The sequence below is a fragment of the Variovorax sp. VRV01 genome (genome assembly GCF_014852545.1).
GTDB lineage: Bacteria > Pseudomonadota > Gammaproteobacteria > Burkholderiales > Burkholderiaceae_C > Variovorax > Variovorax beijingensis_A.
The window spans coordinates 281,824-323,331 of record NZ_JACVBS010000008.1 but is presented as its reverse complement, the minus strand read 5'-3'; the positions used below and the strand labels follow the sequence as shown (position 1 = coordinate 323,331).

Annotated in this window: 42 protein-coding genes and 1 pseudogene (1 of these 43 only partly in view); 25 read left to right on the top strand and 18 right to left on the bottom strand. The window is 68.4% G+C overall.

Going from position 1 to position 41,508, the window contains the following annotated elements:
• Window positions 1–588, bottom strand: a pseudogene (locus IB278_RS16985) (helix-turn-helix domain-containing protein); the annotation flags it as partial.
• 9 nt (window positions 589–597) lie between these two features.
• Entirely contained in the window at window positions 598–1,548 is a 951-nt protein-coding gene (locus IB278_RS16980) for a GSU2403 family nucleotidyltransferase fold protein (RefSeq protein WP_192324389.1), read from the bottom strand.
• 321 nt (window positions 1,549–1,869) lie between these two features.
• Between IB278_RS16980 and IB278_RS16975 the strand changes: the two genes are divergently transcribed.
• From IB278_RS16975 to IB278_RS16965, 3 genes are read left to right on the top strand one after another with little or no spacing between them, the layout of a single operon-like run.
• Window positions 1,870–2,343, top strand: coding sequence for a (2Fe-2S)-binding protein (locus IB278_RS16975; protein WP_192324387.1), 474 nt, complete (start codon window positions 1,870–1,872; stop codon window positions 2,341–2,343).
• A gap of 13 nt (window positions 2,344–2,356) precedes the next feature.
• Entirely contained in the window at window positions 2,357–4,627 is a 2,271-nt protein-coding gene (locus IB278_RS16970) for a xanthine dehydrogenase family protein molybdopterin-binding subunit (protein WP_192324385.1), read from the top strand.
• Window positions 4,624–4,968, top strand: a complete 345-nt coding sequence (locus IB278_RS16965; protein ID WP_225612960.1) for a c-type cytochrome — start codon at window positions 4,624–4,626, stop codon at window positions 4,966–4,968. Before IB278_RS16970 ends, IB278_RS16965 begins: the two co-directional genes overlap by 4 nt.
• Window positions 4,969–5,602: 634 nt before the next feature.
• Here the strand turns inward: IB278_RS16965 and IB278_RS16960 are convergent.
• The 5 genes from IB278_RS16960 to norR form a co-directional block, all read right to left on the bottom strand.
• Entirely contained in the window at window positions 5,603–6,706 is a 1,104-nt protein-coding gene (locus IB278_RS16960) for a hypothetical protein (protein ID WP_192324383.1), read from the bottom strand.
• 56 nt (window positions 6,707–6,762) lie between these two features.
• The gene (locus IB278_RS16955) at window positions 6,763–8,634 is read right to left on the bottom strand and encodes a hybrid sensor histidine kinase/response regulator (protein ID WP_192324381.1); all 1,872 of its coding nucleotides are present in this window, start codon (window positions 8,632–8,634) and stop codon (window positions 6,763–6,765) included.
• Window positions 8,635–8,702: 68 nt separating this feature from the next.
• Window positions 8,703–9,422: a response regulator transcription factor gene (locus IB278_RS16950; protein ID WP_192324379.1), complete on the bottom strand. Its 720-nt coding sequence runs from the start codon at window positions 9,420–9,422 to the stop codon at window positions 8,703–8,705.
• Window positions 9,423–9,469: 47 nt separating this feature from the next.
• Window positions 9,470–9,949 (bottom strand): hypothetical protein, encoded by a 480-nt coding sequence (locus tag IB278_RS16945; RefSeq protein WP_192324377.1) that lies wholly within the window; start codon window positions 9,947–9,949, stop codon window positions 9,470–9,472.
• A 233-nt stretch (window positions 9,950–10,182) separates the two neighbouring features.
• A complete protein-coding gene (gene norR, locus IB278_RS16940; RefSeq protein ID WP_192324376.1) occupies window positions 10,183–11,760 on the bottom strand; it encodes a nitric oxide reductase transcriptional regulator NorR in 1,578 nt (525 codons plus the stop codon).
• Window positions 11,761–11,898: 138 nt separating this feature from the next.
• Between norR and hmpA the strand changes: the two genes are divergently transcribed.
• The 3 genes from hmpA to IB278_RS16925 all read left to right on the top strand — a co-directional run bounded on the left by hmpA (window position 11,899) and on the right by IB278_RS16925 (window position 13,974).
• Window positions 11,899–13,083, top strand: coding sequence for an NO-inducible flavohemoprotein (gene hmpA / locus IB278_RS16935; RefSeq protein ID WP_192324374.1), 1,185 nt, complete (start codon window positions 11,899–11,901; stop codon window positions 13,081–13,083).
• Between the two features lie 75 nt (window positions 13,084–13,158).
• On the top strand, window positions 13,159–13,440 hold the full coding sequence (locus tag IB278_RS16930; RefSeq protein WP_145746768.1) for a hypothetical protein: 282 nt from the start codon (window positions 13,159–13,161) through the stop codon (window positions 13,438–13,440).
• Between the two features lie 162 nt (window positions 13,441–13,602).
• Window positions 13,603–13,974 (top strand): response regulator, encoded by a 372-nt coding sequence (locus tag IB278_RS16925; RefSeq protein WP_192324431.1) that lies wholly within the window; start codon window positions 13,603–13,605, stop codon window positions 13,972–13,974.
• Window positions 13,975–13,993: 19 nt separating this feature from the next.
• On the opposite strand, the gene IB278_RS16920 is transcribed toward IB278_RS16925, so the two are convergent.
• Both IB278_RS16920 and IB278_RS16915 read right to left on the bottom strand, forming a co-directional pair.
• Entirely contained in the window at window positions 13,994–15,361 is a 1,368-nt protein-coding gene (locus IB278_RS16920) for an NAD-dependent succinate-semialdehyde dehydrogenase (RefSeq protein WP_192324372.1), read from the bottom strand.
• Window positions 15,362–15,375: 14 nt separating this feature from the next.
• Window positions 15,376–15,882 carry a transcription elongation factor gene (locus IB278_RS16915; RefSeq protein WP_192324370.1) on the bottom strand — a complete coding sequence of 169 codons (507 nt, stop codon included), beginning with the start codon at window positions 15,880–15,882 and terminating at the stop codon, window positions 15,376–15,378.
• Window positions 15,883–16,127: 245 nt separating this feature from the next.
• Here IB278_RS16915 and IB278_RS16910 point away from each other — a divergent pair, with 245 nt between their 5' ends.
• The 3 genes from IB278_RS16910 to IB278_RS16900 all read left to right on the top strand — a co-directional run bounded on the left by IB278_RS16910 (window position 16,128) and on the right by IB278_RS16900 (window position 18,001).
• Window positions 16,128–16,547 (top strand): CBS domain-containing protein, encoded by a 420-nt coding sequence (locus tag IB278_RS16910; RefSeq protein WP_192324368.1) that lies wholly within the window; start codon window positions 16,128–16,130, stop codon window positions 16,545–16,547.
• A 297-nt stretch (window positions 16,548–16,844) separates the two neighbouring features.
• Window positions 16,845–17,402: a type 1 glutamine amidotransferase domain-containing protein gene (locus IB278_RS16905; RefSeq protein ID WP_192324366.1), complete on the top strand. Its 558-nt coding sequence runs from the start codon at window positions 16,845–16,847 to the stop codon at window positions 17,400–17,402.
• A 101-nt stretch (window positions 17,403–17,503) separates the two neighbouring features.
• Complete coding sequence (locus IB278_RS16900) at window positions 17,504–18,001, top strand: DUF1772 domain-containing protein (protein ID WP_192324364.1); 498 nt, start codon at window positions 17,504–17,506, stop codon at window positions 17,999–18,001.
• Here the strand turns inward: IB278_RS16900 and IB278_RS16895 are convergent.
• Window positions 17,956–18,501 (bottom strand): peroxiredoxin-like family protein, encoded by a 546-nt coding sequence (locus IB278_RS16895; RefSeq protein WP_192324362.1) that lies wholly within the window; start codon window positions 18,499–18,501, stop codon window positions 17,956–17,958. The two genes, IB278_RS16900 and IB278_RS16895, sit on opposite strands and share 46 nt — an antisense overlap.
• A gap of 83 nt (window positions 18,502–18,584) precedes the next feature.
• Here IB278_RS16895 and IB278_RS16890 point away from each other — a divergent pair, with 83 nt between their 5' ends.
• On the top strand, window positions 18,585–19,361 hold the full coding sequence (locus IB278_RS16890) for an AraC family transcriptional regulator (protein ID WP_192324360.1): 777 nt from the start codon (window positions 18,585–18,587) through the stop codon (window positions 19,359–19,361).
• Window positions 19,362–19,391: 30 nt separating this feature from the next.
• On the opposite strand, the gene IB278_RS16885 is transcribed toward IB278_RS16890, so the two are convergent.
• Entirely contained in the window at window positions 19,392–20,408 is a 1,017-nt protein-coding gene (locus IB278_RS16885) for an alpha/beta hydrolase (RefSeq protein WP_192324358.1), read from the bottom strand.
• A 157-nt stretch (window positions 20,409–20,565) separates the two neighbouring features.
• On the opposite strand from IB278_RS16885, the gene IB278_RS16880 reads away from it, so the two are divergent.
• On the top strand, window positions 20,566–21,591 hold the full coding sequence (locus tag IB278_RS16880; protein WP_225612958.1) for a LysR family transcriptional regulator: 1,026 nt from the start codon (window positions 20,566–20,568) through the stop codon (window positions 21,589–21,591).
• On the opposite strand, the gene IB278_RS16875 is transcribed toward IB278_RS16880, so the two are convergent.
• The 5 genes from IB278_RS16875 to IB278_RS16855 form a co-directional block, all read right to left on the bottom strand.
• Window positions 21,482–22,012, bottom strand: coding sequence for a GAF domain-containing protein (locus IB278_RS16875; protein ID WP_192324356.1), 531 nt, complete (start codon window positions 22,010–22,012; stop codon window positions 21,482–21,484). The genes IB278_RS16880 and IB278_RS16875 overlap by 110 nt on opposite strands.
• An 8-nt stretch (window positions 22,013–22,020) precedes the next feature.
• The gene (locus IB278_RS16870; protein WP_192324354.1) at window positions 22,021–23,004 is read right to left on the bottom strand and encodes a Bug family tripartite tricarboxylate transporter substrate binding protein; all 984 of its coding nucleotides are present in this window, start codon (window positions 23,002–23,004) and stop codon (window positions 22,021–22,023) included.
• Window positions 23,005–23,014: 10 nt separating this feature from the next.
• Window positions 23,015–24,007 (bottom strand): Bug family tripartite tricarboxylate transporter substrate binding protein, encoded by a 993-nt coding sequence (locus IB278_RS16865; RefSeq protein WP_192324352.1) that lies wholly within the window; start codon window positions 24,005–24,007, stop codon window positions 23,015–23,017.
• A gap of 42 nt (window positions 24,008–24,049) precedes the next feature.
• Window positions 24,050–25,888: a CocE/NonD family hydrolase gene (locus tag IB278_RS16860; protein WP_192324350.1), complete on the bottom strand. Its 1,839-nt coding sequence runs from the start codon at window positions 25,886–25,888 to the stop codon at window positions 24,050–24,052.
• A gap of 199 nt (window positions 25,889–26,087) precedes the next feature.
• A complete protein-coding gene (locus tag IB278_RS16855; protein WP_192324348.1) occupies window positions 26,088–27,035 on the bottom strand; it encodes a LysR family transcriptional regulator in 948 nt (315 codons plus the stop codon).
• Window positions 27,036–27,109: 74 nt separating this feature from the next.
• Here IB278_RS16855 and IB278_RS16850 point away from each other — a divergent pair, with 74 nt between their 5' ends.
• The 5 genes from IB278_RS16850 to IB278_RS16830 are packed head-to-tail and all read left to right on the top strand — an operon-like array spanning window position 27,110 to window position 31,811.
• Window positions 27,110–27,778: an RraA family protein gene (locus IB278_RS16850; RefSeq protein ID WP_192324346.1), complete on the top strand. Its 669-nt coding sequence runs from the start codon at window positions 27,110–27,112 to the stop codon at window positions 27,776–27,778.
• Window positions 27,775–29,151: an amidase gene (locus IB278_RS16845; protein WP_192324344.1), complete on the top strand. Its 1,377-nt coding sequence runs from the start codon at window positions 27,775–27,777 to the stop codon at window positions 29,149–29,151. Before IB278_RS16850 ends, IB278_RS16845 begins: the two co-directional genes overlap by 4 nt.
• Window positions 29,144–30,100: a Bug family tripartite tricarboxylate transporter substrate binding protein gene (locus IB278_RS16840; protein WP_192324342.1), complete on the top strand. Its 957-nt coding sequence runs from the start codon at window positions 29,144–29,146 to the stop codon at window positions 30,098–30,100. The genes IB278_RS16845 and IB278_RS16840 overlap by 8 nt, the downstream gene beginning before the upstream one ends.
• Window positions 30,101–30,154: 54 nt before the next feature.
• On the top strand, window positions 30,155–31,129 hold the full coding sequence (locus tag IB278_RS16835; protein WP_192324340.1) for a Bug family tripartite tricarboxylate transporter substrate binding protein: 975 nt from the start codon (window positions 30,155–30,157) through the stop codon (window positions 31,127–31,129).
• Between the two features lie 40 nt (window positions 31,130–31,169).
• Window positions 31,170–31,811: an antibiotic biosynthesis monooxygenase family protein gene (locus IB278_RS16830; protein ID WP_145746876.1), complete on the top strand. Its 642-nt coding sequence runs from the start codon at window positions 31,170–31,172 to the stop codon at window positions 31,809–31,811.
• Window positions 31,812–31,901: 90 nt separating this feature from the next.
• Here the strand turns inward: IB278_RS16830 and IB278_RS16825 are convergent, their stop codons facing one another.
• Together IB278_RS16825 and IB278_RS16820 are read right to left on the bottom strand one after the other, a co-directional pair.
• On the bottom strand, window positions 31,902–32,573 hold the full coding sequence (locus tag IB278_RS16825) for an RraA family protein (RefSeq protein WP_192324338.1): 672 nt from the start codon (window positions 32,571–32,573) through the stop codon (window positions 31,902–31,904).
• A 32-nt stretch (window positions 32,574–32,605) separates the two neighbouring features.
• Window positions 32,606–33,814 carry an aspartate transaminase gene (locus tag IB278_RS16820; protein ID WP_192324336.1) on the bottom strand — a complete coding sequence of 403 codons (1,209 nt, stop codon included), beginning with the start codon at window positions 33,812–33,814 and terminating at the stop codon, window positions 32,606–32,608.
• A gap of 162 nt (window positions 33,815–33,976) precedes the next feature.
• Between IB278_RS16820 and nac the strand changes: the two genes are divergently transcribed.
• From nac to IB278_RS16775, 9 genes are all read left to right on the top strand, one after another.
• Complete coding sequence (gene nac, locus IB278_RS16815) at window positions 33,977–34,915, top strand: nitrogen assimilation transcriptional regulator NAC (protein ID WP_021004122.1); 939 nt, start codon at window positions 33,977–33,979, stop codon at window positions 34,913–34,915.
• Between the two features lie 147 nt (window positions 34,916–35,062).
• Window positions 35,063–35,494, top strand: coding sequence for an acetyl-CoA carboxylase biotin carboxyl carrier protein (locus IB278_RS16810; RefSeq protein WP_192324334.1), 432 nt, complete (start codon window positions 35,063–35,065; stop codon window positions 35,492–35,494).
• Window positions 35,495–35,507: 13 nt separating this feature from the next.
• The gene (gene accC, locus IB278_RS16805) at window positions 35,508–36,860 is read left to right on the top strand and encodes an acetyl-CoA carboxylase biotin carboxylase subunit (RefSeq protein WP_192324332.1); all 1,353 of its coding nucleotides are present in this window, start codon (window positions 35,508–35,510) and stop codon (window positions 36,858–36,860) included.
• Window positions 36,857–37,525 carry a 5-oxoprolinase subunit PxpB gene (pxpB, locus tag IB278_RS16800; RefSeq protein ID WP_192324330.1) on the top strand — a complete coding sequence of 223 codons (669 nt, stop codon included), beginning with the start codon at window positions 36,857–36,859 and terminating at the stop codon, window positions 37,523–37,525. Before accC ends, pxpB begins: the two co-directional genes overlap by 4 nt.
• On the top strand, window positions 37,522–38,517 hold the full coding sequence (locus IB278_RS16795) for a biotin-dependent carboxyltransferase family protein (RefSeq protein WP_192324328.1): 996 nt from the start codon (window positions 37,522–37,524) through the stop codon (window positions 38,515–38,517). The genes pxpB and IB278_RS16795 overlap by 4 nt, the downstream gene beginning before the upstream one ends.
• 320 nt (window positions 38,518–38,837) lie before the next feature.
• The gene (locus IB278_RS16790; RefSeq protein WP_192324326.1) at window positions 38,838–39,233 is read left to right on the top strand and encodes an acetyl-CoA carboxylase biotin carboxyl carrier protein; all 396 of its coding nucleotides are present in this window, start codon (window positions 38,838–38,840) and stop codon (window positions 39,231–39,233) included.
• A gap of 21 nt (window positions 39,234–39,254) precedes the next feature.
• Entirely contained in the window at window positions 39,255–40,019 is a 765-nt protein-coding gene (locus IB278_RS16785) for a LamB/YcsF family protein (protein ID WP_192324324.1), read from the top strand.
• A 170-nt stretch (window positions 40,020–40,189) separates the two neighbouring features.
• Window positions 40,190–40,942, top strand: coding sequence for an SDR family oxidoreductase (locus IB278_RS16780; RefSeq protein ID WP_192324322.1), 753 nt, complete (start codon window positions 40,190–40,192; stop codon window positions 40,940–40,942).
• Between the two features lie 31 nt (window positions 40,943–40,973).
• Window positions 40,974–41,508, top strand: partial view of an amino acid ABC transporter permease gene (locus IB278_RS16775; RefSeq protein ID WP_192324320.1) — the 5' portion only. It continues 167 nt past the right edge of the window; the window shows 535 of its 702 coding nt (coding positions 1–535); its start codon is at window positions 40,974–40,976; the stop codon falls past the right edge of the window.

Below are 41,508 nucleotides of genomic sequence, written 5' to 3'. Positions count from 1 at the left end.
GTCGAGCGCAGCCCGCGCCTCCGCCACCTCGGCCGAGAGCGCCGGCACGCGGGCGCGATCAGCCGCCGCCTGCGCGCGGGCCAGCGCTGCGCGTGCCGGGCCGACGTGCAGCGAGCGCAGTGCCAGTTCCATGGTGGTCAGCTCGGCGACCGCCTCGAGCGCCGGCGGCAGGTCACGCGCATCGAGCGGCGCCAGCGCGGCCCGGGCTGCCTCGAGCCGGCCGAGCAGAAGCTGCTGCCGCGCCGCGATCAGCCGCGCCTGCAGCGCGTTGGCATGGTCGGCGTGCGCTTCGAGCGTGGCCGCCGCCGCGGCCAGCGCGCGCGGCGATCCACCGAGCTCGCGCATGGCCATGGCCACCTCGGCCTCGGCCACCACGCAGCGCGCGCGCGCGAGTTCCTCATGGGCCCCGAAGCCGCGCGCGGCGCGTCGCAGCAGTTCGCGGGCGCGCGGATGCTCGCCCAGCTGCGCCATCGCGATGCCGCGCAGGGCCAGCGCCGGCGGGTCGTCACGCAGCGCGACCCGCTTGAGCGCGCCGAGCGCATCGCCGGCGGCCAGGGCGCGGGCGGAGGCGGCAATCAGGGAATCCATGGCGCGAGGCTACAGCGGTCGTGCGTACTGGGGCATGTAGTTCCGCACCAGCATTGCCACGAGCTCAGCCTGCAACACGTCTTTCGAACGCTTGAGGGGATCGCGGTTCGGATATTTCGCCAAAGCCAGCTTGACGTCCACGAAATCCAAGGGATGCATCGTGTTCATGAGTGCCATCTCACCGGTCGTGGAGACCACCATCTGGCTGAATCGCGGGGAATTCAGGATCCGCTCGCCCGTGGAGGCCTGCACCGCCCAGATGTCGTCTTCGTCATCGCTCATGCGCAGTGGATGCGGGTCACCATCCTTGGCGACACGGCGAATGACATCGACCTCGAATCCGGTCGCGTTGCGCACGGTCTCCTTTTGATCCTCGAGGCGCTCGAAAGACTTGTCGGCCTTGCGAAGAAGACCGAGCAGCGACACCTCCGATTCCTTCATGCGGGAAAAAAAGGCCAGATGCTTGCGCGTATCAAACAGAAGGTCGATGTCGCGAGTCGCCATGGCCTGAGGCACGAATCTCACGCCACACGCACTTTCATAGGCGTACAGGGCGTGTGTGCCGACCACGGTGAAATGCTCGGATATCCCCGCTTTGTCCAGGACGTTCAGTACGTCGACGACGACGGGGGGGACACGGCCGACGCGCAGCGCGCGATTCAGACGACGCTGCTCTTCGAATGTCCTTTCGATGGACGCCAGTCGATCGGCAAGAGCGGCCTTGCGCTGGGTGAAGGTCTGAAAAATCTTGGTGGTCGCGTCGCTTTCGGGCCCCAATGATTTGTGGGCGCCCTTGACAGAAGTACGGATCAGATACCGATGACCCGAGATCTCGCGCCAGATCATGCCGCCTCGGAACTGCGCGGCCTCATGCCTCAAGCGTCGAATTTCTGCAAAGACGCTCTCCGCGTCGATGTACTGCCGCTTCTGGCTTTCACTGTTTTCGAGGATGTCCGACATTTCATCATTTTCCTGAAGTTTTCATTTTTATGGTGAAAAACGCGAAGGCAGGCCCTTTGTTTCCTTTCACTGCAAACAGATGATTTCGGAAAATGTGATGAAAATATATATAAATCAATAGCTTATATAAGTATTTCAAAACAGGAACATGGTGGGGCAGGGCGCCCTCAGGCTGGCTAACTCCCGTCCGCGGACGTGCTTCATGAAGCCTGGCTTCACAAGGTATGCAGTATTCGCCACTATTTCTTTTGGATTCTTCTTCTTACAGTCGCCGCCAGCGCCCCTCGGGCGCGACCCCACCCACGAAGAACGGATCCCACCATGAGCTCGCTCAACGTCAACGGCCGCGACCACACGGTCGACGCCGACCCCGGCACCCCCATCCTCTGGGCCCTGCGCGACACGCTGGGCATGACCGGCACCAAGTTCGGCTGCGGTGCGGCGCTGTGCGGCGCCTGCACGGTGCACCTGGACGGCCAGGCCATCCGCTCTTGCATCACGCCCATCTCGGCCGCCGAGGGCAAGAAGATCGTCACCATCGAAGCCGCGACCGACGGCAGCGACCCGGTCGGCGCCGCCGTGCACGCCGCATGGGTCAGGCACGACGTGGCGCAGTGCGGCTACTGCCAGAGCGGCCAGATCATGAGCGCCACGGCGTTCCTCAAGTCGCAGCCCCAGGGCAAGCAGCCCACGGCGGCCGAGATCGATGCCGCCATGGCCGGCAACATCTGCCGCTGCGGCACCTACGCCCGCATCCGCGCCGCGGTGGCCGATGCCGCCAAATCCCTGGCCTGAAGGAGCGTCTGCCATGCTGCCCACCCCTATCGATCCCGCCGAACTGCCGCGCATCCTGCAGCGCCTGATGGCCGCCAGCCAACCACAACCCGAGGACACCGCCGCGCTGCCGCGCCGCAGCTTCCTGAAGCTGGCCGGCGTCGGCGGCCTCGCGCTCGGCGCCTTTCCCCACATGGCCATGGCGCAGGCCACTGGCAAGGGCGCCGCGGCCAGCACCCTCAAGCCGACGCAGCAGCCCTCGGCCTTCGTGCAGATCGCCCCCAGCGGCGAAGTCACCGTGACCCAGAACCGCCTCGAATTCGGCCAGGGGGTGCAGACCGGCCTGCCGATGATCCTGGCCGAGGAGCTCGATGCCGACTGGAGCCTGGTGCGCAGCAAGAGCGGCACCAACGACCCCGCCTACCACGACCCGGTCTTCGGCATGCACCTGACCGGCGGCTCCAACTCGATCAAGAACAGCTACACGCAGTACCGCGAGCTGGGCGCGCGCGCCCGCGCCATGCTGCTGTCGGCCGCCGCGGCGCGTTGGAACGTCGACGTGTCCACGCTGCGCACGCAGGCCGGTACCGTGCTGGGCCCGAACGGCCGCAAGCTGGGCTATGGCGAGCTGGCCGAAGCTGCCATGGCGCTGCCGGTGCCCGAGAAAGTCACGCTGAAGGACCCCAAGGACTTCAGGATCATCGGCCGCCCGACCACGCGCCTGGACGCGCGCGCCAAGAGCAGCGGCCGGCAGGACTTCGGCATCGACGTCAGGCACGCCGGCCAGCTCACGGCCGTGGTGGCGCATCCGCCTGTGTTCGGCGCGCGCCTCGCTTCGGTGGACGACAGTGCCGCGCGCGCCGTCAAGGGCGTGAAGGCCGTGCTGCGCGTACCGCTGGACCGCGGCGCCGAAGGCGTGGCCGTGGTGGCCGACGGCTACTGGCCCGCCAAGCTGGGCCGCGACGCGCTCAAGCTGCAGTGGGACACGGCCGCCGTCGAGAAGGTCGACAGCGACCGGCAGCTGGTCCAGTACCGCGAACTGGCCAGGCAGCCCGGCGCGCGCAAGTTCGACGCCGACATGGCGCCGCTGGCCAAGGCGCCGCGGCAGCTGGAAGCCGAGTTCGTGTTCCCCTACCTCGCCCATGCGCCGATGGAGCCGCTGAACTGCACCGTCCAGCTGTCGGGCGACCGCGCCGAACTGTGGGTCGGCACGCAGAGCGCCGGGCTCGACGGCGCCGCGGCGGCGCGCACGCTCGGCCTCAAGCCCGAGCAGGTGCGCGTGAACGTGCAGATGGCCGGCGGCGGCTTCGGCCGGCGCTTCGTGGGCTCGAGCGACGTGGTGGTCGAGGCGTGCGAGATCGCCAAGGCCGCGCGCGCCGCCGGGCTCAATGCGCCGGTGCGCCTGCTGTGGAGCCGCGAGGACGACATCAAGGGCGGCTACTACCGCCCCATGCACCTGCACCGCGCGCGCATCGGCTTCGACGAGCGCGGCAAGGTGCTGGCCTGGGACCACGTCATCGTGGGCCAGTCGATCACCGCCGGCACGGTGTTCGGCGACTCGATGGTGAAGAACGGCATCGACGCCACGGCCGTCGAGGGCATGCGCGATCCGTATCCGCTGCCCATGCGCCTGACCGTGCACCACCCCAAGGCCAACGTGCCGGTGCTGTGGTGGCGCAGCGTGGGTTCCACCCACACCGCCTTCGTGATGGAGACGCTGCTCGACGAGATCGCACGCAGCACGAAGCAGGATCCGGTGGCCTACCGCATGCAGCTCTTCGGCGACAAGCATCCGCGCCACCGCGCCGCGCTGCAGCTCGCCGTCGACCGGAGCGGCTACGGCAAGAAGCAGCTGCCCGCCGGCCGCGCCTGGGGCGTGGCGGTACACGAATCCTTCGAGTCCGTGGTGGCCTACGTGGTGGAAGCTTCGGTGAAGGACGGCCAGCCGGTGCTGCACCGCGCCACCGCCGGCGTGCACTGCAACCTGGCCGTCAATCCGCGCAGCGTGGAAGCCCAGGTGCAGGGTGCCGCGGTCATGGGCCTGTCGATGTGCCTGCCGGGCGGCGCCATCACGCTGAAGGACGGCGAAGTGCAGCAGAGCAACTTCGGCGACTTCACCGTCGCGCGCATCACCGACATGCCCGAGTTTGCCGTGCATATCGTGCCGAGCGCGGAGCCGCCCAAGGGCATCGGCGAGCCGGGTCTGCCGCCGCTGGCGCCGGCCTTCGCGAACGCCATCGCGCAGCTGACCGGCAAGCCGCTGCGCCAGCTGCCGTTCAACCTGGCGGACAGCAAACCGGCATGACCCGCAACGATCGCAAGCAGCGCCTCGCAGCCTCTCTCGCGTTGGCCTTGGCGCTTGGCGCAGGCGCGGCCTGGCCGGACCGCGCGGCGGCCAGCCAGGCACTGGCGCAGAAGTACGCCTGCATCGCGTGCCACCAGCCCGCGGCCAAGGTGGTGGGGCCGTCGTGGAAGGAGATCGGCGCACGCTACGGCGACGGAAAGACCAGCGCGGCGCAGCTGGCGGCGAGCATCAGGGCCGGCAGCTCGGGCAAGTGGGGCGCCATGCCCATGCCGCCGCAAGGCCGGGTCCCCGATGCCGACCTGCAGTCGCTCGCGCAGTGGCTGATCGACGGCGCTCCGTGATTGCATGATGACAAGAGCGCCGCATCGCCCCCCCAGCAACTCGCCCCCAGCGGAAGTAGCGAGCTGGGCAAGCGCGGAATCAGGAGTGCACTAGCGACGCAACACCGTCGAACCGTCAGCTTCCTCGATGTGCACGCCCGAATGCGACGTTCGGGCGCGACTCGGGAGGCTGCCGATGCACCGCCTCCTGGGCCAGCCGCGTGGCGATCGCTTGTTCAACGGCTCTTCGGGGGGCGAGTTGCATGCGGCCGCACAGGGCGCAACGATAAAGCCGCCGCGAAGGGAACAGACGCATCCACAAGCCCCGCTGGAGCCGTTTCATGTGGGCAAAGCCACACGGGCAACTTGAAAACAGGTTTTCCAAGGCAAGCTCCAAGAGGTTCACGGCATCGAGCTTGCCTGTCGCAGGAACTCTTGGCAGGCACGTTGCGTCATGTAATTATTTGTCGAGATTTCGCGCCATTGTGTGGAGATTGGTAACTATTCACACTCCCACAAAGTAGTGAGCGGCAGGTCCTGGAAAAGAGGCCGGACACGCTGCGGAATGTCACTGGGAGTTCGCAGAGCGTCCCTCCGCTTCGGAGCATGGGAGGCGCCGAACCGTTTGATCAGGTGCCGGCCCGGCAACCTGTGGTCAGTTGAGCGGGATCCGCTCTGTTGCATCCGGCGACACGCATAGCGCCCCCGCGCAAGCCGACGCGCGAAAGTACACGGCTCCCTTGGAAAAGTAGCGCAGCCCCGCGCCTGTCTGGCCGTTGGCTTGCGTCGCGTAGGCGGCCGACAGACGGCTGTCCGGCGCGGTCAGGAACTCGTACTCGAACACGCTCGACTGCGTCGTGTCCTTGACGTAGAGGACGAAGTCATTGGAATTTTCCAGAGGGCCGTTCTTCAGCAGGCGATATCCCTGGCCGCCCTGTGCGCGCACTTGGGCCTTCAGATCGTCTTCCGTGCCGCCGACCGTGCTCAGCGGGCTCACCAGCGCCTTCACCTCGTAGCGCGCTGCGCTCTTCGCGTCCTTGATGAAGAACTGCCACAGGCTGCCGTCCCCGGATCGCACAGGTGGCGTCGCCCATGGCCGGAAGCCGTTGGCGCCCTGCGCGTTACCCTGGCCGACGAAGTCGCCCGAGGTCGTCGGCTGGGGGATCGCGGTGTAGTCGTACGTGTTGTTCGCGGCGGCATCCCGGCGGTAGAGCACGGCCAGCTCGTACGAACTCTGCGTCAGGCGAACCTGGGTGAGCATCTTGACGTACTGCATGCCCTTCGCACCTTGCTCCTTCATCTGCTGCAACAAGGCGTCTATCCCGCTGCCTGCGATGTGCTTCTTGTATTCGTAGGTGTAGGTCGCATCGCCTTCCTTCACCATCAGGAAGTTGTCGGAGAAGGTGGTGAGGGTGCCGCCCGTCTCGCCCTCGACGTAGCGGTAGCCCGCAGCGCCTTGCTGGTTGAGCAGTGCGACGTAGTCGTCGAAGCGCTTTTCCGGTGTGTCCGAACCGCCGCGCTCCTGCGAGAAGCTCAGGAACCTGAAATCGGCATTGATCGGTACCGGCGCAGGCGCCGGTGCGGGTGGCGGTGCAGGCGTCGGCGCGGGCGCCGGAGCCGGCGAAGGTGCAGGGGCCGGCGCACCAGGCGGCAGGATCGGGAAGCCACTGCCGCCGCCTCCTCCTCCGCCACCACAGCCGATCAGGGCGGTGGCCGCAGCCGCGGCAACCGCCGCCGTTGTCCAAAGATTTGCCTTCATCGAATCCTCCTTTGCATTGCGTGCGCATCCGCCACCATGGCGGTGCGTCGGGCAGTCTAGGAAGGGGACGAGACGTCCCCAAAGTGCCGAAAGTCACTTCGGGTCTGCAGGGCGGCGCGCTGTTGGACCTCGGCCGAGGCGAGGTCGGCCATGGCCTGCAGCAGCATCGCGGCGCTCACGGGCTTGAACAGCATCGGCATGCCCGAGGCCCGCGCACGCTGCAAGCGCTCGGGCGATGTCTCCCCCGTGATCAGCAACAACGGGATCTCCAGGCTGAAGCGTTCGCGCAGGCGCAGGCCCGCTTCCAGCCCGTCCTCGCCCCCGGCAAGGCGGTAGTCGCACAGCAGCATCGCGAAGGGATGCAGTTTCGCGTCGGGACTTGCAAGAGCTTCGGCCGCCTGTGCCTCGTCGGCCACCGCCAGGACATCGACGGAATAGGCGCTGAGCAGTTCGGTCATGGCGACGCGGATCTCGGCCTCGTCGTCGATCAGCAAGATCCGACCGTGCAGCTCCGGCGCCGCGAAGCGATGGCGCACAGGCGACTCCAGGTCCTGCAGCAGCAGGTCGGTCTGCGCTTCGTCGACCGGTTCCGTGGCCGGCACGATCAGACGGAAGCGGGTGCCCCGGCCGGGGCGCGAATGCACCATCACCGGATGGGCCAGCAGGCGCGAGAGCCGCTTGACGATCGACAGGCCGATTCCGAGCCCGCGTGCCCTGTCGCGTCCCGGATTGTCGATCTGGTAGAACTCTTCGAAGATGCGGCTCAACTGCTCGGAGGCGATGCCGATACCGGTGTCGCGCACCTCCACCCATACGATCTCGCCGCGCGCACGCGCGGTCACGCTCACACCGCCTTGGCGGGTGTACTTCAGCGCGTTGTCGATCAGGTTCGAGAGCATGCGGTAGAGCAGCTGGAGGTCGCTGCGCACCCAAAGCCCGCTGGCGCGCACCCGTAGCTGGAGGCCCCTCTGCTCGGCCTGGGCGGCGAAGGTCTGGTTCAAGGCCAGGAACAGCGCGTCAAGCTCCAGCGCTCGCGGGTCGGAGACCACAATTCCCGCGTCGAGGCGCGAGACGTCGAGCATGGTGTCCAGCGAGGTGCCCAGCGTATTGACCGCGCGCATCAGGCGCTCGGCATTCCTGCTCTCCGGATGGTCGCGCAACGCGTTCTGCATCGCGGCGCCGAACAGCGCGATGGCGTGCATTGGCTGCCGCAGGTCGTGACTCGCTGCCGCGAGAAAGCGCGTTTTCTCTGCGCTGGCGCGCTCGGTGGCCTCGATCTGCTCCTTCAGGCGCGCGGCCAAGGCCTCGTTTTCGAAGCGCAGTATCAGGGACTCGGTCAACCGCCGGTTCTGCTGCACACCCGCGCGTAGCGTGAGAACGAGGTTGACCGCGCCAAAGCCCGCGAGGAACCAGTTCAGCGGCCCGCCATACCAGGCCAGCGCCAGGATCAGTCCCGACATCATCGGAATGCCGTAGCCGAACATGGCGGATCGCAGCGGCCACCGCGCCTGTACCGCACGCGTCCAGCTGCCCATGATGACGACTGTGAGCACGGTCGTCATGAACAGGTCGGTGGCCGAGACAAAGAAGAAAGGCGCGAAGGCCGTGGCCGTGCTGATCAGCGTGACGAGCCTTGTGTACTTGCGCGCCCAGTACGTGCTCTCGGCCGTCGGTGCGGCGGGCGTCCAGCGCGGCGTGAAGAGCGCGTAGAGGTCCACCGTCGCCAGCGCCGCCAGCCAGGCGCAGATCACCCACTGGGGCCGGAAATGGAACAAGGTAAAAATCGCAAGCGCCGTTGCGAAACCCAGGTGGGCGAGCACCGTCGTTCGATGGTTCGAGTAGACCGAGGCCAGGTGCTCGCGCAGCACCCTTTCATCGAGGCTCGCATCGACGGTGGCAGTGCGTGCCGTCGAGACATCGTTGTCCATTTCATTGACTCCAGTGCAGGGATCGCGCCGCTGTCGCCGTGGCGTCTCCCGCGGCCCGCGTGGCCTGTTCAGCGCAGGCTGCTGATCAACTGCGCACGCGATCGCATGCCGAACAGCAGCAGGATTGTCGAGACATAGTTCTTCACCGTGCCTTCTTGCAGGTCGGCCAGTTGCGCGATCTCCTTGTTGGTCCTGCCTTCGAGCACCAGCTGGAGCACCCGTACCTGGCTCGCGGTGAGGGACCGCCAAGCGCGGCTGTACGAGGGACGCGAGTAGCGGGTCGTTCGCGCCGACGGTGGTGCAGCGCCGGCCAGTCCGTCGACCACGTCGCTGCCGAGCAGTCCACAGGCCCGGATGAAGCTCACGACCTCCTTGAGGTTGGCGGACTTGGGCAGAAATGCGCTGGCGCCCAGGGTCAGCGCGCCTTGTGCCATCGCGCTCTGGGCCAGCGAGGTGGTTCCGGCACCCGACAACGCCACGATGCGGGCATCGGGATGGCGCTCGTGAAACTGGGAGACGGCGCTGAGTCCCTGCGTGTCGGGCAATGCAAGGTCCAGCAACACCAGTCCGATCGAGGACGCGAAGCGCTCATAGATGGTCAGCGCCTGTGCGAGACAGTCCGCCTCGAAGATCTCCACGCCTTCACCAGAAGGTGATTCCTGGGCCTGGAGCAAAGCGCGCACGCCAAGGCGCACAAGATCGTGGTCATCCACGATCAGGATGCCGCCAGGGCTCGATCGGGGAATCGCGGATCGCATAGGCGTCAACGGCGGTCGGGTGCCGGACATACGGTTGGTGGCACGTTCAGCGGTGGCGGGATGGCACAGCGCACCTTTCAGTACCGGTCCTTGCTCGTACAGCCCGCAACGGAGATCGACTTGATGATGTTTTTCATGTCAGTGAAGGCCTGGATGTCGCACAAGTAGTCGACGTGGGTGGCCTCCACCATCCGATCCTCGCCGACCGGCTTGGACACGTTCTGGACGATCATCATCGGCGCGACGCCGCGGCCGCCAGGCGTCATGCCAACCACTTGCTGGCTGGTCTCGGTGCCGGTCTGCACCCAGGTCATCCGCCACTCTTTCGAGATCCTGGTGTTGTTCCACGCATAAGTGCCGCCATCGGTGCAGTAGGAGCACGGCGGCAGATTCAATGTCGGCCGTCCGAAGGCCTTGAGGGCGACCGAGATGGGCTTGCCAACCATCGCATTGGCCGCCTGCTGGACCGGGTTGGGCCGAGGCGCTGCGCAGCCGGTAAGGAGCAGTGCCCCGCCGTAGAGGGCGAGGATGCAACTCTTGAGCATCTGTGAAATCATGTCGCGTACTCCCGAAGAGTGGTTCTTCACCGGCCACTGCCAGTGAACAAAAGCGAGTATGGGACTCGCCCTTCGCCATCGGAAAGTGACGTTCGTCACTTCGGGATCGACCTGATCGTTTTCTCCCGAAAAATTCACAGTTCGTCGGACTCTGACCCCCGATTGGAAGAATTCATTGGTGCGGGCCTTATGGTTCTCTATTCATAAGTGCCGCCTATGCAGCGGCAGGCCATTCAGGGCGCGCCGTCCGGGCGCGGCACGCCGAGCCTGCGCAGCGTCCGGTGGAAGTTGCTGCGGTCGATGCCGGCCTCGCGCGCCGCATTGGCCACGTGCCCGCGATGCCGCGCCAGTGCATCGGCGAGCCAGGCCCGCTGGAACGCCTCGGTGGCTTCGCGCAGCGTGCCGCCGCCGGCGGCAGCAAGGCTTGTTTGGCTTCCCGCCGGCGCAGGTGGCTGCGATGGCAGCGTCGCGGAACTGCCCGCAGCCGTCGCATCCAGCGCCAGGTGATGCGGCTCGATCGCCGTCCAGCGCGCGCCGCGGCGCTGCTCACGGAAGGCGCGCAGCGACGCGCGGCTGATCACATGCTCGAGTTCGCGCACGTTGCCGGGCCAGCCGTGCGCGAGCAGCGCGGCCTTGGCGGCCGGCGACAGCCGCAGGTTGCGCGCGCCCAGGCGATGCTGGTTCTCTTCAAGGAAGCCGCCTGCGAGCGCCACCACGTCGCGCCCGCGCTCGCGCAGCGGCGGCACGACCAGCGGATAGACCGAAAGCCGGTGGTAGAGGTCGGCACGGAAGCGGCCCTGCGCGATCGCTGCGGGCAGGTCGCGGTTGGTGGCCGCGATCACGCGCACGTCGACCTTCAGCGTGCGATCGCTGCCGGGCCGCTGCAGCTCGCCGCTCTGCAGCACGCGCAGCAGCTTGGCCTGCACCGTCAGCGGCAGCTCGCCCACCTCGTCGAGAAAGAGCGTGCCGCCATCGGCGATCTCGAACTTGCCGCTGCGGTCCTGCAGCGCGCCGGTGAAGGCGCCGCGCTTGTGGCCGAAGAGCTCGCTGTCGGCCAGCGTCTCGGGCAGCGCCGCGCAGTTCACCTGCACCAGCGGCTGGTCGCTGCGGCGCGAGCGCGCATGCAGGCGCTGCGCCACCAGGTCCTTGCCCACCCCGGTCTCGCCGAGCACCAGCACCGTGAGGTCGGACACCGCGACCGTGTCGATCTCGCTGCACAGCTGCTTCATCGCGGGGCTGCTGCCGAGCAGCTCGCGCGTGGCGCCGCCGCCCGAGCGCAGGGCCTGCGCGACGGCCTGCTCGCGCATCGCGCGCGCTTCCATTTCCTGGATCGTGTGGGCCGCCTCGATGCCGGTTTCGACCAGCGCCACCAGCGCGTCGAGCTGCGCCGGCCCCACGGCCTCGAAGGTGCCGGCCTCGAGCGCATCCAGCGTCAACAGGCCCCAGACGGCGCCGCGCAGCCGCAGCGGCGCGCCCATGCAGTCGTGCACGGGCAGGATGCCCGGCTGGCCCGCGACGAGGCCGTCGTACGGATCGGGCAGGCCGCAGTCCTGCGCGAAGCGCAGGCCCCGCTCGCTCTCGAGCAGGCGGGCAAAGCGCGGGTGCGAGGCCACCGGAAACTGCCGCCCCAGGGTTTCGTCGCTCAGGCCGTCCACGGCCAGCGGCCGCAGCACGTCGCCTTCGAGCCGCAGCAGTGCGGCGGCATCGCATCGGACGAGGCCGCGCGCGGCGGCAAGGAGCGACCGGTAGCGCGGGCCCTCGGGGGCCGCGGCCGCCCCGCTTGTGGTCGAATTGACACTGGTAGTGGTCATAAATGCAACATGAATCCTGTTGCGAATTTGACCACGTATCGCAATTCCCCAATGGCGGCGGGCACTTGCGAGAGGCCGCCGGCTGGCATGGATCGTGAGAGGGAAGAGCATCCCAACTGCCGACCCCGAAAGCCACAGATGACCCCGCAAACCATCGCCATCGTCAAAGCCACCGTTCCCACGCTCCAGGCGCACGGGGAGGCCATCACCAGCCACTTCTACCGGATCATGTTCGAGAGCCATCCGGAGGTGAAGGCCTTCTTCAACGAGGCGCACCAGGCCGCGGGCAGCCAGGCGCGCGCACTCGCGGGCGCGGTGCTGGCCTATGCCACGCACATCGACCGGCTCGACGAGATCGCCGGGGCGCTGCCGCGCATCATCCAGAAGCACGCCGCGCTGGGCGTGCTGCCCGAGCACTACCCGATCGTCGGCGGCTGCCTGCTGCAGGCCATCAAGGACGTGCTCGGCGAGGCCGCGACCGACGAGATCATCGCGGCCTGGGGCGAGGCCTACCAATCGCTCGCGGCGCTGCTGATCGCCGCCGAGGAAGAGGTCTACCGCGCCAACGCCGCGCAGACCGGCGGCTGGCGCGGCGAGCGCGAGTTCCGCGTGGCGCGGCGCGAGCAGGAGAGCGAGGTCATCACCTCCTTCTACCTGGAGCCGACCGACGGCGGCCCGCTGCTCGCTTTCTCGCCGGGCCAGTACCTCACGCTGGTGCTGAACATCGACGGCGAGCCGCTGCGGCGCAACTACTCGCTGTCCGATGCGCCGGGCAAGCCCTTCTACCGCATCAGCGTCAAGCAGGAAGAGGGCGGCCGCGCATCGAACTGGCTGCACGAGAAGGCCGGCGTCGGCACCCTGCTGCGTGTGCAGGCGCCTTGCGGCGACTTCGTGCTGCAGCCCGCGGGCGAGCGCGTGCGGCCGCTGGTGCTGGTGACGGGCGGCGTGGGCATCACGCCGGCCATGAGCATGCTCGAGTCGGTGGCGCACACCGGCCGGCCGGTGCACTTCATCCACGCCGCGCGGCATGGCGGCGCCCATGCGTTCCGCGCGCGCGTCGATGCGCTGGCAGCCCGGCATGCCAACGTGAAGCCGCTCTATGTCTACGACGCGCCGCGCGAATCCGACCGGCCGCATGCGACCGGCTTCGTCACGCGCGAGCTGCTCGCGCAGCAGCTGCCGGCCGACCGCGACGTCGATCTCTACTTCCTCGGCCCGAAGCCTTTCATGAAGGCGGTGTATGCGAGCGGCCTTGCGCTGGGCGTGCCCAAGCAGCAGCTGCGCTACGAGTTCTTCGGGCCGCTGGAGGCACTGGAAGCATGAGGCGGGTTACCCCGCTTTGTCGACGCTTCGGCTTCGCGGGTATAGGATAAAAGTGCACTCACGAGGAGATCGCAAATGCCCGAACTGAACGCGCCCGAAAGCAGCAGCACCCGCGCCGTCGAACGCGCGCTGGACGAAAGCAAGCAGGTGAAGAAAACAGTGGAGGAAGCCGCGGACGAGCTCGCTGTCGTTCATGTGGTGCTGGACAAGGGCGTCTCCGAGGACGCGCGCACCGACGACCTCGGCCGCGCGATCGAGCAGACCGACCAGATCGAGAAGAAGCTGTCGAAGTCGGTCGATCTGCTGGAGCGGGTCGCCGAAGCGCTGGAGGCCGAAAGCCACAGGAAGGCCTCGTGAGAAGAAAGAAGAAGCCCCCGTGCCTTGCGCCGCGTGCTGCCTGGGCACCGTCTCCAAGTCGAGCAGCCTGCCTACAAGGATGAAGAAACGCCGGCCGTACAAAGAATCGATTGGTGGTTGCGTCCCGTTGCCCAAGCGCCTCCAGACGCCGAAAGCGCATGCATGCCGCTCACTGCAATCCTTGTCGAGGACAGCCGGACGATCCGGGACAACCTGATTCCCGCATTGGAGGAGCTGGCCGGCGTTCGCGTGGTGGCCACCGCCGAGACGGCGCAAGCGGCCATCGATGCGCTCGCGCTGCACGTTGCCTGGCAACTGGCCATCGTCGATCTCTTCCTGAAGGAGGGCTCGGGACTGACGGTCGTCCGCGCCTGCCAGGGCCGCTCCAGGGACAAGCACCTGATCGTCCTGACGAACTACCCGAGCCCCGAGATGCGCCGCCGTTGCCTGGCGCTCGGCGCCGATGCGGTCTTCGACAAGTCCACCGAACTCGACGCCTTTTTCGAGCACTGCCTGGGTTATCAAGGCAGGTGAGCTTCCAGGCGCGATCAGGCTATGCCACCCACACCGTCTTGATGTTCACGAACTCCTTGATGCCGTAGCCCGACAATTCGCGGCCGTAGCCGCTGTCCTTCACGCCGCCGAAGGGCAGCCGCGGATCGGAGCGGACGGCGTCGTTGACGAACACGCATCCCGCCTCGATCGACTCGGCCGCGATGCGCTCGCCGCGGGCCAGGTCGCGCGTGAGGACGGCGGCGCCCAGGCCGAACGAGGAGTCGTTGGCGACCGCAATGGCCTGCGCCTCGTCGCGCACCGGAATGACTGCGGCCACGGGGCCGAACAACTCTTCGTCGTACGCGGGCATGCCCTTGGCGACGTCGGTGAGCACGGTGGGTGGGTAGTAGGCGCCCGGGCCCTCGGGAATCTGGCCGCCGAGCAGGCAGCGCGCGCCGCGCTGCACGCTCTGCTCGACCTGCCGGTGCAGGGCGTCGCGCAGGTCCTGCCGGGCCAGCGGGCCGATTTCCGTCGCCATGTCCAGCGGATCGCCTTGCCGCACCGCCTTCATCTTCTGCACGAAGCGCTGCTCGAATTCGCGCCGCACCGGCTCGACGACGATGAAGCGCTTGGCGGCAATGCAGCTCTGGCCGCCATTGACCAGCCGGCCCCTGGTGCACACGCCGGCGGCCAGGTCGAGGTCGGCGTCCTCCAGCACCAGGTAGGGGTCGCTGCCGCCGAGTTCGAGCACGGTCTTCTTCAGCATCTCGCCGGCCTTGCGCGCCACCGCGCTCCCGGCCGGGCCGCTGCCGGTCAACGTGACCGCGCGCACCAGCGGATGCCCGATGGCCGCATCGACCTGCGCATTGCCGATCAGCAGCGTTCGGAACAGGTGTTCGGGCATGCCGGCCTCGCGCAGGATCTGCTCGATCGCGAGCGCGCAGCCCGGCACGTTCGACGCATGCTTGAGCACCGCCGCGTTGCCGGCCATCAGCGCGGGCGCGGCAAACCGGAACACCTGCCAGAACGGAAAGTTCCAGGGCATTACGGCCAGCACCACGCCCAGCGGATTGAAGGTGACGAAACTCGTGCGCGCTTCGGTCTCGACCGGCTCGCGTGCCAGCAGCCGTGCTGCGTTGTCGGCGAAGAATTCGCAGCATGCCGCGCACTTCTGCGCCTCGGCAATGCCGTCGCGCAGCGGTTTTCCCATTTCGCGCGCCATCAGCCGGCCCCAGCTGTCGGACTTCGCGCGCAGGATCTTTGCCGCCGCGCGCAGGTGCTGCGCGCGCTGCTCGAACGAGGCGCCGCGCCAGTCCAGGAATGCCTCGTGCGTCTTGCCGATGATGTCGTCGACGGCGGCACGCGGCATTTCCGCATGTGCCTCGAGCTTCTCGCCGGTCGCGGGGTTGATGGATTCGATGGCCATCTCGCTGCCTGCCCTCACTTGCCGGCCCTGTGCGCGGCCCGCGTCCGCGCGGCCTTGCGGGCGGCATGCGAACGCTCGGCGGGACCCTTGGTGCGCGCCGCCTTGCGCGCCGCTGCCGAGCGCTCTGCCGCGGTGCGCTCCTTGGACGCCGCCTTGGCATGCCGGGCCAGCGCCGGCTTGGACGCCGCAGCCTGGCTTTCGTGCTGCAGGGCGCCGATGGTCGCGCGCGAACGCTTGCGCGAGACCTTGGCATCCGGCTTGTCGCCGGCCTCCAGCGCATGCTGTGCGCTGCGCCGCGTCTTCTCTGAGACCGTGCCCTTCTTGGGCACAGGCAGGTCGACGCCGGCGCGGCGCGCTTTGGACAAGCCGATCGCAATGGCCTGCTCGGGCGAACGCGCTCCGTGCCGGCCTTCGCGGATGTGCTCGATTTCCTCGCGCACGAATTCGCCGGCCTGCGTGGTCGGCGCCTTGCCTTCGCGCTTGTCGCGCTCGGCGCGTTCGATGGTTTTCTTCTCGGGCATGGCGGATCTCCCGTAGTTAATCTCCCGTAGTTGAAATTTCACTCTAGGCCGGTGGCGTGCAGGGGGTGTAGGGCGCCGCAACCTCGTCGATGTAGGCCTTCGACGATGCAGGCGATCACGCGCGCGGGGCGCCGAGTCCTACAGATGGGAGGCGGCAATCTTTCGCAAAGTGTCCACGAGGCCCGGGCGCCGGCCGCCTCGGCTGGAACTGCTGCGTGGCCTTTCAACCGAAGAGGAGATTTCTCATGCACACGATCAAGGATGTGATGAGCCGGGACGTGCAAGTCATCAGTCCCGATGCGACCATCGCAGAGGCCGCGCGGCAGATGCGCGACGGCGACTTCGGCATGATGCCGGTCGGCGCGAACGACCGGATGATCGGCTCGATCTCGGACCGCGACATTGCCGTGCGCGCGGTGGCCGAAGGACGCAGCGCCGACACCAAGGTGCGCGACGTGATGTCCGACGGCATCCGCTGGGCCTACGAGGACGAACCGGTCGAACGTGCCGTCGCGATCATGGGCGAGTACCAGATCCGTCGGCTGCCGGTCGTCAGCCGCGACAAGCGCCTGGTGGGCATCGTGGCGCTGGGCGACCTTGCGGTCAGGGAAGCCGAGCCCGAACCCGCGGCCGAAGCGCTGTGCGAGATCTCGGAGCCCTGCTGAGCACCGGCGCCACCGTTGGCGATTTCCTACAGCGCTTCCGCATCCCGCTGACAGAAGTCGGCGATGCGGCGGCGCAGTCTGGTATCGGATGTGGTGCGCCCCTCCGGGCTCCGACGGTGCTCATGTGGAATCGAGCGAGCATGACGAGAACGAAGCAGGACAGGCCGGCGCACAGGCCAATGAGCGAAGCTCGTGGGCAAGGCGCATGGCATGAAAGGCGCACCACGTCCCCCTCATTTGAAGCGCAGCGACCGGCCACTGCCTTCCCTCTCGAAAACACCGCCGAAAGGATTTCCCATGAGCAAGACCCAACTCGATGGCGCCAAGGTTGCCATTCTGGTGGCCGACGGCTTCGAGCAAGCCGAGATGACGGAGCCGCGCAAGGCGCTCGATGCGGCCGGCGCCGCCACCAAGATCGTCTCGCCGAAGGACAACACCGTGCGCGGCTGGAAGCATCACAAGCCGGCCGATGAGTTCGACGTCGACATACCGCTGCCGCAGGCGGCCGCGCACGAGTTCGACGCGCTCGTGCTGCCCGGCGGCGTCATGAACCCCGATGCGCTGCGCATCAACGAAGAAGCCATCGCCTTTGTGCGGGACTTCTTCAAGGCCGGCAAGCCCGTGGCCGCGATCTGCCACGGACCGTGGACGCTGATCGAGGCCGACGCGGTGCGCGGACGCACGATGACCTCGTGGCCCTCGCTGCGCACTGACCTCACGAATGCCGGCGCCAAGTGGGTGGACCGCGAGGTCGTGGTCGACGGCAACCTGATCACCAGCCGCAAGCCCCAGGACCTGCCGGCCTTCGATCGCGAGATGGTCCGGCTGTTTGCGGACGCCCGGGCGCACGCCTGAGACGCCTGCTGGCGTTCTTGCGCACCCGGGCTTCCATCGGCGCGGCCCATTCAATGGGACGAGTTCCAGGTCTTTCGGGAAAAGGCCGGGCCCTTCGTGTCATGAGCACGAGGATCGTTCAGTTCCTGGCCATTGCGATCGGCGCGCTCGCGTTGATTCCTTCAGGCGCGCACCTGGCGGCGCTCCCGAGCAAGATCGGCCTCGGCCCATCAGAGTATTTTCTGGTGCAGGGCATCTACCGCGGCTGGGCCGTGCTCGGGTCGCTGTGGGTGGCGGCGCTGGTGGTGAACATCGTCCTCGCGGTCGTCGTCCGCTCGCAGCCCCTGCCGTTCCGGCTCGCGCTCGGTGCCGCGGCCTGCATCGCGGCGATGTTCGCGATCTTCGTGACGTGGACTTTGCCGGGCAACCAGGCGACGCAGAACTGGACCACCGTCCCGGCGAACTGGGAAACCCTCCGGCGCCAGTGGGAGTACTCGCATGCGGTGAACGCGGCGATCGTGTTCCTCGCGCTCTGCCTGGTGACCGCGTCGGCGTTGTGCTGGCGGCGGCGTGATCAGCCCGGCGGCTGCGCCAGCAGCTGCTCGCCGCGCGCCGGGTAGTCGTTCTTGATGACGAAGTCCAGCGCCTGCACCATCTCGGCGAAGTTGGGGCGCACGAAGGGCATCGATTGCACCGAGAGGTAGTAAACCGTGTTGTCGGGCCTGACCAGGAACAGCCCGGGCTCGGAGAACAGCGCCGGCTCGTCGATGCCGATGGAGGTCTTGCCCCGGCTCGCCGAGATGTACAGCCCCCACTTCCTGGCGTCCGCGAGCGACAGGCCATAACCGATGCGCAGCTTCGCCGCGCCGATCTTGTCGGCCATCGCGCGGGCGCGTTCCTCACCGTCGGAACTGATCGCGATGGTGCCCACGCCGCGCTCGGCGAAGGCCGGCGTCAGCCGCTCTAGCTCCTTCAGGTAGCCCGCGCAGATCGGGCAGTGCAGCCCGCGGTAGAAGCACACCAGCGTCATGCGCTCGGGCTTCTCGTCGAGCAGCCGGAACCGGCCGGCGCCGAGGGTGTCGACACTCAGGTCCGGGGCTTGTTGGCGCGGAATCAGCATGGGGGTGCTCCTTGGAAAAAAGGGAGGGGTTGCAAACAAGGCCCAAAGATCTCATGCTCGGCGCCATGAAACGTCCGACTTTCATGATCCAAAGTCCAAATCCACCCAAGATGGACCGGCTCGCCGCCTTCGTCGAAGTGTTCAAGCTCCGCGTGGCGGTGTTGGCGCCGGGCGAGCCCGGCGTGCCGGCTTTGCTGCTGGCGGGCCCGGAAGACGGCACCGCGGGCCGCGTGGTCTTCCGGCCTGGCGGCTTTTCCGAGCTGCCGTCCGATGCGCGCATCGCGGCCAGCGTCGACTTCGACAATGACGCCAATCCGTTGATAAGTGCGATGCCCGAGGAGGTCTTCGTGCCCCTGGACGGCTCGCCGTCGCTGCAGGCCACCGCTGCGGCCTTCATGGCGGAAGCGGCCGGGAGCCGCTGCGGCCGCAGCGCGGCGCTGAACCGGCTCGCCGAAGTGCTGGTGCTGATGGCGCTCAGGAGCGCGATCGATGCGGGCACGCAGAAGCCGGGCCTGTTCGCCGCGCTCGCGCATCCTTCGCTGCACCGGGCGGTGGTGTCGATCCACGACATGCCGTCGCGGCCATGGACCGTCGACGACCTGGCGAGCCGGTCGGCCATGTCCAGGAGCACCTTCATGTCGACCTTCCGCACGATCGTCGGCACCACCCCCATGGCGTACCTCGGCGCGTGGCGCCTGACGCTGGCGCGCCGCCACCTGATGGCCGGCGATCCGGTCAAGCTCGCGGCCCGCCGCACCGGATTCAGCAGCGCCGAGGCATTCTCCAGAGCCTTTTCAAGAGCTTACGGCCACGCACCCGCGGCCCTGAAACCGGCGCGGGCCGGCCAGCCGAAGCTGTGAGGCAAACGCACGCCTGCTGCCGCGATGCCCTCAGCGGCGCTCCGCGTGCACTGCGTCGACCACCGACAGCACGGCGTCCACCACCACCTGCGGCTCGTCGAACTGGATGTTGTGCCCGGCGCTCGCCACCAGCAGCTGCCTGCCGCGCGAGGACCAGGCCGCCATTTCCTCATGCATGTGCCGCCAGATGGCCTGGACCTGTCGGCCCTGCTCGGGCGTGATCTTCATTTCGCGCAGTTCCGTGGCGGTGAGCGGGGCCATCGCGGTCAGCACCACCAGCGGTCGATCGCCCAGGTGCTGGAAGTCCATGGCTTCGGCAAGCGAGGCGTCGACCGCGTCGCCCTCCGCGAGCAGCGTGCGCAGCGACTTGGGCGCGAAGGCGCGGACCGCCTGCATGTCCTGTGCACTGCGGTGCGGGCTCTCCGGCAGCAGCACCGGGGCGGCCGCGCGCAGCACGCCGAACGGTGCCAGCGCGATGCCGATGCGCGAGCGCATCGAGCGCGATTCGGTCATGAAATGCGCCACGCGCTCGACCTGCTCCGGATGCGACGGATCGACCAGCACCAGCCCCGCGACCTCGGCGCCGAACCGATGCGTGAAGCCCAGGGCATAGAGCCCGCCCAGCGAGTGGCCGACCAGCACGTAGGGGCCGCGTTCGCCCGCCCTGGCCAGCACGGCATGCAGGTCGTGCACCGCCTGTGTTGCGCCCGGCGGTGTGTTCGAAGGATCGCTCCACATCAGCCCCGCACGGCTGTAGGCGCATGCGCGCGTGTGCGCGGCGACCTTCGGCTGCACGGCCGACCAGCTCAACGATCCATCGACGCTCAGGCCCGCTTCGAACACCACGGTGGGAGAGCCGGTGCCGCGGCAATCCAGCTGGATGCCGCGCCCGCCGATGTCGACCATCCTGCCGGGCGCAGGGAAGTCCCGTGCCGCGCGGTAGCGGCCGATCTGCTCGTAGGCAACGCCGGCCAGCCCCGCCAGCACGGCGAGTGCCGCAACCGCGGCAAGGCCGGCGCGCAGGGTGCTGTGTCTTGAAGTTCTCACGTCCAGCTTTATGGCATGAAGATGCTCGCGCGCAAACTGTCTTCTGCCTTCCAGATGGCGCACGGCGACCGCGCCATGCGCGCAGCCTCGGGAGGACAGCCGCGGGCAGCCCAAGACGACAATGCCTTCCTGGCCCATTGCACGCAATACTCTCCACATGGACATCCGGCAGCTGCGCTATTTCGTCAAGGTCGTCGAGCTCAGGAACATCACGACTGCGGCGGAGGCGCTTTTCATTGCCCAGCCTTCCTTGAGCCAGCACATGGCCAATCTGGAGTCGGAGCTCGGCGTCACCTTGCTGGAGCGCAGCGTGCACGGCACGCGGGCCACGGCCACCGGCGAGCTGCTCTACCGCCATGCGAAGACGATCCTGCGGCAGTTCGAAGACACCCGCTCGGCCATCCGGCAGGAGAGCGAATCGCCATCCGGCCGGGTGGCGATCGGGTTCCCGACCAGCACCTCGCGCATCCTGGCCGCGCCGCTGCTGGCGCGGCTGCAGGAGCGCTATCCGCTGATCGAACTGGAACTGGTGGAGGCCTCCAGCGGGGACCTGACGGGGCAGGTGGCTGCGGACCGGCTGGCGCTGGCGGTCACGATGGATGCGCGGGCCGATTCGCGCCTGCGCATCGAGCCGATCCTCGAGGAAGAACTGTTCGTGGTGGTGGCCTCGTCGCAAACCGCACCGCGCGCCTTCGGCATTGAGGCCTTTGCCAAGCTGCCGCTGCTGCTGCCCACGCACCCGAACTCGGTGCGCGTGGCCACCGAGCGGCTGCTGCGCGATCGCCAGCTGAAGTTCCGCCTGGTGGCCGAAACCAGCGCGGTGGAAATCCTGATCCTTGCCGTCGAGCGCGGGCTTGGCGCCACGGTGCTGCCGACCGCCGCCTTTGCGCTGGCGCAGCAGCATGGCCGCGTGCGCGGCGTTCCCATCAAGGGGCGGCCGCTGCTGCGCGAGCTGTCGCTGAGCCTGTCGGTCTCGGCGGCGCGCAGCCCTGCCGTGCAATGCGTGCGCGAACTGCTTCTGCGGGTGATCGAGGAGGAGATCGCAAGCAAGCGCTGGAAGGGCGTGCGGCTGTTCAGCGACGCAGAAGCGTCGCCAGGAAAGCCGGCGCCGACAGCTGCGCCCAGGTCGCGATCCGCGGCAGGTCGGCCTCGGCGTAGCGGCCCTGCGCGTGCAGCAGATTGACGGTACCCAGCACCTCGCCGCCCCAGCGCACCGGCATGTTGACGATGCTCCCGCAGCCCATGGCCAGCAGCGTGGCGTGGTCGGCGTAGTTGTCGACGATGTCCTGGCCGTGGCCGATGAACGGCTCGCCCGAGGCCAGCACCTGGCGCATGCGCGGTGCCTGGCCCAGGGTCTTGCGGCCGCCGATGGGATATTCCAGCGGCCGGCTGCTGTAGGCGCGCTGCGATTCGCCGAGCTCGCGGTGATAGACGAGCACCGTCAGCAATAGGTGGCCCGGCGCGCGCGCCAGGCCGGCGTCCAGGGCCCGAAACATCGCCAGCGCCGGATCGTCCGCGCGCTGCGCCGCCAGCACGGCGGGCAGCGCCTCCGCGCCCAGTTCGCGTTCGGCGCGCTCGGTCGCCTGCATGAGGGGATCGCTCATGGATGCGATCAATCGGGCTTGGCGCCGGACTGCTCGACTACCTTCTTCCACCGCGCAATCTCGGTGCGGATCAGCGCGCCGAATTCGGCCGGCGTGCTTGCGATGGCCGGCCCCCCTTGCGACTCCAGCGTGGCGCGCATCCTGTCGCTGCGCAGCACGGCAGTGAAGTCCCGGCTCAGCCGCTCGAGCACGGCCGGCGGCGTGCCGGCCGGCGCGAACAGGCCATACCAGCCGAGCACCTCGAAGCCGGGATAGCCTTGCTCCGCGACGGTCGGTACATCGGGCAACAGCGGCGAGCGCCGCAGGCTCGTGATGCCCAGCGCCCTGAGGCGGCCGGCCTTGATGTGCGGCAGCGAGGTCAGCACCACATCGAGCATCAGGTCCACGTGGCTGGCGCTGACGTCGGTGAGTGCGGGGCCCGAGCCCTTGTACGGAATGTGGTTCAGCGCAATGCCCGCGGCCGACTTGAACGACTCGGTTGCCAGGTGATTGGAACTGCCCGAGCCGCTCGACGCATAGGTCAGTGCGGGCGGCTTCTTCGCCGCCGCAACCAGGTCCGCGAGCGAGCGCACGTTGGCCAGCCGGGGATTTTGCGGGCTGGCGACGATCACGTTGGGAATGGCGGTGATCTCGGTGATGGGCGCGAAGTCCTTCAGTGGGTCGTACGGCAGCTTCGGATACAGGCCCACCGCCGTCGCATGCGAACTGATCGTGCCCAGCAGCAGCGTGTAGCCGTCCGCCGGCGCCTTGGCGACGAAGTCGGCACCGATGGTGCTGCCGGCGCCGGGCTTGTTGTCGACCACGAAGGGCTGTCCGGTCCGCGCGGTCATCTCCTGCGCGAGCTGGCGCGCCACCAGGTCGGTGGAGCCGCCTGCGGAGAAGGGCACGATCAGCCTGACAGGACGGTGCGGGTAAGTGTCCTGCGCGCTGGCCAGGGCGCCGGCACCGCTGAGCAATGCCGCGGTGCAGAGGAGGGCGGTGCGTCTTTTCACGAGGTGCTCCCTATTCCACGCGGATGTTGTTCCTGGTGATGAAGGCGCCCCAGAAGGCCTGGTCGTCGATCGCGCGGCGGCGGATCTCGGCTTCGCCGCCGCTCATGGCCGGCAGCGACAGTTCGGCCAGCCGGGCCTTGACTGCGGGGTCCGCCATCACTTGGTTCAGCGCGGCGTTGAAGGCGGCGACGATCTTCGGGTCCAGGCGCGCCGGGCCGGCGATGGCGTACCAGCCGGGCATCGGCGGCACATTGAGCCCCGCTTCCTTCACCGTCGGCACCTGGGGCCACTGCGGCACGCGGCTGGCGCCGAGCACCGCCACCGCCTGCACCTTGCCCGACTGCACCTGCGGCAGGGCCGGCCCGACCACGCTCACCATGGCGTCGACCTCGCCCGCCAGCACGGCCGTGAGCGCCGCGGCCGAACCCTTGTAGGGCACGTGCATCAGCTTGACCCCCGCGGTCGCCGCGACCAGCTCCATCGCGATGTGCGTGGAGTTGCCGATGCCGGCACTGCCGAAGGTCAGTTCGCCGTTCTTCGCTTTCGCCTGTTCGAGGAACTGGGCGAAGGTCTTGATGCCGCTCCTGTGGCTGGTCACCAGCACGAAGGGGGTGTCGGCAACCGGCGCAAGAAAGGTGAAGTCCTTCAGCGGCTCGTAGGGCAGGCTCTTGTACAAGGCCGGGTTGAAGGCGATCTGCGACACGCCCGCGAGCACCAGCGTGTAGCCGTCGGCGGGCGCCTTGGCCACGGCCCCGAGAGCCACCAGGCCGTTGGCCGCCGGATTGTTCTCCACCACCACGGCCTGGCCCAGTTGCTGGGCGAGCCGGTCGCTGAGCAGGCGCGCGATCACGTCGGAGCCCGACCCCGCCCCCTGCGGCACGACGAGCTTGACTGGCCGCGCGGGCCAGGGCGATTGGGCCTGGACGGACATCGGCACGGACAGGAGAGCTGGGCCGGCCATTGCCAGCATGGAAACGAACGAGCGACGGGTGATGTGGGCCATGGCGTGCCTCTCTCTTGGCGTGAAGGACGGGGGAGCGTGGTGCTAGCGCAGCGCGCCGCGCAGCGGAAGATCGAACCAGCTGGCGCCGGCGCCGCGAAGGATTTCCAGCCGCGGCGGCCGCCCGTGCGGCACCTGCGGGCCGTGGCCTTCGTCGCTGCCGCCGATGGACAGGCGTATGCGGCTTCCCGCGGCAAAGGTCCACGACACCGGCAGCAGCGCGAAGTCCAGGCGCGCGGGCTCGTGGGGCACGAGCAGGCGGGCCGACGCACGGTCACAGGTGTTCACGGGCCAGCTCGCCACGTAATCCGGCGAATGCGACAGGCCTTCGCGGTGCAGGGCGCGCAGCAGGCCTTCGGTGACGTAGCGGCAGTTGCCGTCGGCCAGCACCTCGCTCAGATAGACGTAGACGGCCGCGTCGGTCTCCGACGATGCGAGCAGCAGGCTCGCGCTCACGTGGCCCGTCAGTTCGGCCGGCGCGGACAGCGGTGCGCTGGTGTAGTGCAGGTACTGCGCCTGGCGCTCGGTCCAGTCGGGGTAGTAGTGCTCGATGCCGACGGCGCCCAGCCGTTCCAGCCGCGTCTGGCGGCCGGTCGAGACGGCGAAGTCGACCTGGTAGGGGTCGCGGCCCGGGGCGGCGGGCGCATGCAGTGCCAGCACGCCATCCGCATCGGGATGGACGCGGCGGGTTCCCGCGATCGGCGGCCAGGCATCGGCGGCCTGCCACTTCTCGTCGTGGAGGGTGAAGTAATGCACCGGCTGCTCCCTGTCGAGTCCGGTGTCGATGCCGCGCAGGTGATGGTCGAAGAAGCGCAGCACTTCGGCCAGCAGCGGAAAGTCCGAGCCGGTTTGCTCGCGCCAGGGCGAGACGTTGCTGCGAGCGCCGTGGTCCCAGGGGCCGAGCAGCAGGCGGTGCGGATGCCTGGGCAGTGTCAGGAAGCGCGTGATCGCCGAGTTGCTGTAGCCGGCACCGTCATACCAGCCCGAGACGGAGTAGATCGCCACCTCCTCGGGGATCTGGCGCGCATAGTGGCCCGGGCTGCACACGTCCAGCGTCAATGCGGGGTCGTGCAGCGTTGCATCGTGCCGGAACGGAAGCTCGCGGGCCATGTCGTTCAGCCGGCAGTTGCTGCGGTGCTGGTGCAGCGCCTGGGCCAGCAGGTGGCCATCGGCATCGGCGTCCACCGGCTGCGGCCCCGCGAACAGCGGATTGCCGTAGTACGCGAACTTGGCAAGGGCGGGGCGGTCGTCCTGGTCGAGCGCGACCATGAGTTCGTCGTAGCGCCCGGTCCAGATGGTCGAGAGCACGCCGCCCACGTAGAGCTGGTCGGTGTAGATGTCGGTCACGGCGAACAGCGGTGCGATGGCTCTGACGGCGGGGTGCCGCGTGCTCGCGAGGAATACCGCCGCTGCGCCCAGGTACGAAATGCCGGTCGAGCCGATGCGCCCGTCGCTCCAGGGCTGCTGCACGATCCATTCGGCGATCTCGTGGTAGTCGTCGCGCTCCTTCGGCGAGCGCAGCGCGTCGCGCGTGCCAAAGCTCGCGCCGGTGCCCCGCACGTCCACCACCACTACGGCGTAGCCATGCGGCACGAAGAAGTCGCGGTAGCGGCCGCAGTTGGGGCTGGCCTCCACCGTGGGGTCGGTGGTCACGAAGCGCCGGTAATAGGGCGTGAAGATGACGATGGTGGGCAAGCGTGCGGGTGGCTGCGCGCCATGGCAGGCCTGAGGCAGGTAATAGTCGAGCGCGAGGCGGCAGCCGTCGCGCATCGTGACGTAGAGGGACTCCGGCTTCCCGGGCAGGCCGAAGGGGGCCTTGCGGCTGGCGAGGTAGGCGCTGGGCGGCAGGTGCCAGGCGCCTGGCGTGCGATCGCGGTCCGACATGGGGCGAGGTGCTTTCCTGAAGGCAGATGGAGATGGACGGCGCTGTCACCGTCCTGTCATTCTGGGAATGCGGGCCCGCGTTGAAAAATGCGAAATCATGATCGATCCATAGGTTGCTCCTATGGAAGGAAGCGATGCTCCACCGCGGCCGAGCAACCTGCCGAAACATCAGAACCCGACAGTCGCTCTCAAGGCTTTCTCAGCCGCTGTCCCGGGACGATCCGTCGGCCTGAAAGAACCCGGCGTCCTGCAGGTTGCGCAGCACGATGTCCAGGATCCGCGCCGTCGTTTCGCTGCGGTGGTGCGCCAGGTACGAGAAGTAGTAGGGCACGTTCGGCACCGCCGGCTTGGCGCGCAACACCTGCAAGGACTTTTCGGCGACCTGCCGGCGTGTGATCGATGCGGGCAGCATGGCAATCGCATGGCCGGAGGCGACCAGCGCCACCATGAGGGAGAGCGAGTTGCAACTGCTGTACTCCTCGAATGAATAGCCGTCCGAGGCCAGCCAGCGCGATGCCGATTCATGCAGGGTCGATGGCGGCGCATTGCAGACGATACGGTGGTTCAGGGCGTGGGCCGGCAGAAAGTCTCCCTCGGGCATCATCAGGTCGTGGGCCGCCACCCACTGGTGTTCGGTCAGGCCGATGAACTGGCTTGTCACGTCGGGCTGGCTGCTTTGCCCCGTGTGCAGCGCCATGTCCAGCTCGTGGTTGTTGATCTTCTGAAGCAGCTGGGCGCCTCCGCCCACCGTCAGGTCCACGCGAAGCGCCGGATAGCTGTCCTTGATGTCCTTGAGGATCTGCGGCATCCCGATGATCGCGCAGGACTCGTCCACCCCCATGCGCACCAGGCCGGTGATGGTGCGCCGCAGATCGAGCCGCGCCATGTCCTGCGCCGACGCCAGCACACGCTCCGCGTAGACCAGCACATTGCGGCCCAGCTCTGTCACCAGCAGGCGCTGGCTCTGGCGTTCGAACAGCTGGATGCCCAGTTCCTCCTCCAGGTCGCGAATGCGGTGCGAGATCGCGGGCTGGGTGAGATGCAGGTGGCGGGCCGCCGCATGCACCGTGCCGAGACGCGCGGTCCATACGAAGGCTTCCAGCTGGTGGAGGGTGAACCTCGTTGATAAGGAACTCGAATCAACCATCGTGAGAATTGATCAGTATCGGTGCCGGGAGCGGCTGCCTACGATTGCCGTCATTCACAACGACGATATCCGAAATGACTGCCATCGAACGAGGAGAGTTGCCGCCGCCTTGCACGCTGCAACTGCTGGCCCTGCTGAAGGAGGCCGAGCCGGCCACCATCGGCCATTTTCATGATCGCGGCTTCCTGCATGGGCGGATCCGGGCCATGACGGCGGTGGCGCGCAGCGTCGGCACCGCCGTCACCGTGCGTTGCGAGGGCTCGGACGGATCCATCCTGCATCACGCGCTGGGGCAGCTGCGGACCGGCGATTTCCTGTTCGTCGACCGCGCAGGCGACGAGACGATCGCGTGCATGGGAGGCGCCAGCATGCTGGCGGCGCGCCTTCGCGGTGTCGCAGGCGTGGTGGTCGATGGCTGCGTCACGGACATTGCGGAGCTGCGCGAGCTCGGCGTGCCGGTGTGGGCCCGCGGCCTGAGCGCCCGCACCACCCGCACCGGCGGGCAGTCGGGCAGCTTCTGCCGGCCAGTGGACTGCGGGGGCGTGCGCGTGCATCCCGGCGATGCCGTGCTGGCCGACGAGAACGGCGTTCTGGTGATGCCGCCCGACGAGGCGTGGGCCTTGGCCCGGAAGGCGATCGGGCTGCAACAGGCGGAGCAGCAGACGCTGTCACGGCTGCGCGCCGGCGAGTCCTATTCCGACGTGCTGGACACGCGCCTTGTTTTCCAGGAGGCAGAGGCATGACGGGCTCCCATCAGACCAGGCCGCCCGCCTTCGCGCCGATGGCGGAACTGTCGCGTGCCTTGCGAACCGGAGAGACCAGTTCGGTGATCCTCACGCGGGAGTGTCTTCGCCGCATCGCGGCGCACGACGCCGTCTTCAAGAGCTTCCTGGCGGTCTACGAAGAAGAGGCCCTGGCTGCGGCGGCCCTCGCCGACGAGGAGCTCCGCGCAGGCCACGACCGCGGCCCGCTGCACGGCATTCCGTTGGCACTGAAGGACCTGGTGGACATCCAAGGCAAGCCCACGACGGCGGGATCGCCGCTGCTGTCGGCCCACATCGCGCAGCGGGACGCAGCCATCGTTCGGCGCATTGCCGAGGCCGGCGGCGTCATCATCGGCAAGACCCACATGGTGCAGTTCGCGCTGGGCGCCTGGGGCACCAACACCCACATGGACACGCCACGCAATCCAGCGGGCCGCGCCACGGACACGCTGGTGGCAGGCGGCTCCAGCAGCGGATCGGCCGTGGCCGTGGCAGCCCACCTGGTGCCATGGGCGATCGGCTCCGACACCGGCGGCTCGGTTCGCGTACCCGCGGCCTTCTGCGGCATCGTGGGCTTCAAGCCGACCATCGACGCGCTGCCGCGCGAGGGCGTCTATCCGCTCAGCGAGAGCCTGGACAGCGTGGGCCTCATTGCCGCGTCGGTGCAGGATGCCCGGTTGTGCTTCGAGGCGTTCGTCGGTGCGCCCGGTTCGGGCCTGGACGCCCGCCGGCGGATCGGTGTCCTGGAGGCGGACGAACTCGCGCCACTCGCGCCGGCCGTCGCGCGATGCCATGCGCAGAGCCTGCAAAGGCTCGCGCAGGCGGGTTTCAGTCTGGTGCCGTTCCGGTTTCCGGTGTCGCTGGCGGCGTTCAAGGAACCCACCAACGCCATCATGATCGCCGAAGGCGCCTCGGTGAACGACAGGTTCCTGGACGACCCGGACGCGCCGATGGATCCGTCGGTGCGATCGCGGCTCCTCGCCGCCCGCGCGACCACGGCCGTGCAGTACCTGCAGGCCCAGGCCACCGCGTCGCGCTGGCAGCAGGCGTTCGCCGGCGAGATGGACAGGCTCGGGCTGTGTGCCATCGCCATGCCCGTCACGGCGATGACCGCGCCGCGGCTCGAGGACGTCGACCACAACGTGGCGCCGGTCCACTTCACCCGCCCGGTCAACCTGCTCGCGCTGTGCGGTATCTCGCTTCCCGCGGGTGAGGACGACGACGCACGGCCCATCGGGCTGCAACTGGTCGGGCGGGCGGGTGGCGATCACGCACTGCTGGGTGTCGCTGCCGAAGTCGCCGGCGCACTGCATCCGTCCCGAAATCCGCCGCCGGAGATGCGCAATGCTTAGCAAGCTGGCCGCCGTCCTGCTGGCATTCGTCGTCCCGTGCGCGGTGGCCCAGGACTACCCGCACAAGCCGGTGCGTCTGATTGTCCCGTTCCCTCCCGGCGGCAGCGTGGATCTGGTCGCGCGCCTGGTCGGCAAGAGCCTGCAGGATGCGCTGAAGCAGCCCTTCGTGGTCGACAACAAGCCCGGCGCCTCCGGCAACGTGGGCGCCGCCTACGTCGCCAAGGCGCCGCCGGACGGCTACACGCTGCTGGTCGGCAGCGCCGGTGTCTTTGCCGCCAACCAGTTCCTGTATGCCAATCCGCCCTTCGATCCGCTGCAGGCCTTTGCGCCCATCATGCGGATCGTTGATCAGCCCAACATCCTGGTCGTGGGCCACCAGTCGCCCGTTCACAGCGTCAGCGAGCTGATCGCGCTGGCCAAGGCACGCCCGGGGAAGTTGAGCTTCGGCAGCGCCAGCGTCGGTTCCGCCCAGCATTTCTCCACCGAGATCTTCATGCAGCAGGCCGGCGTGGAGCTCCTGCACGTTCCGTACAAGGGAGGCGCGCCGGCGCTCGTGGATCTGATGGGCGGGCAGATCGACATGCTGTTCGACACCTCGCCGACAGCCTTGCCCTACGCCAGGAGCGGCAAGCTGCGCGCGCTGGCCATCACCAGCCGCCAGCGCTCGCCGCTGCTGCCGGACGTTCCCACGATGAAGGAAGCAGGGCTGCCCGACTTCGAGGTCGTCACCTGGACCGGCATTGCCGCGCCGGCCGGGACACCCCGGGCCGTGATCGACAGGCTCAACGCCGCGATCAAGACCGCGCTGCGCGGCGAGTTGCGCAGGCAGCTCGAGGAGACCTCCCTCATTCCGGTCGGGGACTCGCCCGAGGCCTTCCGGGAGTTCATGCGCAAGGACGCGGACAGCTACGCCCGCCTGGTGAAGGCCGCGAAGATCACGCCCCAGTGATCTTGCAGGGCGGTCCGGACGACGAATTTCTCACTCTCTTGATTGGATGCTGATATGAAGATTGCCTTGATACGTGCTGCGTGTGGCCTCTCGCTGGCGATGGCAGGGCTGGCGTTTGCAGGGGACTACCCGGACAAGCCCATTCGCATCGTGGTTCCCTATCCGCCGGGCGGTGCATCCGACACGGTGTCCCGGTTGATCGGGCAGCAGCTGTCGCAGCGGCTCAAGCAGCCCGTCGTCGTCGAGAACAAGCCGGGTGCCACCGAACAGATCGCGGCCAGCTTCGTCGCCAAGGCGAGCCCGGACGGCTACACGATCCTGCTGGCCTCCACCGCGGGGCTTTCGGTCAATCCGACCCTCTACAAGGGACGCCTCGCCTACGACCCGGAAAAGGACCTCGCGCCGATCGTCATGGCCGTGACCCTTCCCAGCGTGGTCATGGTTCATCCTTCGCTGCCGGTCAATTCGTTCGACGAGCTCACGGCGTTCGCGCGGTCTTCGGCGACGCCGATCAACTACGCCTCCAGCGGCGCCGGCAACCCCAGCCACCTGGGCATGGAGCTGTACAAGCGCGCGGCGTCCATCGACATGACGCATGTGCCCTACAAGGGTGGAGCGCCCGCGCTTCAGGATCTGATGTCCGGCCAGGTGTCTGTGATGATGGCCATAGGTCCGGAGTCGATGCCGATGGCCAAGGCCGGCCGGATGAAGGCGCTCGCAGTCACCACGGCGAAGCGTTCGCCCGCCTATCCCGGATTGCCCGCAGTCTCCGAGACCAAGGGCTTTGCCAATTTCGAACTGCTGCACTGGTTTGCACTGCTGGCACCCGCCCGGACGCCCGACGCCGTCATTGCACTGCTGAACAGGAACGTGAACGACATCCTGAAGGACCCGGAGGTGAAGAACAAGCTGCTTGAAATGGGAATGGAGCTCGAAGGCGGCTCGCCGCAGCGATTGGCCGAAACGATCAAGCGGGACCGCCTCAAGTGGGAGAAAGTGATCGTCGAATCGAACATCAGGATCGATTGATCCGCGTGCCAACCAACATCATCCGAAAGAGAGAACCGACATGGTCTTTGCTGGCGAAGGCATCCTGATTTCATCGATGGAAGTGCTCCCGGAGGAGGAGGCCGACTTCAATGAGTGGTTCGACCGTGAGCATCTGGCCGAGAGAGTGGCAATACCTGGCTTTCTCGAGGCGAGACGGTATGAATCTGTGGGCACACCAACCCGCTACCTGCAGATCTACAACACCACCAGCTTCGATGTGCTGGACGGTGCGCCCTACAAGGCGGCCCTGGCGAACCAGACCGAGTGGTCGAATCACCACATTTCCCGATTCATCGCGCCGACGCGTGTGGTCGGACACCTGGTGCACAGCGCAGGGGTCGCGCGAGGCGTTGCAGTCGCATTGATACGGCTGCGACCTTCCGGCGATCCGGCCATGATGCCGGCGCTGGCGAGCGTTCTGAGCGTGCTTGATCAACCCGGCACGGCTTCGGTCCACTTTGTCGAAGCCGATGCCGGCCTTTCCAGGCCGGTGACGGCGGATTCTGGCTACGTGGGCAGTGAGGACTGCTACGTGCTCATCGAGTGCACGAGCGAGGCCGCAGCCGGGAAGATCATTGCCCGACTGGGAGCGTCAGTGGAGAAGTATGGAGAACTCATCGACGCGCGAGTTTTCCGGTATCGCATGGATATCGGCGCGTAAGACGACCCCCAGCGTGGGGTCCGTCGCGAAGGCGCTCGCGTCTCCCGGCTTTGCGGCAGGTGATGGTCATCGCCCTTGCTCATCCAGGCTTCAATTGGCGCAGCGCGCCTCGAGCGCGTCGATGAAGGCGCGGTCCCATCGGCCCTCCTTCATCGCGCGGATGGTTTCCGCTTCCGTCGCGAGGTGCGCGTGCGCCTTCTCGATCAGCAACTCGGCCTCGTCTGGCGCGAAAGCCATCAGCCCGTCCTGGTCGCCGACCACGATGTCGCCGGGATTGACGACCATTCCGCCGACCGACACCGGCACGTTGATCTCGCCGGGACCGTCCTTGTAGGGGCCGCGGTGGGTGACGCCTCGCGCGTAGACCGGAAACTCGCGCGCCCGGACCTCGGCCACGTCGCGGATCGCGCCGTCGATCACCACGCCCACAGTGCCGATGTGCGCGGCGTAGAACGAGAGGATGCCGCCGACCACCGCATTGTTGAGGTCGCCGCCGGCATCGATCACCAGCACGTCGCCGGGCCGGCAGAATTCGAGCGCGCGAAGATACGTGAGGTTGTCGCCCCCGCGCGAGCGCGCCGTGACGGCGGTGCCCGCCATGGTCCGGGCAGCGGGGCGGTGGTAGGGATGCAGGCCGGTGCTGCCGATGTTGCGGTGCATGTTGTCGCTCAGGGCCGCGACCGGGATCTCGCGCAATGCGGCGAGGATCTCGGGGGCCACCGGCGCGGCCGACGGATTCTTACGGATGGCTTTGTAGGGCATGGGTGTTCTCCTCGGGAGTTCCGGTGGGCGCTTCAGCGCAGGGCGGCCACGGCCCGCGCGATGCGCGTGCAGCCTTCTTCCAGCGTCTCGATGGCGGTGGCGATGGAGAGACGAAAGTAGGGCGACAGCCCGTAGGCGGTGCCCGCGACCACGGCCACGCCTTCGCTCTCGAGCAGGTACATCACCACGTCGCCGTCTTCGGCCAGGCGCTTGCCCTGGGGCGTGGTCTTGCCGATCAGGCCGCCGCAGTGGATGTAGAGGTAGAAGGCGCCGGGCGGCGGGGTGCAGCGCAGGCCGGGAATGCCGTTGATGAGCGCCAGGGTGCGGTCGCGGCGCTGCTTGTAGACGGCCACGCTCTCGGCCACGAAGTCCTGGTTGCCGTCGAGCGCCGCCGCGGCGGCCGCCTGGCTCACCGAGCAGCAGTTGCCGGTGGACTGCGACAGCAGCGTGTCCATCGCCCGGACCAGGTCCGTGGGGCCGGCCGCATAGCCGATGCGCCAGCCCGTCATCGCATAGGTCTTGGAGACGCCGTTGACCACCAGCGTGCGCCCGCGCAGCGCGGGCGCCACCACGAGCAGGTGCGGCGTCGGCTGGCCGTCGAAGCGGATGTGCTCGTAGATGTCGTCGGTCATCACCATCACCTGCGGATAGCGCTGCAGCACCTCGGCCAGCGCGCGGTATTCGTCGGCGGTGTAGCTGGCGCCGGTCGGGTTGCTGGGCGAGTTGATCAGCAGCCAGCGCGTGCGCGGCGTGATCGCGGCTTCCAGCTGCGCAGGCGTCAGCTTGAAGCCGTCGCTCTCGGGGCAGGCCACGGTGACCGGCGTACCTTCGCAGGCCAGCACCATGTCGGGGTACGACACCCAGTAGGGCGCGGGAATGATCACCTCGTCGCCCGGCTCCAGCGTGACGGCGAAGGCGTTGTAGATCGCGCTCTTGGCGCCGCTGGTGGCGATGATCTCGTTCATCGCGTAGCGCAGTCCGTTCTCGCGTTCGAGCTTGGCGGCGATGGCTTGGCGCAGCTCCACCGTGCCGGCCATCAGCGTGTAGCGCGTCGCGCCCTGCTCGATGGCGGCGGCGGCGGCCTGCCGGATGTGGGGCGGGGTGTCGAAGTCGGGCTCGCCCACCACGAGGTTCACGATCGACCTGCCCTGGCGGCGCAGCTCGTTGGCGCGGTCGGCGGCGGAGGTGCTGGGCGAGGGCTTGATGCGCCGCACGCGGGCGGCAATGCGGGAGGGCGTCACTTGTCTTCCTGGGTTGGGGATGGCATGGACCGAACGGTACGCACATCGATCCCGCGAGGCCAAGACGAGATTGCACTGGTTGTATAGGCGCAGCTTATGGTGGGTCCCGATGGCCGCTGCGCGGGGGCGGTGCTAGGCTCGGCTTTTGCTTGGGGACACGGCGTGAACCTGCGACGCCTCAAATATTTCGTGAAGATCGTGGACATCGGCAGCCTGACGCAGGCGGCCGAGGTTCTTTTCATCGCCCAGCCGGCGCTGAGCCAGCAACTGGCCACGCTGGAGGGCGAGGTGCGCCAGCAACTGCTCGTGCGCACCAAGCGCGGCGTCACGCCCACCGAGGCCGGCAAGGTGCTGTACCGGCATGCACAGATCATCCTGCGCCAGTGCGAGCAGGCCCGCGTGGACATGGAAGCGGCCGGCGAAGGACTGTCGGGCCAGGTGTCGGTGGGTCTTGCGCCCGGGACGGCGGCTTCTGCGCTGTCGCTGCCGCTGCTGCGCACCGTGCGTGCGCGCCACCCCGGCATCCTGCTCTACCTGAACGAGAACTACGGCACCACGCTGAGCGAGCTCATCATGAACGGCCGCATGGACCTGGCCGTGCTCTACGGCGACAAGGCGATCCACGGCCTGAGCTTCCTACCGCTGCTCAAGGAGCCGCTGTTCCTGGTCGGGCCGCGTGCCATGCCGGCGCCGGCGCAGCCGGTGAAGCTGGCCGACCTGCGCGACATCGAGCTCTTCCTGCCGCGCCCCTACAACGTGGTGCGCAAGCTGGTCGACGCGGCCTTCGTGCGCGCGGGCATGGTGCCGCGCGTGGTGGCCGAGATCGAATCGGCTTTCACGCTGACGGCTGCCATCGCCGACGGGCTGGGCGCCACCATCCTGCCGGCGTCGATGGCGCGCGAAGTGGTGGCGTCCTGCGGGGCCTGGCAGTTCCAGATCGTCGACCCGGTCATCGAGGCGCCGCTGGCGCTGTGCCAGTCGGACCACCTGCCGCTTTCGGAACCGGCGCAGGCGGTGAAGAGCATCCTGCTCGAACTCGTGGTCGACCTCGCAGGCACCTTCGCGGCCACGCCCGAACCCGAGCTGGCCGCGCTGTCGTAACGTGCCGTCATAAGCCGGCCTTATCCCGGCACAGCCATTCCGTCTTGGGCTTTGTGCCCGCGGCCCGTTACCTTTCATGCCTGCCGTCACGCGTTCGCGGAATGCGTCGGCCACCAAGGATGTTCTGTCGCCACAGGCAGGCCCGGCATGAAGCAGGAACAGATCAAGACGCTCATCGACGCACTCGCGGCTTCGGACCTCGCGGAGCTGGAGTACAGCGAAGACGGCAGCACGCTGCGGCTGGTGAAGCAATCGGCATCGAAGGGTGTGCCCGCCGTGCGGCGCCCGGCTGCTGCGCGCAAGGCGCCCGCCGCGGTGTCCGCGGACCCGGCGCTGCCGGCGGCGGCGGCCGAATGCCTCGCACCGCTCTACGGCGTGGTGCACCTGCAGCCCGCGCCGGGCGAGCCGCCCTTCGTGCAGCCGGGGCAGACCGTCGAGGCCGGCCAGATGCTCTGCGTGATCGAGGCCATGAAGATGTTCAACGAAGTCCGCGCCGACGCTGCCGCCACCGTGCAGGCCGTGCTGGTGCGTTCGGGCCAGGAAGTGGACGCAGGCCAGCCCCTGTTCCGCTTCGGATGAGGAAAGTCGCGCCATGTTCGATACCGTCCTCATTGCCAACCGCGGCGAGATCGCCTTGCGCATCCTGCGCGCCTGCCGCGGCCTGGGCCTCCGGACCGTGGTCGCGCATTCCGAGGCGGACAGCGAAGCCAGCTATGTCGCGCAGGCCGACCAGGCGCTGTGCATCGGGCCGTCCGCACCGGGGCAGAGCTACCTGAACCCCTCCGCGATCCTGTTTGCCGCCGAAGTCAGCGGTGCGCAGGCCATTCACCCGGGCTACGGCTTCCTGTCGGAGAACGCGGGCTTTGCCGCGCGCGTGGAGCAGGCCGGCCTGGTCTTCATCGGTCCCAGCGCCGCCTGCATCCGCACCATGGGCGACAAGGTCTCGGCCAAGCGCGCGATGCGCAAGGCCGGCGTGCCCTGCGTGCCGGGGCCCGACGAAGGGCTGCCGGAAGACCCGGCCGCCGTGCAGGCCATCGCGCGCGAGATCGGCTACCCGGTGATCGTCAAGGCCGCGGGCGGCGGCGGCGGGCGCGGCATGCGCGTGGTGCACGACGAAGCAGCGCTGCTGGATGCGATGGCGCTGACGCGCGAGGAAGCGCGCCAGGCCTTCGGCAACCCCGAGGTCTACATCGAGAAGTTCCTGCTGCACCCGCGCCATGTCGAGATCCAGGTGCTGGCCGACAGCCACGGCAACGCCGTATGGCTGGGCAGCCGCGACTGCTCGCTGCAGCGCCGCCACCAGAAGGTGATCGAGGAGGCGCCCGCGCCCGGCATCGACGACGCGCTGATGGCCGAGGTGGGCGAGCGCTGCGCGGCCGCCTGCCGGCAGATCGGCTACTGCGGCGTGGGCACCTTCGAGTTCCTCTACGAGAAGGGGGCCTTCTATTTCATCGAGATGAACACCCGCCTGCAGGTCGAGCACCCGGTGACCGAGATGACCGCGGGCATCGACATCGTGCAGCAGCAGTTGCGCATGGCACGCGGCGAGCGCCTTTCGCTGGTGCAGCGCGAGGTGCGGTGCCAGGGCCACGCGATCGAGTGCCGCATCAACGCCGAGCACCCCGACACCTTCGCGCCGTCTCCGGGGCGCATCACCGGCTGGCAGGTGCCGGGCGGCTTCGGCGTGCGTGTCGATTCGCATGCCACCGCCGGCTACCGCGTGCCGCCTTACTACGACTCGATGATCGCCAAGCTGATCGTGCACGGCAGCACGCGCGACGATGCGCTCGACCGCATGCGCCTCGCGCTCGCCGAGATGCGCGTCGACGGCATCGCGACCAACGTGCCCCTGCACCGCGAGCTGCTGCGCGACGAAGGCTTTGCCGCCGGTGGCGTGGACATCCACCACCTCGAGCGCTGGCTCCAGCAAAGGAGCGCCGCGTGATCGCGCAACGGCCATCGATCAGCCTGCTGGGCACGACCGCGCTGATCTTCGAAGCGCCGGGCGAGATGAACCTGACCTCGCAGCAGCGCATCTGGGCGCTGGCGCACGAGACCCAGGCCTGGCCGGAGATTCGCGAAGCCGTGCCGGGCATGAACAACCTGATGCTGACCTTCCTGCGCCCGCCGCGCGGCCTCGGTGCGCTCGCAGCCCTGGAGGCGCGCCTGCGCGATGCGTGGGAGGCGGCTGTCGCGCTGCCGCGGGAAGGCCGGGTGGTCGAGCTGCCCGTGGTCTATGGCGGCGCGGGCGGCCCGCACATGGCCGACGTGGTGGCGCACACCGGCCTGAGCGTCGAGCAGATCGTCGAGCTGCACAGCGCGCCGCTCTATCCGGTGTACGCGCTCGGCAGCCATCCGGGCTACTGCTACCTGGGCGGCATGGACGCGCGCATCGCCACGCCGCGCCGCAAGGTGCCGGTGCTGAGCATTCCGGGCGGCGCGGTGTCGATCGGCGGTGCGCAGACCGGCGTGTCGGCCTCGGCCGGGCCCAGCGGCTGGAACACCATCGGCAGCACCTCGATGTGCTTCTTCGATCCCGCGCAGGACCCGCCCGCGGCGCTGCAGCCGGGCGACATGATCCGTTTTCGCGTGGAGGGCATCGTCCGATGATCGAAGTACTTTCCTCGGCCGCGCTCGCCACCGTGCAGGACCTGGGGCGCACCGGCAGCCTGCGCTGGGGCGTCGGCACCTCGGGCGCCATGGACAACCTGGCGCTCGCGGCCGGCAACCTGCTGCTGGGCAATGCGCTCGATGCGGCCGGTATCGAAGTCCCGGTGTTTCCCTTCAAGGTGCGTTTCGGCGAGGACCGCGCCTTCGCGCTGACCGGCGCCGATTGCGCGGCGCGGCTGGACGACCAGCCGCTGCTGCCGTGGTGGGTGCACCAGGCGCGGGCCGGGCAGGTGCTGACGCTGGGCCTGCCGCAAGGCGGCGCGCAGCGCGGTAGCCGCGCCATGCTGTGCCTGGCCGGCGGGGTCGACGTGCCCGAGGTGCTGGGCTCGCGCAGCACGCAGCTGCGCGGCGCCTTCGGTGGCCACGAAGGGCGTGCGCTGCGCCGGGGCGACGTGCTGCGCGCCGCCGGTGCGGGTTCTGCGTGCAAGACCGGCTTCGGCCTCGTGCCGCCCGCGCTCATGCTGCCGCTGCAGCAGGGCGGCGTCGCGGCGGTGCGCGTGCTGCCGGCGGCGGAGTACTTGGGGTTCGAACCGGCATCGCGCGCCGCCTTCTGGGCCGGCGAATGGAAGATCACCTCCCAGAGCGACCGCTACGGCTACCGCCTCGAAGGCGAGGCGCTGCGCCCCATCGCGCCGATGGAGCTGCGCTCGCACGGCATCGTGCCCGGCGTGATCCAGGTGCCGCACAGCGGGCAGCCGATCATCCAGATGCGCGATGCCCAGCCCTCGGGCGGCTACCCCAAGTTCGGCACGGTGATCGAGGCCGACATGTGGCGCCTCGGCCAGGCGCCGATCGGCAGCCGCGTGCGCTTCATCGAAACCACCTGGGACGAAGCGCTGGCCGCGCTCGACGAAGTCCGCGCGTGGCTCGACAAGGTGGCGCGCATGGTGGAACTGCACCGCGGTGCGCCTGTGTCCGCGGGAAGGCACTGAGATGAAAACGCTCCTTCCGCTTCTTCTTTTTGTCTGTGAAGTGCGCGGTTCAGGGCGCGATCCCGCCGACGGGGTACCTTGCTCCGCGAATGTCCCCCGGCCTGCGGCCTCCTCCTTTATTTCGCTGCGCAAGGCACCCCATCGACGCGATCGTTATGCGCGGCAGTCGTTGATCGGCCAGCACAGCGACCGCGTCCATCGTGCACAGGGCATCGGGTGCTCCCCGCAGCGAAATAAAGGAGGAGGGGGCGCAGCCCCCGGGGGACATTCGCGGAGGGGAGTACCCGGTGTCCTGTGCACGCACCCCGGAAGAAACTGACATGCAGGACACCGCACTGCGTACCTCACAGCTGGCCGCCTGGCTGGCCGGCACCGGCATCGGCTTGCTCGAGCTGCGCACGCCGCAGGGCACGCTGCGCCTCGAACGGCAAGGCGATGACATCGTGGAGTTGTCGGCGGAAGAAGCCGAACCAGAGCCCTTGTCGATCCACGCCCCCTCGGTCGGCGTGTTCCTGCACAACCATCCGCTGGCCGCCGCGCCGCTGGTGCGCATCGGCCAGCGCGTGGACGCCGGCCAGGCCGTCGGCCTGCTGAAGATCGGCCCGCTGCTGCTGCCCGTGACCGCGCCGCAGGCCGGCATCGTCGACGGTATCCACGTGGCCGACGGCCTCGCGGTCGGCTACGGCGCGCCGCTGGTCGACCTGCACCCCCTCTGACGAACGAGAGAAGGCCCCCCCATGGACATCGACCTGAACGCAGACCTCGGCGAAGGCTTCGGCCCCTGGCGCATGGGCGAGGACGAGGCGCTGCTGGACATCGTCTCTTCCGCCAACGTGGCCTGCGGCTTCCATGCGGGCGACCCGGTCATCATGGACCGCACCGTGCGCATGGCGCGCGCGCGGGGCGTCGATGTGGGGGCGCACGTGGGCTTTCCCGACCTGCTCGGGTTCGGCCGCCGGCCGATGCAGATCGAGCCGAAGGAACTCGTCGCCTACGTCCTCTACCAGCTGAGCGCGCTGGACGGCATGGCGCGCACCGCCGGCCACCGCATGACGCACATGAGCTTTCACGGCGCGCTCGGCAACATGGCCGCCGCCGACGCCGCGCTCGCCGAGCCGCTGGTGCGCGCGGTGGCGGATTTCGATCCGAGGCTCATCGTCAGCACTTCCGCGAGCCGCGCCATCGAGGACGCTGCCGCGCGCTGCGGCCTGCGCGTGCGCACCACCTTCCTGGCCGACCGCGCCTGCGACGACGACGGCCTGCTGGTGCCGCGCAAGCTGCCTGGTTCTGTGATCCACCACCAGGGCGCGGTGCTGGCGCGGGTGCGCCAGCTGCTGGAGGAGGGCACGGTCACCAGCTACAGCGGCAGGAAGATCCCGATGCGCGCACATTCGATCCTGCTGCACGGCGACACGCCCGGCGCGGTGGAACTGGCCCGTGCGGTGCGCGGCGTGGTCGAGCGGGCCGGACGCGTGGTGCCCATCTCGAAGCAGCCGGACTAGCCCGGACATGGTGCTTACCCTAGGCCGCGCGCACGAACACGGGGCAACATAAGGGCGGCTTATTGCTCCACAGCCATTCCGTCTTGGCGCCGCGAGGAAGCGCTCGATACAGTGAATTCAACGCAAAGCAAGCAAGACAGCGATCTCCAGTTCCAACGAAAGAAGCAAAGATGCCCTTCTCTGACTACAAGACCGCGCTGGTGACGGGGGCCTCCTCGGGCATCGGCGCCGCCGTCGTCGAGCGCCTCTGCAAGGAAGGCCTCGAGGTCCACGCGCTGGCGCGCAGCGCCGACAAGCTGGCCGAGCTGGCAGCGCGCACCGGCTGCATCCCGCACGCCATCGACGTGAGCGACCTTGCCGGCATCACCCGCCTCACGCAGGAGGTCGAGTTCGACGTGCTGGTCAACAACGCCGGCGTGGACCGCCCCGGCTCCATCCTCAAGGCCGACGCCGAGGGCATCGACCTGCTGGTCGACGTGAACCTGCGCGCCGTGCTGCACCTGTGCCGCCTCGTGGTGCCCGGCATGGCCGCGCGCGACCGGGGCCACGTGGTCAACATCAGCTCCATTGCCGCGGCCTACAACTTCGGCGGCAACAGCACCTACCACGCCACCAAGGCGGCCGTGAGCATGCTGTCGCGCCAGCTGCGCATCGACGTCTTCGGCAAGCGCGTGCGCGTGACCGAGATCTGCCCGGGCCGCGTGGCCACCGACATCTTCGCGCACGTGCACGGCGACTCCGAAGAGACCTACAAGCGCTTCGTCGAAGGCTACGAGCTGCCGCAGGCCGAGGACATCGCGAACGCCATCGCCTTCGCGATTGCGGCGCCCATCGCGGTCAACGTGGGCCACATGGAAATCACGCCCACGCTGCAGGTGCCCGGCGGGCTGTCGACCGCGCGGCCGGACGCGCCGCAGGCCTGAGCGCCCCTCACGCCACGTCAAGGAACAGCGCATGAAGGACTTCGACCTGCTCGCGATCCTGCTGAAGCCGGAGTTCGGTGCGATGCTCTGGCACGGCCTGCAGGAGACGCTGAAGATCGCGGCCGGTTCCTGGCTGCTGGCCATGGCCATGGCGGTCGTGCTGCTGGTCGTGCGCCTCACGCCGAGCCGGCTGGCCGAACGCGTGGTGGCCGGCTATGTCTCCTATCACCGCAACGTGCCGACACTGGTGCAGCTCATGCTCTGGTACTTCGGCATCTTCAGCCTCCTGCCCGATGCGCTGCAGGGCTGGCTGTCGGCGCACAACGCGGAGACGATTCTCTCGATCATCGCGCTCGGGCTCTGCCAGGCGGCCTATTTCAGCGAGGACATGCGCTCGGGCCTGCGCTCGATCCCGGCCGGGCAGGCCGAGGCCGCACGCGCGCTCGGCCATGGCTACATCGGTTCGATGCGCCACGTGATGCTGCCGCAGGCCATCCGCAACGCGGTGCCGGCACTGGTGAACCACAGCGTGTCGCTGTTCAAGAACAGCAGCCTGGCCATGGCCA

Bases quoted from the DNA above. Each gene is read 5' to 3' on its own strand.
- IB278_RS16795 (WP_192324328.1), top strand. From the start codon at position 37,522: ATGATCGAAGTACTTTCCTCGGCCGCGCTCGCCACCGTGCAGGACCTG.
- IB278_RS16905 (WP_192324366.1), top strand. From the start codon at position 16,845: ATGAGCAAGACCCAACTCGATGGCGCCAAGGTTGCCATTCTGGTGGCC.
- accC (WP_192324332.1), top strand. From the start codon at position 35,508: ATGTTCGATACCGTCCTCATTGCCAACCGCGGCGAGATCGCCTTGCGC.
- IB278_RS16890 (WP_192324360.1), top strand. From the start codon at position 18,585: ATGATCCAAAGTCCAAATCCACCCAAGATGGACCGGCTCGCCGCCTTC.
- IB278_RS16860 (WP_192324350.1), bottom strand. From the start codon at position 25,888: ATGTCGGACCGCGATCGCACGCCAGGCGCCTGGCACCTGCCGCCCAGC.
- IB278_RS16835 (WP_192324340.1), top strand. From the start codon at position 30,155: ATGAAGATTGCCTTGATACGTGCTGCGTGTGGCCTCTCGCTGGCGATG.
- IB278_RS16875 (WP_192324356.1), bottom strand. From the start codon at position 22,012: ATGAGCGATCCCCTCATGCAGGCGACCGAGCGCGCCGAACGCGAACTG.
- IB278_RS16925 (WP_192324431.1), top strand. From the start codon at position 13,603: ATGCCGCTCACTGCAATCCTTGTCGAGGACAGCCGGACGATCCGGGAC.
- IB278_RS16920 (WP_192324372.1), bottom strand. From the start codon at position 15,361: ATGGCCATCGAATCCATCAACCCCGCGACCGGCGAGAAGCTCGAGGCA.
- IB278_RS16945 (WP_192324377.1), bottom strand. From the start codon at position 9,949: ATGATTTCACAGATGCTCAAGAGTTGCATCCTCGCCCTCTACGGCGGG.
- IB278_RS16830 (WP_145746876.1), top strand. From the start codon at position 31,170: ATGGTCTTTGCTGGCGAAGGCATCCTGATTTCATCGATGGAAGTGCTC.
- IB278_RS16850 (WP_192324346.1), top strand. From the start codon at position 27,110: ATGACTGCCATCGAACGAGGAGAGTTGCCGCCGCCTTGCACGCTGCAA.
- IB278_RS16980 (WP_192324389.1), bottom strand. From the start codon at position 1,548: ATGTCGGACATCCTCGAAAACAGTGAAAGCCAGAAGCGGCAGTACATC.
- IB278_RS16965 (WP_225612960.1), top strand. From the start codon at position 4,624: ATGACCCGCAACGATCGCAAGCAGCGCCTCGCAGCCTCTCTCGCGTTG.
- IB278_RS16790 (WP_192324326.1), top strand. From the start codon at position 38,838: ATGCAGGACACCGCACTGCGTACCTCACAGCTGGCCGCCTGGCTGGCC.
- IB278_RS16975 (WP_192324387.1), top strand. From the start codon at position 1,870: ATGAGCTCGCTCAACGTCAACGGCCGCGACCACACGGTCGACGCCGAC.
- IB278_RS16785 (WP_192324324.1), top strand. From the start codon at position 39,255: ATGGACATCGACCTGAACGCAGACCTCGGCGAAGGCTTCGGCCCCTGG.
- IB278_RS16810 (WP_192324334.1), top strand. From the start codon at position 35,063: ATGAAGCAGGAACAGATCAAGACGCTCATCGACGCACTCGCGGCTTCG.
- IB278_RS16955 (WP_192324381.1), bottom strand. From the start codon at position 8,634: ATGGACAACGATGTCTCGACGGCACGCACTGCCACCGTCGATGCGAGC.
- IB278_RS16865 (WP_192324352.1), bottom strand. From the start codon at position 24,007: ATGGCCCACATCACCCGTCGCTCGTTCGTTTCCATGCTGGCAATGGCC.
- IB278_RS16915 (WP_192324370.1), bottom strand. From the start codon at position 15,882: ATGCCCGAGAAGAAAACCATCGAACGCGCCGAGCGCGACAAGCGCGAA.
- IB278_RS16950 (WP_192324379.1), bottom strand. From the start codon at position 9,422: ATGTCCGGCACCCGACCGCCGTTGACGCCTATGCGATCCGCGATTCCC.
- IB278_RS16840 (WP_192324342.1), top strand. From the start codon at position 29,144: ATGCTTAGCAAGCTGGCCGCCGTCCTGCTGGCATTCGTCGTCCCGTGC.
- IB278_RS16910 (WP_192324368.1), top strand. From the start codon at position 16,128: ATGCACACGATCAAGGATGTGATGAGCCGGGACGTGCAAGTCATCAGT.
- IB278_RS16930 (WP_145746768.1), top strand. From the start codon at position 13,159: ATGCCCGAACTGAACGCGCCCGAAAGCAGCAGCACCCGCGCCGTCGAA.
- IB278_RS16825 (WP_192324338.1), bottom strand. From the start codon at position 32,573: ATGCCCTACAAAGCCATCCGTAAGAATCCGTCGGCCGCGCCGGTGGCC.
- IB278_RS16855 (WP_192324348.1), bottom strand. From the start codon at position 27,035: ATGGTTGATTCGAGTTCCTTATCAACGAGGTTCACCCTCCACCAGCTG.
- IB278_RS16960 (WP_192324383.1), bottom strand. From the start codon at position 6,706: ATGAAGGCAAATCTTTGGACAACGGCGGCGGTTGCCGCGGCTGCGGCC.
- IB278_RS16845 (WP_192324344.1), top strand. From the start codon at position 27,775: ATGACGGGCTCCCATCAGACCAGGCCGCCCGCCTTCGCGCCGATGGCG.
- IB278_RS16970 (WP_192324385.1), top strand. From the start codon at position 2,357: ATGCTGCCCACCCCTATCGATCCCGCCGAACTGCCGCGCATCCTGCAG.
- IB278_RS16880 (WP_225612958.1), top strand. From the start codon at position 20,566: ATGGACATCCGGCAGCTGCGCTATTTCGTCAAGGTCGTCGAGCTCAGG.
- norR (WP_192324376.1), bottom strand. From the start codon at position 11,760: ATGACCACTACCAGTGTCAATTCGACCACAAGCGGGGCGGCCGCGGCC.
- hmpA (WP_192324374.1), top strand. From the start codon at position 11,899: ATGACCCCGCAAACCATCGCCATCGTCAAAGCCACCGTTCCCACGCTC.
- IB278_RS16900 (WP_192324364.1), top strand. From the start codon at position 17,504: ATGAGCACGAGGATCGTTCAGTTCCTGGCCATTGCGATCGGCGCGCTC.
- IB278_RS16780 (WP_192324322.1), top strand. From the start codon at position 40,190: ATGCCCTTCTCTGACTACAAGACCGCGCTGGTGACGGGGGCCTCCTCG.
- IB278_RS16895 (WP_192324362.1), bottom strand. From the start codon at position 18,501: ATGCTGATTCCGCGCCAACAAGCCCCGGACCTGAGTGTCGACACCCTC.